The sequence below is a fragment of the Pseudenterobacter timonensis genome (genome assembly GCF_900021175.1).
Lineage (GTDB): Bacteria > Pseudomonadota > Gammaproteobacteria > Enterobacterales > Enterobacteriaceae > Enterobacter > Enterobacter timonensis.
In genome coordinates this window covers 627325-684995 of sequence record NZ_FCOP01000013.1, presented here as the reverse complement: position 1 = coordinate 684995, position 57671 = coordinate 627325, and the positions used below count along the sequence as shown (strand labels likewise).

The following is a 57671-nucleotide window of genomic DNA, read 5'->3' as shown; positions in this document are numbered from 1 at the left end:
ACAGCGAAACCAAAATGCTCGTCTACCTGATGCTGACAGTGGCAGGGCTGGGAGCCTTTATGAGCTCCACAGGCGTGGTGGCGATTTTTATTCCGGTGGTCATGAGCGTCTCGATGCGCATGCAGGCTTCACCCTCGCGCCTGATGATGCCGCTTAGCTTCGCCGGGCTCATCAGCGGCATGATGACGCTCGTCGCCACGCCGCCCAACCTGGTGGTGAACAGCGAACTGCTGCGCGAGGGGCTGGAGGGGTTCAGCTTTTTTAGCGTGACCCCTATTGGCCTGGTAATCCTCGCCTTAGGGGTGATCTATATGCTGATCGCCCGTTTCGCCCTTAACGGTGAGACGCCGCGTCGCAGCGACGGCTGGCGCCGCCGCACCTTTCGCGACCTTATCAAAGAGTATCGTCTCACCGGGCGCGCCAGGCGTCTCGCCATTCGCCCCGGCTCGCCGATGATCGGCCAGCGCCTTGACGACCTCAAACTGCGTGAGCGCTACGGGGCGAATGTGATCGGCGTGGAGCGCTGGCGTCGCTTTCGTCGCGTGATTGTTAATGTTAACGGGGTGTCGGAGTTTCGGGCGCGTGACGTCCTGCTGATTGACATGTCGGCGGCGGAGGTGGATCTGCGTGAATTTTGCGGCGAACAGCTGCTGGAGCCGATGGTGCTGCGCGGAGAGTACTTTTCCGACCAGGCGCTGGACGTGGGGATGGCAGAAGTTTCGCTGATCCCCGAATCGGAGCTGTTGGGAAAGACCGTTCGGGAAATTGGCTTTCGCACCCGCTACGGCCTGAATGTGGTCGGCCTGAAGCGCGACGGTGTGGCGATAGAAGGAGCTGTGGTGGACATCCCCCTGGAACTGGGCGATATCTTCCTGGTGGTAGGTAACTGGAAACTCATCAGCCAGCTGGGGCAAAAGGGGCGCGACTTTGTGGTGCTTAATATGCCAGCTGAAGAGAGCGATGCCTCGCCCGCCCACAGCCAGGCGCCGCACGCTATTTTCTGCCTTGTGTTGATGGTCGCGCTGATGTTAACCGATGAGATCCCCAATCCGGTCGCCGCCATTATCGCCTGCCTGCTGATGGGGAAGTTTCGCTGTATCGACGCCCAGAGCGCCTACAAGGCGATCCACTGGCCGAGCATTATTCTCATTGTCGGCATGATGCCGTTCGCTCTGGCGCTGCAAAAATGCGGCGGTGTCGATTTGGTGGTGAGAGGGCTGATGGATCTTGGCGGGGGTTATGGTCCTTATATGATGCTGGTGTGCCTGTTTATCCTCTGCGCCGTCATCGGGTTATTCATCTCTAATACCGCCACGGCGGTGCTGATGGCCCCGATTGCGCTGGCGATGGCAAAATCGATGGGCGTCTCTCCCTATCCGTTTGCCATGATGGTGGCCATGGCGGCATCGGCGGCCTTTATGACGCCCATCTCATCGCCGGTCAACACGCTGGTGCTGGGGCCGGGCAGATATACCTTCAGCGATTTTGTGAAGCTCGGCGTGCCTTTTACCGTGCTGGTGATGGTAGTCTGCGTGGTGCTAATACCCGTACTGTTCCCGTTTTAAGCATAAGCGCAGAAACATAGGCCGGGTAAGGCACAGCCGCCACCCGGCGAAACAATTACAGCGGTGAATCCTGGCTAATCTCATCCAGCGACAGATGGAAGCTCGGCACAAAAACCTGCATAAAGTAGTCCATCTCCTCGCTGCGGCGAGACTGCAACGTTTTTTCCAGACGGGTTTTCGCCAGCAAAAACTCATTATTGCCTGCGGAGAGCTCTTCCAGACACTTCAGATAGGCGCAGAGCGCGTCCGCCTGTTTTACCAGCGACTTCTCTTCATCCGAATAACGCTGCTCATCAATAAGCGGTTCAAAGAGATCGCGCAGCTCTTCCGGCACCATCTCGATCAGCTTCTGCTGGGCGATTTTCTCTATCGCCTTATATTCCTGGGCAATCTGCGAGTTGAAATATTTCACCGGCGTAGGCAGGTCGCCGGTCAGTACCTCGGAGGCGTCGTGGTACATCGCCAGTAGCGCAATACGCTCCGCATTCACCTCGCCATTAAATTTGCGGTTTTTAATCACCGCCAGCGCATGGGCCACCATCGCCACCTGCAGACTGTGCTCGGAGACATTCTCGGTGCGCACGTTACGCATCAGGGGCCAGCGGTTAATAAGCTTCAGGCGGGAGAGGTGGGCAAAGAAATGACTCTGACTCATAGGTTACCTTATGTCTTCACTGCGACAGGCTTCATTGTGCGGGGAGGGGAGAGAAGATGCAAATTTGCGGATTTACCAGGCCGGGTAAGCGCAGCGCCACCCGGCTGAAAGAGAGCGTTACTGATGATAACCCGAGAGGAAGCGCCCGAAGCGGCTGATGGCCATTTCGAGGTCATCTTCGCGCGGCAGAGTCACGATACGCACATGGTCCGGCCACGGCCAGTTAAAGGCGGTTCCCTGTACCAGCAGCACCTTTTCCTGAAGCAGAAAATCGAGCACCAGTTTCTGATCGTCATGAATGTTGAAACGCTTGCTGTCAATTTTCGGGAACATATAGAGCGCGCCGTTCGGCTTCACGCAGGAGACGCCCGGAATATCATTGATCAGCTCCCAGGCGCGGTTGCGCTGCTCATACAGGCGTCCGCCAGGAACGATAAATTCGCTGATGCTCTGATAGCCGCCGAGCGCGGTCTGAATGGCATGCTGTGCCGGCACGTTGGCGCACAGGCGCATCGAGGCCAGCATCTCCAGCCCTTCAATATAGCCTTTGGCGTGCTTTTTCGGGCCGTTCAGTACCATCCACCCCTGGCGGAAGCCGGCGACCCGGTAAGTCTTGGAGAGGCCGTTAAAGGTGACGGTGAGCAGGTCCGGCGCCAGCGCGGCGATAGAGTGGTGCTGGGCGTCGTCATAAAGAATTTTGTCGTAGATCTCGTCGGCAAAAATGATCAGGTTATGCTGGCGGGCGATCTCCACGATCTCCAGCAGCAGCTCTTTAGAGTAGACCGCGCCGGTTGGGTTGTTCGGGTTGATAATCACAATCCCGCGAGTACGCGGCGTGATTTTGGCGCGGATATCGTCCAGATCCGGGAACCAGTCAGAAGATTCATCGCATAAATAGTGCACCGCTTTGCCGCTGGAGAGCGACACCGCCGCCGTCCATAACGGGTAGTCAGGCGCTGGCACCAGCATCTCGTCGCCGCTGTTCAGCAAGGCCTGCATCGCCTGTACGATAAGCTCAGAGACGCCGTTACCGATGTAGATATCTTCCACGGTAACGTCGCGCATGTCGCGCGCCTGGTAGTGCTGCATAATCGCCTTGCGGGCGGAGTAGAGCCCTTTGGAGTCGCAATAGCCTTGCGCGGTAGGCAGATTGCGGATCACATCAACCAGGATCTCATCCGGCGCGTCAAAGCCAAAAGGCGCAGGATTGCCAATGTTAAGCTTGAGAACTTTATTCCCTTCTTCTTCGAGACGTTTCGCCTCTTTCAGAACCGGACCACGGATGTCGTAACAGACATTCTCTAATTTGCTCGATTTTTCGATGGGGGACATGAATCTTTGACCTTTTAGCTGTTATTGCCACTTCCTGCCGTGGAAGTCAGCACGGAACAATGTACTCCCCCGTCGCGCTGTTTTGAAGGGTATACAGCAGAAGATTTTGTCAGGATGGCGTCTTGTATTGAAATTGATTAGTCTGACTGTGCGGGTGTTGAGTGTGATTAAATGTTATCTGCCACACATTTTCTGGTTGATCATACCCTGATGTGTTCTGATGGTTATACTTTATGCTGTCTAAAATTGGCGCATCGGCAGAAATTTTTCAATGAGAATGTTATTATCACATGCGGAAATATTTCGCTTATCGGGAGTTATTATCGAAAAGCGGACAAATAGAGATGTCAGGCTATACTGCTGTTAATGTGAATTTACTGTTAAATAATATTAATTGATAAACGTAATCTAAACTAAACTTTATTTTTTAACGATCGGTGATTACGTGTTTTCGTTAATTTTAATAAAAAAGTTTAAGACTATTTTTACAGGCGCAAACAGCATGCGATCTGATAAGGCTTATAAATAACATGGATTTGAGTTAAGATGAGTCGTCAGGTAGGCTGAGGGCTGTCAAACGTCGCAGAGTACTGTCCTGGCGCTCACTGAATTAATTGGTTGTTATAAATGGAATTATCTTCACTATTTTTGATGAGAAACAGCTTAGTAAGTTGAAGCGACGATGATAAGCTTAAGCAGGATGCGTCTCTTTTTTTATCAAATTGACATAATCTCCTGCATCCTTAAATATTTTGAAGATAAAAAAGAATAAAAATAACGTTATGGAATGCGGTTTCTGACTGTTGAAATACCCCAGCCAGAAATGACTCTGTCAGGCAATCTGCCGGGTTGGGATACGAGGGATACTTTCAGAAGGATTTGTTTAACTGCTATACACAGCTCAAACCCGGGCAGCTCTGCATGAGCCACCTGTAAGTGAAAAGATATGATAAATGCAAATCGTCCGATAATGAATCTCGACCTCGATCTGCTGAGAACGTTTGTTGCGGTCGCCGATCTGAACACATTTGCTGCTGCCGCGGCTGCGGTCTGCCGTACTCAGTCGGCTGTCAGCCAGCAGATGCAAAGGCTGGAACAGCTGGTGGGGAAGGAGCTTTTTGCCCGTCATGGGCGTAATAAACTCTTAACTGAACATGGTATTCAGCTCCTGGGTTATGCCCGGAAAATACTTCGTTTCAATGATGAAGCATGCATGTCTTTAATGTTTAGCAACCTGCAGGGGGTGTTAACATTAGGGGCATCTGATGAATCAGCCGATACCATTCTGCCTTTCCTTCTTAATCGGATCAGCTCGGTTTATCCGAAATTAGCGCTCGACGTGAGCGTAAAGCGCAACGCATATATGATCGATATGCTTACCGAGCATAAGGTGGATCTGGTGGTGACGACCCATCGTCCCGGGCAGTTCGACTGCCTGACGTTGCGTCATTCGCCAACCCACTGGTATTGCGCGGCGGAATATGTCATGCAAAAAGGTGAGCCGGTGCCGCTGGTGCTACTCGACGATCCCAGCCCGTTTCGCGATATGGTGCTCTCGACGCTCAACGAAGCGAATATTCCCTGGCGGCTGGCTTATGTAGCATCGACGCTGGCAGCGGTTCGTGCGGCAGTTAAAGCGGGGCTGGGCGTCACTGCCCGCCCGGTAGAGATGATGAGTCCCGATCTGCGCGTGCTAAGTGGTAACGACGGGCTGCCACCGTTGCCGGAAACGGAGTATCTGCTCTGCTATAACCCGACCAGCCATAACGAACTGGCGAAAATCGTCTTCGATGCGATGGTCAACTACCATAACCCCTGGCAGTACATGGCTGTTACCCCTGAAGGAGGGGATGATCCTTTAGTGGTCGAAGGGGATTTTAAGTGATCATCTCTGCAAAATTGTCGTAACAATTTGTAAGTGTGAAAAAAGACCTCTGTCGCAAAATTTTTTGGGCAGTGGTCTTTTTTTCAACCCTTGCTTGCGATTGACTGCGTCAATAAAACTAATACCTCATATTTATCAGGTGCATGTGTCACCCCCTCCATTTTTCCACCCTGTGATGACGCCGGATAGGCTATGGTTTAGGCATGTTAAAAAACGCGCAATAATGTTGCCGTTTTTCTGAGTGAATTAACAAAAGCGTGTTCCAGATCAAGAAAATACTCCCATTTGGGGGGAGGAAACGACGGAGAATCCTGTCAAAATAGAAAGGTTATTGCCGTTTTATCTTCATACGGACACGATTCAACAACATGCTTTATCTCTTTCCCGAACGGATCAACGGAGGAAAAGGGCATGAAATGTTAACGAGGATCGCCAGTTGTAATTTAATGTGAAGAAACCTTTGTTAAAGTTGACAAAAGGTTATAGAAAGGAGTAAAAAACCACATCATTTTGCTGTCTATGTCTCATTTCAGACAGTTAGTGTACGGTTATTTGTTCCTCCCCATGAATCGATGTGATGTCCATCTGCCAGCAAGAGCAGTGTTGTCGGTATCACTTTTGATGAGTAAGCAATGAGTATGTCAACATCCACAGAAGTCGTCGCTCATCACTGGGCGTTCGCAATCTTTCTTATCGTTGCCATTGGCCTGTGCTGCCTGATGTTAGTTGGCGGCTGGTTCCTGGGCGGTCGCGCCCGCGCAAGGCACAAAAACACCCCCTTCGAATCAGGTATTGATTCTGTCGGAACCGCACGCTTACGCCTGTCCGCCAAGTTTTACCTGGTGGCCATGTTCTTCGTCATTTTTGACGTGGAAGCGCTCTACCTTTTCGCCTGGTCAACCTCAATTCGCGAAAGCGGCTGGGTGGGCTTTGTCGAGGCCGCAATTTTCATTTTAGTGCTACTGGCCGGTCTGGTTTATCTGGTGCGTATCGGCGCGCTGGACTGGACGCCTGCGCGTTCACGCCGTGATCGTATCAACCCGGAAAACAGTATCTCTAATCGTCAGCAGTAACAGCGAGGCAATAAGATGGATTATACGCTCACCCGCATAGATCCTAACGGTGAGAATGACCGTTACCCCCTGCAGAAACAGGAGATCGTAACCGACCCCCTGGAGCAAGAAGTCAACAAAAGTGTCTACATGGGCAAACTCGAACATGCCCTGCACGATATGGTCAACTGGGGTCGTAAGAACTCCATCTGGCCTTATAACTTTGGCCTTTCTTGCTGCTACGTTGAAATGGTGACGTCATTCACTGCGGTGCATGACGTTGCGCGTTTTGGGGCGGAAGTACTGCGTGCTTCTCCGCGTCAGGCCGACCTGATGGTGGTGGCGGGTACCTGCTTTACCAAAATGGCGCCGGTTATTCAGCGTCTTTATGACCAGATGCTGGAGCCGAAATGGGTTATCTCCATGGGGGCCTGCGCAAACTCTGGCGGCATGTATGACATCTATTCCGTCGTGCAGGGCGTAGATAAATTTATCCCGGTCGATGTCTACATCCCGGGCTGTCCGCCGCGTCCGGAAGCTTACATGCAGGCGCTGATGCTGCTGCAGGAGTCCATCGGTAAAGAACGCCGTCCGCTCTCCTGGGTCGTGGGTGACCAGGGCGTTTACCGCGCCAATATGCAATCTGAGCGCGAACGTAAGCGCGGCGAACGTATCGCCGTCACCAACCTGCGTACGCCGGACGAAATTTAATTTGCGCCTGTGGGCATGGAGAGACCCTTCGCATATCACTATACAAATAGCGCGAAGCCACGCCCGACAGTCACCACGGACCCATTTGCAATGGTGAACAATATGACCGATTTAACCGCGCAAGACGCCGCATGGCAGACCAGGGATCATCAGGACGATCCGGTCATTGGCGAACTGCGCAACCGTTTTGGGCCGGATGCCTTTACTCTTCAGGCCACCCGCACCGGGGTACCGGTGGTTTGGGTGAAGCGTGAGCAGTTGCTGGAAGTTGTCGATTTCTTAAAGAAATTGCCAAAACCTTACGTCATGCTGTTTGACTTACACGGCATGGATGAGCGTCTGCGTACGCACCGCCAGGGTCTCCCCGCGGCGGATTTTTCCGTTTTCTACCACCTGATCTCAATAGACCGTAACTCGGATATCATGCTCAAGGTGGCCTTGTCTGAAAACGACATGCATCTGCCGACCATCACCAAACTTTTCCCGAACGCCAACTGGTATGAGCGTGAAACCTGGGAAATGTTCGGTATGACCTTCGACGGCCACCCGCACCTGACGCGCATCATGATGCCGCAGACCTGGACCGGCCACCCGCTGCGTAAAGATTACCCGGCGCGCGCCACCGAATTTGACCCGTTTGAGCTGACGAAAGCCAAACAGGATCTGGAGATGGAAGCGCTGACCTTCAAGCCGGAAGACTGGAGCATGAAGCGCGGTACCGAGCACGAAGATTTCATGTTCCTCAACCTCGGTCCGAACCACCCCTCGGCGCACGGTGCTTTCCGTATCATTCTGCAGCTGGATGGCGAAGAGATTGTCGACTGCGTACCGGACATCGGTTACCACCACCGCGGCGCCGAGAAGATGGGCGAGCGCCAGTCCTGGCATAGCTACATCCCCTATACCGACCGTATCGAGTATCTGGGCGGCTGCGTTAACGAAATGCCTTATGTGCTGGCGGTTGAAAAACTGGCGGGCATCACCGTACCGGATCGCGTTAACGTGATTCGCGTAATGCTCTCCGAGCTGTTCCGTATTAACAGTCACCTGCTCTACATCTCCACCTTCATTCAGGACGTGGGCGCGATGACCCCGGTCTTCTTCGCCTTTACCGATCGCCAGAAAATCTACGATCTGGTGGAAGCGATTACCGGTTTCCGTATGCACCCGGCCTGGTTCCGCATCGGCGGCGTCGCGCACGATCTGCCGCGCGGCTGGGATCGTCTGCTGCGTGAGTTCCTCGACTGGATGCCGAAGCGTCTGGCCTCTTATGAGAAAGCCGCGCTGCGCAACTCCATTCTGAAAGGACGCGCCCAGGGCGTTGCCGCTTACGGTGCGAAAGAGGCGCTGGAGTGGGGCACGACCGGTGCGGGCCTGCGCGCAACGGGTATTGATTTCGACGTGCGTAAATGGCGTCCCTATTCAGGCTACGAGAACTTCGACTTCGAAGTGCCGGTGGGCGGTGGTGTCTCCGACTGCTACACCCGCGTGATGCTGAAGGTGGAAGAGCTGCGCCAGAGCCTGCGCATTCTTGAGCAGTGCCTCAACAATATGCCGGAAGGGCCGTTCAAGGCGGATCATCCGCTGACCACGCCGCCGCCGAAAGAGCGCACGCTGCAACATATCGAAACCCTGATCACCCACTTCCTGCAGGTTTCCTGGGGCCCGGTTATGCCGGCACAGGAATCTTTCCAGATGATTGAGGCGACCAAGGGTATCAACAGCTACTACCTGACCAGCGACGGCAGCACCATGAGCTACCGTACCCGCGTGCGTACCCCGAGCTTTGCGCACCTGCAGCAGATCCCGGCCGCCATTCGCGGCAGTCTGGTCTCCGACCTGATTGTCTATCTGGGTAGTATCGATTTTGTTATGTCAGATGTGGACCGCTAATTATGCACGAGAATCAACAACCACAAACCGAGGCTTTTGAGCTGAGTGCGGCAGAGCGTGAAGCGATTGAGCACGAGATGCACCACTACGAAGACCCGCGTGCGGCGTCCATTGAAGCGCTGAAAATTGTCCAGAAGCAGCGTGGCTGGGTGCCGGACGGGGCGATCTACGAGATCGCGAAAGTGCTGGGTATTCCGGCGAGCGATGTCGAGGGGGTCGCCACCTTCTACAGCCAGATCTTCCGCCAGCCGGTTGGCCGCCACGTGATCCGCTACTGCGACAGCGTGGTCTGTCACATTACCGGTTATCAGGGGATTCAGGCTGCCATTGAGAAAAAACTCAATATTAAGCCGGGCCAGACCACCTTCGATGGTCGCTTCACTCTGCTGCCGACCTGCTGTCTGGGCAACTGCGACAAGGGGCCGACCATGATGATTGATGAGGATACTCACAGCCATCTGACGCCGGAAGCCATTCCCGACCTGCTGGAGCAGTACAAATGAAAACGGTAATTCGTACTGCTGAGACCCATCCGCTGACCTGGCGTCTGCGTGATGACAAACAGCCGGTCTGGCTTGAAGAGTATCAGAGCAAAAACGGCTATGAAGGCGCGCGCAAAGCGCTCTCCGGTATGGCGCCGGATGAGATCGTTAACGCGGTGAAAGACGCTGGCCTGAAAGGGCGCGGCGGCGCGGGCTTCTCCACGGGTCTGAAGTGGAGCCTGATGCCAAAAGATGAATCCATGAACATCCGTTACCTGCTGTGTAACGCCGATGAGATGGAGCCGGGCACCTATAAAGACCGCCTGCTGATGGAGCAGCTGCCGCACCTGCTGGTGGAAGGCATGCTGATCTCCGCGTTCGCCCTGAAAGCCTACCGCGGTTACATCTTCCTGCGCGGCGAATATATCGAAGCGGCACAGCATCTGCGTCGCGCGATTGCCGAAGCGACCGAAGCGGGCTTCCTCGGTAAAAACATTCTCGGCACCGGTTTCGATTTTGAACTCTTTGTTCACACCGGGGCAGGGCGCTACATCTGCGGGGAAGAGACCGCGCTGATTAACTCCCTGGAAGGGCGCCGCGCGAACCCGCGCTCCAAGCCACCATTCCCGGCAAGCTCCGGCGTATGGGGTAAACCGACCTGCGTTAACAACGTTGAAACTCTCTGCAACGTGCCGGCGATCCTCGCCAACGGCGTGGAGTGGTATCAGGGCATCTCGAAAAGTAAAGATGCTGGCACCAAGCTGATGGGCTTCTCCGGTCGCGTGAAGAATCCGGGCGTCTGGGAGCTGCCGTTTGGCACCACCGCGCGCGAAATTCTGGAAGATTACGCGGGCGGCATGCGCGATGGCCTGAAATTTAAAGCCTGGCAGCCGGGCGGCGCAGGTACTGACTTCCTGACCGAAGCGCACCTTGACCTGCCGATGGAATTTGAAAGCATTGGCAAAGCGGGCAGCCGTCTGGGTACGGCGCTGGCGATGGCGGTGGACCACGAGATCGGCATGGTCTCCCTGGTACGTAACCTGGAAGAGTTCTTCGCCCGCGAATCCTGCGGCTGGTGTACGCCGTGTCGTGACGGCCTGCCGTGGAGCGTGAAGATCCTGCGCGCCATCGAACGTGGCGAAGGCCAGCCGGGCGATATCGAGACACTTGAGCAACTGTGTCGATTCCTGGGGCCAGGCAAAACCTTCTGCGCCCACGCACCGGGCGCCGTCGAGCCGCTGCAGAGCGCGATCAAATATTTCCGCGACGAATTTGAAGCAGGCATTAAGCAGCCGTTCAGCAATACCCATTCGATAAATGGGATTCAGCCGAACCTGCTTAAAGCGCGCTGGTAATTTTTACCCCTCACCCTGACCCTCTCCCCGGAGAGGAGAGGGGATGAGCCGGAGCCGCTTTTCTCCCTCGCCCCTTTGGGGAGAGGGCAGGGGTGAGGGGAACAGAATTTTGATTAACGCTCGAATTTATTCGAGCCAACTGGAAGCATGCTAATGGCTACGATTCATGTAGACGGCAAAGAATATGAGGTCAACGGGGCGGACAACCTGCTGGAAGCTTGTCTGTCGCTCGGCCTTGATATTCCATACTTTTGCTGGCATCCGGCGCTGGGCAGCGTCGGTGCTTGCCGCCAGTGTGCGGTGAAGCAATATCAAAACGCGGAAGACACGCGTGGTCGCCTGGTGATGTCCTGTATGACGCCAGCCACCGAAGGCACCTTTATCTCTATTGAAGATGAAGAGGCTAAACAGTTCCGTGAAAGCGTGGTGGAGTGGCTGATGACCAACCACCCGCACGACTGCCCGGTCTGCGAAGAGGGGGGCAACTGCCACCTTCAGGATATGACCGTCATGACCGGTCACAGCTTCCGTCGCTATCGTTTTACCAAGCGTACCCACCGCAACCAGGATCTGGGTCCGTTCATCTCGCATGAGATGAACCGCTGCATCGCCTGCTACCGCTGCGTGCGTTACTACAAAGATTATGCGGACGGCCAGGACCTGGGCGTCTATGGCGCGCATGACAACGTCTACTTCGGTCGTCCGGAAGACGGAGTGCTTGAAAGCGAGTTCTCCGGCAACCTGGTGGAGATCTGCCCGACCGGCGTATTCACGGATAAAACCCACTCCGAACGTTACAACCGTAAGTGGGACATGCAGTTTGCGCCAAGCATCTGCCAGCAGTGCTCGCTGGGCTGTAACACCAGCCCGGGCGAGCGCTATGGCGAACTTAGACGTATCGAAAACCGCTATAACGGCACCGTTAACCACTACTTCCTCTGCGACCGCGGTCGTTTTGGCTACGGCTATGTGAACCTGAAGGACCGTCCGCGTCGCCCGGTTCAGCGTCGTGGCGACGATCTGATCACCCTGAACGCCGAGCAGGCGATGCAGGGGGCGGCAGATATTCTGCGCCAGTCGAAGAAGGTGATCGGTATCGGCTCCCCGCGCGCCAGCGTGGAGAGCAACTTCGCGCTGCGCGAGCTGGTAGGAGCGGAAAACTTCTACACCGGTATCGCACAGGGCGAGCAGGAGCGCCTGCAGCTGGCGCTTAAGGTGCTGCGTGACGGCGGTATCCATACCCCGGCGCTGCGCGAAATCGAATCCTACGATGCGGTGCTAATTCTGGGGGAAGACCTGACCCAGACCGGCGCCCGCGCTGCTCTGGCGGTTCGCCAGGCGGTGAAAGGAAAAGCCCGCGAAATGGCGGCGGCACAGAAAGTGGCCGACTGGCAGATCGCGGCGATCATGAACATCGGCCAGCGCGCCAAACACCCGCTGTTTGTCACCAACGTGGATAACACCCGTCTGGACGATATCGCCGCCTGGACCTACCGCGCGCCGGTGGAAGATCAGGCGCGTCTCGGCTTTGCCATCGCCCACGCGCTGGACAGCAACTCGCCAGCCGTTGAACTGGATCGCGACCTGCAAAACAAGGTTGACGTGATCGTGCAGGCGCTGGCCGGGGCGAAGAAACCGCTGATTATCTCCGGCACTAACGCCGGCAGCGTGGAGATCATTCAGGCGGCCGCCAACGTGGCGAAAGCGCTGAAAGGCCGTGGCGCCGACGTGGGCGTCACCATGATCGCCCGCGCGGTGAACAGCATGGGACTTGGCATGATTGGCGGCGGCTCTCTGGAAGAGGCGCTGAGCGAACTGGAATCTGGCGCGGCTGACGGCGTTATCGTCCTTGAGAACGATCTGCATCGCCACGCCAGCGCCGCTCGCGTTGACGCCGCGCTCTCCCGTGCGCCGCTGGTAATGGTTATTGACCATCAGCGCACCGCCATTATGGACAAAGCGCACCTGGTGCTCTCGGCGGCAAGCTTTGCCGAAAGCGACGGTACTGTTATCAACAACGAAGGACGCGCCCAGCGCTTCTTCCAGGTTTACGATCCGGCCTATTACGATAACAACACCATCATGCTGGAGAGCTGGCGCTGGCTGCACTCCCTGCATAGCACGGTCGAAAACCGTCAGGTGGACTGGACGCAGCTCGATCATGTGATCGATGCGGTCGTGGCAAAACTGCCGCAGCTGGCGGGCATTAAAGATGCCGCGCCGGACGCGAGCTTCCGCATTCGCGGCCAGAAGCTGGCCCGTGAACCGCACCGCTACAGCGGACGCACCGCCATGCGTGCCAATATCAGCGTTCATGAGCCGCGTCAGCCGCAGGATAAAGACACCATGTTCGCCTTCTCCATGGAAGGGAACAACCAGCCATCCGCACCGCGCTCGCAAATTCCGTTTGCGTGGGCGCCGGGCTGGAACTCCCCGCAGGCGTGGAACAAGTTCCAGGCTGAAGTGGGTGGTCACCTGCGTCACGGCGATCCGGGCGTGCGGCTGATCGAGGCCTCTGAAAACGGTCTCGATTTCTTCTCCACCGTTCCGGCAAGCTTTGCTGCTGAAGAGGGCAACTGGCGTATCGCGCCATACTACCACCTGTTTGGCAGTGACGAACTTTCCCAGCGTTCGCCGGTATTCCAGAGCCGTATGCCGCAGCCTTACATCAAGCTCAACCCGGCCGATGCCGCGAAGCTTGGCGTTAATGAAGGCGCGCATATCGCCTTTAGCTATGAAGGCCAGACAATCAGCCTGCCGCTGGTTATCTCCGAAGGTCTGACGGCGGGGCAGGTGGGGCTGCCGATGGGTATGCCGGGCATTGCGCCGGTCATGGCGGGCGCACGTCTCGATAACCTGCAGGAGGCAAAAGCATGAGTTGGTTAACGCCGGATCTTATCGACATTCTGTTGACCATTCTGAAAGCGGTCGTGATTCTGCTGGTGGTCGTCAGCTGCGGGGCGTTCATGAGCTTTGGTGAGCGCCGTCTGCTGGGGCTGTTCCAGAACCGTTACGGACCTAACCGCGTCGGCTGGGGCGGCTCGCTCCAGCTGGTCGCGGATATGATCAAGATGTTCTTTAAAGAGGACTGGGTTCCGCGCTTCTCGGATCGCGTCATCTTTACCCTGGCACCGATGATCGCCTTTACCTCGCTGCTGCTGGCGTTCGCTATCGTTCCGGTTAGCCCCACCTGGGTGGTGGCGGACCTCAATATCGGGGTGCTGTTCTTCCTGATGATGGCGGGCCTGGCGGTATACGCGGTGCTCTTCGCGGGCTGGTCCAGTAACAACAAATACTCCCTGCTGGGCGCGATGCGTGCTTCTGCGCAGACGCTAAGCTACGAAGTGTTTCTGGGACTCTCCCTGATGGGCGTGGTGGCGCAGGCTGGTTCATTCAACATGACCGACATCGTCAACAACCAGGCCGATATCTGGAACGTGATCCCGCAGTTCTTTGGGTTTATTACCTTTGCCATCGCGGGCGTGGCGGTCTGTCACCGTCATCCGTTTGACCAGCCGGAAGCCGAGCAGGAGCTGGCCGATGGTTATCACATTGAATACTCCGGCATGAAGTTCGGTCTGTTCTTTGTGGGTGAGTACATCGGTATCGTCACTATCTCCGCACTGATGGTGACGCTGTTCTTCGGTGGCTGGCATGGCCCGTTCTTACCGCCATTCATCTGGTTCGCGCTGAAAACCGCGTTCTTCATGATGATGTTCATTTTGATTCGCGCAGCGTTGCCTCGTCCGCGTTATGACCAGGTAATGTCCTTTGGCTGGAAAGTTTGCCTGCCGCTGACGCTCATCAACTTGCTGGTAACGGCGGCTGTCATTCTCTGGCAGGCGCAATAAGGGGCTAATAGACCATGACCTTAAAAGAATTATTGTCAGGCTTCGGCACCCAGGTACGCAGTATCTGGATGATCGGCCTGCACGCGTTTGCAAAACGCGAAACCCGGATGTATCCGGAAGAGCCGGTATATCTGCCGCCGCGCTATCGTGGCCGTATCGTGCTGACGCGCGACCCGGACGGTGCGGAGCGCTGCGTAGCCTGTAACCTGTGTGCGGTCGCCTGTCCGGTTGGCTGTATCTCTCTGCAAAAAGCGGAGACCGTGGATGGCCGCTGGTATCCGGAGTTTTTCCGCATCAACTTCTCACGCTGCATCTTCTGCGGGCTGTGTGAAGAGGCGTGCCCGACCACGGCGATTCAGTTGACCCCGGACTTTGAGCTGGGCGAATACAAGCGTCAGGATCTGGTGTTTGAGAAAGAGGATCTGCTGATTTCCGGTCCGGGCAAATACCCGGAATATAACTTCTACCGGATGGCGGGTATGGCAATCGACGGCAAAGATAAGGGCGAAGCGGAAAACGAAGCCAAGCCTATCGACGTCAAGAGCCTGTTACCGTAAGGAGAGGGCAATGGAATTCGCTTTTTATATCTGTGGCCTTATCGCCATCCTGGCTACGCTGCGAGTGATTACGCACACCAACCCGGTGCATGCGCTGCTCTACTTAATCATTTCGCTGCTGGCCATTTCCGGTGTCTTCTTTGCGCTAGGCGCGCACTTTGCCGGTGCGCTGGAGATCATTGTTTACGCGGGCGCCATCATGGTGTTGTTCGTCTTCGTGGTGATGATGCTCAACCTGGGCGGCTCGGAAATCGAGCAGGAACGTCAGTGGTTAAAACCGCAAGTATGGATTGGTCCGGCAATTTTGTCGGCCATCATGCTGGTGGTGATCGTTTACGCCATTCTCGGCGTGAACGATCAGGGCATCGACGGTACGCCGATTAGCGCCAAAGCGGTGGGTATCACCCTGTTTGGCCCATACGTACTCGCCGTCGAGCTGGCCTCGATGCTGCTGCTGGCAGGCCTGGTTGTCGCCTTCCACGTGGGACGTGAAGATCGCCCTGGTGAAGTGCTGAGCAACCGCATTGACGACCGCGCGAAAAGAAAAACGGAGGAGCGCGCATGATCCCCTTAACACATGGACTGATCCTTGCCGCGATCTTATTCGTCCTCGGCCTGACCGGTCTGGTTATCCGTCGCAATCTGCTGTTTATGCTGATTGGGCTGGAAATCATGATCAACGCTTCTGCGCTCGCCTTTGTGGTGGCCGGAAGCTACTGGGGCCAGACCGATGGCCAGATTATGTATATCCTCGCCATCAGCCTTGCGGCTGCGGAAGCGAGTATTGGCCTGGCGCTGTTGCTGCAGCTCCATCGTCGCCGCCAGAATCTGAACATCGATTCAGTAAGTGAGTTGCGTGGATGAACATGCTTGCCTTAACCATAATTTTTCCGCTGATTGGCTTTTTGCTGCTGGCGTTCTCGCGCGGCCGCTGGTCTGAGAATCTCTCTGCGACCATTGGCATGGGTTCCGTTGGCCTGGCTGCGCTGGTGACGGCGTATGCGGGTGTCGACTTCTTCAACAACGGGCGTCAGGCCTACAGCGTACCGCTCTGGAACTGGATGTCGGTGGGTGATTTCAACATCGGTTTTAACCTGGTGCTGGATGGTCTTTCCCTGACCATGCTCTCCGTGGTGACCGGCGTCGGCTTCCTGATCCACATGTTCGCCTCCTGGTATATGCGCGGGGAAGAGGGCTACTCCCGCTTCTTCGCCTACACCAACCTCTTTATCGCGAGCATGGTGGTGCTGGTGCTGGCCGATAACCTGCTGCTGATGTATCTGGGCTGGGAAGGCGTGGGCCTCTGCTCTTACCTGCTGATCGGTTTCTACTATACCGATCCGAAGAATGGCGCAGCGGCGATGAAAGCGTTTGTCGTGACCCGCGTGGGTGACGTCTTCCTCGCTTTCGCGCTGTTCATTCTCTACAACGAACTGGGCACGCTTAACTTCCGCGAAATGGTGGAACTGGCGCCGGCGCACTTCGAAGCGGGTAATAACATGCTGTGGTGGGCAACGCTGATGCTGCTGGGCGGCGCCGTGGGTAAATCCGCGCAGCTGCCGTTGCAGACCTGGCTTGCGGACGCGATGGCGGGTCCGACGCCTGTCTCCGCGCTGATCCACGCCGCAACCATGGTAACCGCCGGTGTCTACCTGATTGCGCGTACCCATGGCCTGTTCCTGATGACTCCTGAAATCCTGCACCTGGTGGGTATCGTCGGAGCGGTCACCCTGGTGCTGGCGGGCTTTGCCGCGCTGGTGCAGACCGATATCAAACGCGTTCTCGCTTACTCCACCATGAGCCAGATTGGCTACATGTTCCTGGCGCTGGGCGTTCAGGCGTGGGATGCGGCCATTTTCCACCTGATGACGCACGCGTTCTTTAAAGCTCTGCTGTTCCTCTCGTCCGGCTCCGTCATTCTGGCCTGCCACCACGAGCAGAACATCTTCAAAATGGGTGGCCTGCGTAAGTCGATTCCTCTGGTCTATGTCTGCTTCCTGGTGGGCGGCGCGGCGCTGTCGGCGCTGCCGCTGGTTACCGCAGGCTTCTTCAGTAAGGATGAGATCCTGGCGGGCGCCATGGCGAACGGTCATATCAATCTGATGGTTGCGGGCCTGGTGGGCGCGTTTATGACCTCGCTCTATACCTTCCGTATGATTTTCATCGTCTTTCACGGTAAAGAACAAATTCACGCTCACGCAGGGAAGGGGATTACTCACCACCTGCCGCTGATTGTGCTGCTGGTTCTCTCCACCTTCGTTGGCGCGCTGATTGTTCCGCCGCTGCAGGGCGTACTGCCGGATACCACCGAGCTCGAGCACGGTCGCGTGCTGACGCTTGAGATCACCTCTGGCGTGGTCGCGATTGCGGGGATCCTGATTGCCGCATGGCTGTGGCTGGGCAAACGCACGCTGGTTACGGCGATTGCCAACAGCGCGCCGGGCCGTCTGCTGGGTACCTGGTGGTACAACGCGTGGGGCTTCGACTGGCTGTACGACATGATCTTCGTCAAGCCGTTCCTCGGTATTGCGTGGCTGCTGAAGCGCGACCCACTGAACAGCCTGATGAATATCCCGGCGATCCTCTCCCGCTTTGCCGGTAAAGGGCTGCTGTTAAGCGAGAACGGCTATCTGCGCTGGTATGTGGCCTCCATGAGCATCGGCGCGGTGGTTGTGCTGGCGCTGCTGATGGTGTTGCGTTGAGTTGATATTACGGTTTTGCCCGGTGGCGCTGCGCTTACCGGGCCTACAAAAGTAGGGCGGATAAGCGTTAGCGTCATCCGACAGAACCTAAAGAGAATTTTTAAAATTCGTTGAAAATCAGGTCCGAAAGGACAGGCGTTATCGGCGACGTCAGAGTGGACACCGCCTGCGCGCAGCAACCGGAGCGTACAGAAGTACGTGAAGATTGCGAGCACGGCCGGGGTGCGTGTTGACGAGCAAGATAGCCTGAACTGGACTTAAACAAGGAACAAATATCGCCATGTTATTACCCTGGCTAATACTGATTCCCTTTATCGGCGGCTTCCTGTGCTGGCAGACCGAACGCTTCGGCGTGAAAGTGCCGCGCTGGATTGCGCTGATTACTATGGGATTGACGCTCGCGCTTGGCCTGCAACTCTGGTTGCAGGGCGGCTACTCTCTGACCCAGTCTGCAGGTATTCCGCAGTGGCAGTCTGAATTTATCCTGCCGTGGATCCCGCGTTTTGGCATTACCATCCACCTGGCCATTGACGGCCTGTCGCTGCTGATGGTGGTGCTGACCGGTCTGCTCGGCGTGCTGGCGGTGCTCTGCTCCTGGCGAGAAATCGAAAAATACCAGGGCTTCTTCCACCTCAATCTGATGTGGATTCTGGGCGGCGTTATCGGCGTGTTCCTTGCCATCGACATGTTCCTGTTCTTCTTCTTCTGGGAGATGATGCTGGTGCCGATGTACTTCCTGATCGCGCTGTGGGGCCATAAGGCGTCCGACGGTAAAACGCGTATCACGGCGGCCACCAAGTTCTTCATCTATACCCAGGCGAGCGGTCTGGTGATGCTGATTGCGATTCTGGCGCTGGTGTTTGTGCACTACAACGCGACCGGCGTCTGGACCTTCAACTATGAAGATCTGCTGAAAACGCCAATGTCGCACGGTGTTGAATACCTACTGATGCTCGGCTTCTTCATCGCCTTTGCGGTGAAAATGCCGGTGGTGCCGCTGCATGGCTGGCTGCCGGACGCTCACTCCCAGGCGCCGACCGCCGGTTCCGTTGACCTTGCGGGCATTCTGCTGAAAACCGCGGCCTACGGCCTGCTGCGCTTCTCCCTGCCGCTCTTCCCGAACGCCTCTGCGGAGTTTGCGCCGATCGCCATGTGGCTTGGCGTGATTGGCATCTTCTACGGCGCGTGGATGGCTTTCACCCAGTACGACATCAAACGTCTCATCGCCTACACCTCTGTTTCCCACATGGGCTTCGTGCTGATTGCTATCTACACCGGCAGCCAGCTGGCTTACCAGGGGGCGGTGATCCAGATGATCGCGCACGGTCTCTCCGCAGCCGGTCTCTTCATCCTGTGTGGTCAGCTGTACGAACGTCTGCACACCCGCGACATGCGTATGATGGGCGGCCTGTGGAGCAAAATTAAGTGGCTCCCGGCGATGTCGATGTTCTTCGCGGTCGCAACGCTGGGTATGCCGGGCACCGGTAACTTCGTCGGCGAGTTCATGATCCTGTTCGGTAGCTATAAAGTGGTGCCGGTTATCACCGTGCTGTCCACCTTTGGCCTGGTGTTCGCCTCCGTTTACTCGCTGGCGATGCTGCACCGCGCTTACTTCGGTAAGGCGAAGAGTGAAATTGCCGCGAAAGCGCTGCCGGGGATGTCGCTGCGCGAGCTGTTCATCATCCTGCTGTTGGTCGTACTGCTGGTGCTGCTGGGCTTCTATCCGCAGCCGATTCTGGATACCTCGCACTCCGCGATGGGCAATATCCAGCAGTGGTTTGTTAATTCTGTTTCTACTACAAGGCCGTAAATCGCCATGACAATAACTCCACAACAACTGATCGCGCTGCTACCGCTGCTGATCGTCGGATTGACGGTGGTGGTTGTGATGCTCTCCATTGCGTGGCGACGCAATCACTTCCTCAATGCCACGCTGTCGGTCATCGGGCTGAACGCCGCGTTAGTCTCTCTCTGGTTTGTTGGCCAGGCGGGGGCGATGGATGTCACCCCGCTGATGCGCGTTGACGGCTACGCCATGCTCTATACCGGGATGGTATTGCTGGCGAGCCTCGCCACCTGTACCTTTGCCTACCCGTGGCTGGAAGGCTATTACGACAACAAAGAAGAGTTTTACCTGCTGGTTCTGATTGCCGCGCTGGGCGGTATTCTGCTGGCGAACGCCAACCATCTGGCGGCGCTGTTCCTCGGCATTGAGCTGATCTCCCTGCCGCTGTTCGGCCTGGTGGGTTACGCTTTCCGCCAGAAGCGCTCTCTGGAAGCGAGCATTAAGTACACCATTCTTTCTGCCGCCGCCTCCTCCTTCCTGCTGTTTGGTATTGCGCTGCTCTATGCGCAGTCCGGCGATCTCTCCTTCCTGGCGCTCGGCAAGAGCCTCGGCGACAACATGCTGCACGAGCCGCTGCTGCTGGCCGGTCTGGGGATGATGATCGTGGGTCTCGGCTTTAAACTCTCTCTGGTGCCGTTCCACCTCTGGACGCCGGACGTTTACCAGGGCGCGCCTGCGCCGGTCTCCACCTTCCTGGCGACGGCGAGCAAAATCGCTATCTTCGGGGTGGTGATGCGTCTGTTCCTCTACGCGCCGGTGGGCGACAGCGAAGCGGTACGCGTGGTGCTGGGCATTATCGCCTTTGCCTCCATTATCTTCGGTAACCTGATGGCGCTGAGCCAGACCAACATCAAGCGTCTGCTTGGCTACTCCTCCATCTCCCACCTGGGCTACCTGCTGGTGGCGCTGATTGCGCTGCAGAGCGGACAGATGTCGATGGAAACCGTAGGCGTCTACCTGGCTGGCTATCTGTTCAGCAGCCTCGGCGCGTTCGGCGTAGTCAGCCTGATGTCCAGCCCGTATCGCGGCCCGGATGCAGACTCGCTCTTCTCCTACCGTGGTCTGTTCTGGCACCGTCCGATCCTGTCGGCGGTCATGACGGTGATGATGCTCTCCCTGGCGGGTATCCCGATGACCCTCGGCTTTATCGGTAAGTTCTACGTGCTGGCGGTAGGTGTGAATGCGCACCTGTGGTGGCTGGTGGCTGCGGTGGTGATCGGTTCCGCTATCGGTCTCTACTACTATCTGCGCGTGGCGGTGAGCCTCTACCTGAGCGCGCCGCAGCAGCTTAACCGCGACGCGCCGCGTAACTGGCAGTACAGCGCGGGCGGGATTGTGGTGCTGATCTCCGCACTGCTGGTGCTGGTGTTCGGTATCTATCCGCAGCCGCTGATTGATATCGTGCAGCATGCGATGCCGCTGATGTAAGGTAAAAGAAAAAAGGCAACGTAAGTTGCCTTTTTTAATGTTGCGTTCTGTGCGGCGGGAGAGGGTACCTGCCTCACAGAACGGAAAAACCCGCCCCGGCGGGTTTTTTGTTGCCGGGTGGCGGCTTCGCCTTACCCGGCCTACGGTTCGGGGGTTTTGTTGCCGGGTGGCCCGACCTACGGTTCAGGGATTTTGTAGGCCGGGTAAGCGCAGCGCCACCCGGCAATCAGGCCAGCTGCTTGCGGCTGATCAACGGCCCCTCAATTTTCTTCATCGACCGATCCAGCACTTCCTCAATCACCGACGACAGCTCGTTAATCTCAAACTTCGCCACGTAGCCGTCGGCCTTCACCTTACGGATATGATCCTCGTTGGCGTTGCCGGAAAGAGAAGAGTGGATCACCACCGGAATGGCCTGTAACAGCGGGTCGGTTTTGATTTTACGCGTCAGGGTAAAACCGTCCATCTCCGGCATTTCCAGGTCGGTCAGCACCAGGGCTATCTTATCGGTAACGGGGACGCCTTCCGCCTGGGCTTGTGCGGCCAGCAGGCCAATTTTCTCCCATGCCTCTTTACCGGTGATATGCAGCTGCGCCGGGATCCCCATCGCCTGTAGTCCTTTTTCCAGCATGGCGCGCGCCACTTTTGAATCCTCCGCCACAATGGCCACCGCGCCCGGTTTAATGGTGAAGTGCGGGGCGTCAGGTTAGTGGCGTGCAGATCGTGATGGGAAGGGGTGATGTCGTAGAGGATCTGCTCCACATCCAGCACCATCGCCAGCGCATTTGTCTCGGCTCCTTCATCCAGGCAGGCGATGCTGGTGATATAGCGCCCGCTTACCGCCGTCTCCGCCGCGTGAACCTGCTTCCAGTCGAGGCGCATAATATTCTCTACCGACTCCACGGCGAACGCCTGCACGCTGCGGGCATATTCGGTAATGAGCAGAATGTTCAGTCCGGTGGCTGGCTTACAGCCCGCCACCGCCGCCAGATCGATTACCGGTATCACCTGATCGCGGATATTGACCATCCCCAGCAGCGGCGATTTCATGCCCGCCGGTTTGGTAAAGGTCGGCATCGGCACAATTTCACGCAGCTTAAAGACATTAATGCCAAACAGCTCCGATTTGTTCTCATGCAGGGAGGTGCCGAGACGGAACAGTAACAGTTCAAAACGGTTCGACAGGGTCAGATTCGCCCTGTCATCAATATCTTTCTGGAAATTATCCATTTTACCCTCAAGTGAAATGCTGGCCTTAACGGGTTATCGGCACGCGGAGGGAAAAATGCAGGATTAAAGGTGGAAACGGGCAAAATCATTCGCCAGCCGGGTGCGGGCGAAATGGGCGCGGCACTCCGCCAGCAGCGCCTCGCACCCTTTCGCGTCATACCGGGAGCTGACGTGGGTGATAATCAGCTCTCCCACCCCCGCGTCACGGGCGAGAAGCGCCGCCTGACGCGTCGAGCTATGGCCGCGGCTGTTGGCTTTCTCCTCCATTGCCGTCTCAAGGGTCGCCTCATGCACCATCAGATCGACGCCGCTCGCCAGCGCTAGCGCCGCCGGGCATGGGGCGGTATCGCCGAAAATCGCCAGCTTTTTACCCGGTAGCGGCGCGGAGAGATAGTCCTTGCCGTTGACCTCCCGGCCATCCTCCAGCACTACGGTTTCGCCACGCTTGAGCGCCTGGAAAAGCGGCCCCGGGCGGATCCCGTCGGCAATGAGCGCGGCGGCATCCAGCGCGCCGGGTTTGTCCGCCTCCTCGATACGGTAACCATAGCACTCCACAGGGTGATTAAGCGCCCGTGCGGTCACCTTATAAAAACCATCGTCCAGCACCACCCCTTCGCGAATCTCAATGATCTCCAGGGGATAATCGGTCCAGGAGCCGCTCAGGCGCAGCGCCGTTTCAACAAACTCAGCAAGTCCCGCCGGGCCGTAAAGAGTAAGAGGCGCGGCATTGCCCGCCATCGAACGGCTGCAGAGCAGGCCGGGGAGACCAAACAGATGATCGCCATGCAGATGGGTAATAAATATCTTATCCAGCTTGCCGGGATGGAAGGCGGTGCGCAGCAGCTGCTGCTGCGTCCCTTCGCCACAGTCAAAAAGCCAGACGCCGGGGCGGGTGGGGTGCTGCAAATCCAGCACAAGGGAGGTGACGTTGCGCGCGCGGGTCGGCACGCCGGCGGAGGTACCCAGAAAAATCAGTTCCATATGCGCAAACTCTCTTGGTTGCAGGCGAAAAGGCTTTAGTATAACGAGATGATAACGCATAAGGAGTCTGTGATGATTGAGTGGCAAGATCTGCACCATAGTGAACTGAACGTTCCCGCGCTCTACGCCCTGCTTAAGCTGCGCTGCGAAGTCTTTATCGTCGAGCAGACCTGTCCTTATCAGGATATCGACGGCGACGATCTGGTGGGGGAGAACCGCCATATTCTCGGCTGGAAAGAGGGGGAACTGGTCGCGTATGCGAGGATTCTGAAAAGTGAAGAGCCTGTCGACCCGGTGGTGATTGGCCGGGTTATCGTCAGTTCAAAAGCACGCGGCGAAAAGCTCGGTTACCAGCTGATGGAGCAGGCGCTGCAGGCCTGCGAAAAACAGTGGCCTGACAAGGCGTTATACCTCGGCGCGCAGGCTCATCTGCAGGCCTTTTACGCCCATTTCGGCTTTACGCCCGTCACACCAGTCTATGACGAGGATGGCATTCCTCATATCGGCATGGCTCGGGAAGCGAAACAGGCGAAATAGCCCAGCGTTGTCTATAGTTAGCTGACTGATGCAATAACATGGAGAAGGCTATGACAAATCAATCCTGGGATACACGTGTCGATGACGATCTGGCTCTGCTGAGCGATACGCTGGAAGAGGTGCTCCGCTCCTCAGGCGATCCGGCGGATCAGAAGTATATTGAGCTTAAAGCGCGCGCTGAGCAGGCGCTGCATGATGTTAAAACCCGCGTCAGCACCGCGTCGGATAACTACTACTACCGTGCCAAAAAAGCGGTCTATCGTGCCGATGATTATGTGCATGAAAAACCGTGGCAGGGGATTGGCGTAGGCGCCGCTGCCGGGCTGGTGCTGGGCCTGCTGCTCGCCCGCCGCTAAACCTGACCGCACGATCGGTTCACCGCTTCCTGTACGTGGGTACTGCTTTTTCGGGCAAGTACCCCGTATAATGTGGGGTTTTTACCGGGAGAGGTCCGCGTGCATTCCATTTCAGTCGCATCAGAACAGCTTCAGAGCCGTCTGGCTAACGAAATCCCCGCCACCCCTGGCCTGTTTCACGTTGATGTCTCTTTCCCCCTGAACGATGCGTTCGATCCTCTCGCCTGGCTTGGCGCCCAGTCAGTCTGGCCGCAGTTTTACTGGCAGCAGCGCAATGGCGACGAAGAGCTGGCGGCGCTGGGGGCGGTAATACGCTTCGCATCTCTCTCTGAGGCGCAGGATTTTTTACACCGGCAGGAAGCTTCGGACGACACCCGCCTCTGTGGTCTGAATGCCTTTACGCCGGAAGCTGGCGCGCTGTTTCTGCCGCGCCTGCTGTGGCTACGCACCGGCGGCACGGCAACGCTGCGGGTAAACCTTTTTAGCACCGATTCCCTGCAGGAGGATGCCCGGGCTGCGCTGACCTTTTTAGCGCAGCTGGCGGCCATGAAACCCATTGAATCGCTGCCCGCCACTCTTTTGCATGAAACCCATCTTCCCGACCATCCGGCGTGGCTGCAGCTTATCCGCGAGGCGACCGACACCATCGGGCGCGGAGCGTTTGAGAAAGTTGTGCTGGCACGCGCGACCGATTTAACCTTCAGCGAGCCGCTCAGCGCCGTGGCGCTGATGGCCGCCAGCCGTCGAATCAACCTTAACTGCTATCACTTCTGCATGGTTTTCGATCGTCATACCGCCTTTTTAGGCTCCTCTCCCGAGCGGCTGTGGCGGCGGCGCGGTACCCTTCTGCGCACCGAAGCGCTGGCGGGGACGGTTGCCAGCCACCCGGATGACGCGCAGGCCGGGCGCCTGGCGCAGTGGCTGCTCAATGATGACAAAAACCAGCGCGAGAATATGCTGGTGGTAGAGGATATCTGCCAGCGGTTGCAGCGCCACACCCGCGCGCTGGAAGTGTTACCCGCCCAGGTGGTCCGCTTGCGGAAAGTCCAGCATCTGCGCCGCTGCATCTGGACGCAGATGAACGATGCTAATGACGCGCAGTGCCTGTCGCTGCTTCAGCCAACGGCGGCGGTGGCGGGCCTGCCACGCCAGCCCGCCCGGGAGTGGATCCAGCGCGTCGAGCCGTTTGACCGGGAGTGGTATGCGGGTTCCGCCGGCTATCTCTCCCCGGCACAAAGCGAGTTTTGCGTTGCGCTGCGTTCCGCCCGGGTGAGCGAATCGGCCGTGCGTCTCTATGCGGGGGCAGGGATCGTCAGCGGCTCCGATCCCGAACAGGAGTGGCAGGAAATTGAGAATAAAGCGGCCGGTTTGAGAAGCCTGCTCCTTTTGGATTAATACTGATTCACGCGATCCCGATTCATATCAAAATCCCGATTTTTTCTATTATTTATACTGTGTCGCAATATTGATACCGGACAAACTCATGTCAGTAAGTTCATTTAACCGACGCTGGGCGGCGGTGATCCTCGAAGCGCTGACCCGTCATGGCGTCAGGCATGTCTGCATCGCCCCGGGCTCCCGCTCCACCCCCTTAACTCTGGCGGCAGCTGAAAACCGCGCATTTATTCATCACACCCATTTTGATGAGCGTGGCCTTGGCCATCTGGCGCTGGGGCTGGCTAAGGTCAGCCAGGCGCCGGTGGCGGTGATTGTGACCTCCGGTACGGCGGTAGCCAACCTCTACCCGGCGCTGATTGAGGCGGGCCTGACCGGTGAAAAGCTGATTCTGCTGACGGCGGACAGGCCGCCGGAGCTGATCGACTGCGGGGCAAATCAGGCCATCCGCCAGCAGGGGATCTTCGCCTCGCATCCGTCGCAGGCGCTCTCCCTGCCACGTCCGACGCAGGATATCCCGGCGAGCTGGCTGGTCTCAACGCTCGATAACGCCCTCGGTTCGCTGCGCAGCGGCGCGCTGCATATCAACTGCCCCTTTGCCGAACCGCTCTACGGAGAGATGGATGAAACCGGCACGCAGTGGCAGGCGGCGCTGGGGGAGTGGTGGGAAAGCGATCAACCCTGGCTGCGGGCGCAAACCTCGCTTGAGAGCGCGAAACAGCGGGACTGGTTTTTCTGGCGACAGAAACGCGGCGTGGTAGTGGCGGGGCGCATGAGCGCCGCCGAGGGCAAGCTGGTAGCCGAATGGGCGCAAACGCTCGGCTGGCCGCTAATTGGCGATGTCCTCTCCCAGACCGGACAGCCGCTGCCCTGCGCCGACCTCTGGCTGGGGAACGCCCGGGCGGTCACCGAACTGGCGCAGGCGCAGATTGTGGTTCAGCTTGGCGCGAGCCTGACCGGGAAGAGGCTGCTCCAGTGGCAGGCGACCTGCACGCCGCAGGAGTACTGGCTGGTGGATCCGCATGAAGGGCGGCTCGATCCCGCCCATCATCGCGGTCGCCGCCTGGTCAGCCGGATTGACGAGTGGCTGGCGCTTCATCCGGCAGAAAAACGCCACCCGTGGGTAAGCGCGATCCCGGAGCTCTCCCGCCAGGCGTGGGAACTGACGACCCGGCGTTGCGAAAGCTTCAGCGAGGCCGGACTCGCGCACCGCATCAGCCATTACCTCCCCGGACAGGGACAACTTTTTGTCGGCAACAGTCTGGTGGTGCGTTTGATCGATGCGTTTGCGCGTCTGCCGGCGGGCTATCCGGTTTACAGCAACCGCGGGGCCAGCGGCATCGACGGGCTGATCTCCACCGCGGCGGGGGTACAACGCGCGAGCGGCAAGCCGACGCTGGCGATAGTGGGCGACCTCTCCGCGCTTTACGACCTTAACGCCCTGGCGCTGCTGCGGCAGGCCTCCGCCCCCTTTGTGCTGATCGTGGTGAATAATAACGGCGGCCAGATCTTCTCCCTGCTGCCCACGCCGCAAAATGAACGTGAACGCTTCTACCTGATGCCGCAAAACGTGGAATTTGCGCATGCGGCGGCGATGTTCAGCCTGGCCTATCACCGCCCGGAAAGCTGGAACGCGCTGGAAGAGGCGCTGGAGAATGCGTGGCGGCGGCCGGGTGCGACGCTTATCGAGCTGGTGGTCAACGCGACCGACGGCACGCAAACGCTGCAGCACTTACTGGCGCAGGTTAGCCAGCTATGAACCATCCCTCCCGCACGCGGAACAATCTGCCCTGGCTGGTCTTTTTGCACGGTTTTTCCGGCGACCGCCGCGAATGGCGAGCGGTGGGGGAGCGGCTGGCGGATTATCCACAGCTTTTCCTCGATCTCCCGGGGCATGGCGATAATGCAGCGCTTACCGTATCGGGGTTTGCCGAGGTCGACGCCTGGCTACGGGCTACTCTTCTTAGTTACAACATACTAGAATACTGGCTGGTGGGCTACTCCCTCGGCGGCCGCGTTGCGATGTATCACGCCTCCCGCCCGTCAGGGCTGCAGGGACTTATTGTCGAAGGGGGCCATCCTGGCCTGACCGATCCGGCGCAGCAGGAGGCGAGACGCCACGCCGACGCGCGCTGGGCTGAGCGCTTTCGCAGCGAGCCGCTGGAGAGCGTCTTTAGCGACTGGTATCGCCAGCCGGTTTTCGCCTCCCTCACCGACGCGCAGCGCCGCGAGCTGGTCGCTTTGCGCAGCCGTAACAACGGCGAGGCGCTGGCGGCGATGCTGCAGGCCACCTCCCTGGCGGGGCAGCCCGACCTGCGTACAGCGCTGCGCAACCGTAACATCCCTTTTCACTATCTCTATGGCGAACATGACAGCAAGTTCGGCGCGCTGGCTGCCGAACTGAACGCGGAACGCCATCCGATTTCCCATGCCGGACACAACGCCCACCGGGAAAACCCCGCTGCCGTGGCGGCGTGCCTGGCTCAAATACTGCGTCTTTCAATAAAGGACCCGCTATGATCTATCCTGATGAACAAATGCTTTACGCACCGGTGGAATGGCAGGACTGTTCCGAAGGTTACACCGACATCCGCTACCACAAATCCACGGACGGCATTGCCAAAATCACCATCAACCGCCCGCAGGTACGCAACGCGTTTCGCCCCCTCACCGTCAAGGAGATGATCCAGGCGCTGGCCGATGCCCGCTATGACGACAATGTCGGCGTTATCATCCTGACCGGCGAAGGGGAAAAAGCCTTCTGCGCTGGCGGCGACCAGAAGGTGCGCGGCGACTACGGCGGCTATCAGGACGACTCCGGGGTTCACCACCTCAACGTGCTCGACTTCCAGCGTCAAATTCGTACCTGCCCGAAACCGGTGGTGGCGATGGTGGCTGGCTTCTCCATCGGCGGCGGTCACGTACTGCATATGATGTGCGATTTAACTATCGCGGCGGAAAACGCCATCTTTGGCCAGACCGGCCCGAAAGTCGGCTCCTTTGACGGTGGCTGGGGCGCCTCTTATATGGCCCGCATCGTCGGTCAGAAAAAAGCGCGTGAAATCTGGTTCCTCTGCCGGCAGTACAACGCGCAGGAAGCGCTGGATATGGGGCTGGTCAACACCGTGGTACCGGTGGCCGAACTTGAAAAAGAGACCGTGCGCTGGTGTCGTGAAATGCTGCAAAACAGCCCGATGGCGCTGCGCTGCCTGAAGGCGGCTCTCAACGCCGACTGCGACGGCCAGGCGGGGCTGCAGGAGCTGGCGGGCAACGCGACCATGCTCTTCTATATGACCGAAGAGGGTCAGGAAGGGCGCAACGCGTTTAACGAAAAACGTCAGCCTGACTTCAGCAAATTCAAACGGAACCCGTAATGCGTAACGCGCAGGTTTACCGCTGGCAGATACCGATGGACGCGGGCGTGGTGCTGCGTGAGCGGCGGTTAAAAACCCGTGACGGCCTGTTTATCCATCTGCAGGACGCGGGCCGGGAAGGGTGGGGGGAAATCTCTCCTCTGCCGGGCTTTAGCGCGGAAACGCACGATGAGGCGCAGGCGTCGCTTCTGGCGTGGGCGGATGCCTGGCGTCAGGGGGGATCGCCGCAGCTGCCGACGCAGCCCTCGGTGGCCTTCGGTATTAGCTGCGCGCTGGCTGAACTGGCGGGTAGCCTGCCTGCGGCGGCGGACTATCGTGCCGCACCGCTCTGCACGGGCGATCCCGACGCGCTGTTCGCGCAGCTTTCCGGTATGCCTGGGGAGAAGGTCGCGAAGGTAAAAGTAGGACTCTACGAAGCGGTGCGCGACGGCATGATGGTTAATCTGTTGCTGGAAGCGATCCCCGATCTGCGCCTGCGTCTGGACGCCAATCGCGCCTGGACGCCGCTCAGGGCACAGCAGTTCGCGAAGTATGTTAATCCAGCCTGGCGCGACCGCATCGCCTTTCTGGAGGAGCCGTGCAAATCTCGCGACGACTCGCTCGCCTTTGCCCGGGAGAGCGGGATTGCCATCGCCTGGGATGAGAGCCTGCGTGAAGAGGACTTCCGCTTTGCGGCGGAGCCGGGCGTGAGCGCGGTGGTCATCAAGCCGACGCTCACCGGCAGCCTTGATAAGGTGCGAGCCCAGGTGGAAGCGGCGCATCGGCTGGGACTGACGGCGGTGATTAGCTCCTCCATCGAATCGAGCCTCGGGCTGACGCAGCTGGCGCGCATCGCCGCCTGGCTGACGCCGCAGACTCTGCCGGGCCTGGATACGCTCCACCTTATGCAGACTCAACTGCTGCGGCGCTGGCCCGACAGCCCATTGCCCCTGGCGGGCGTTGAGGCGCTGGAGACGCTGCGATGATCGTTAATGACTGGCCCTGGCGCCGCTGGCGCGCGATTCAGCCCGATCGTCTTGCCCTGCGTCTTAACGACGAAACGCTCAGCTGGAGCCAGCTTTGCCAGCGCATCGACGCGCTGGCGGGCGGCTTTGCGAAGCAGGGGGTAAGAGAAGGCGACGGCGTAATGCTGATGGCGCAAAACCACCCCGACACGCTGCTGGCCTGGCTGGCGTTACTCCAGTGCGGGGCGCGCATTCTGCCCGTCAATCCCCAGCTGCCGCGCCCCCTGCTGGACGTGCTGTTGCCGCAGCTCACCCTGCGCTTCGGCCTGGTACTGGATGGTGATTACCCGGGGCTGCCAGCGCTGAATTTTGCGCAGGCAACCGGCAGCCATGCGGTAACCTGGCGCCCGGATCGGCTCGCCTCTATGACCTTAACCTCCGGTTCAACTGGTCTACCGAAAGCGGCAGTGCATACCTGCGCGGCCCACCTTGCCAGCGCCGAAGGGGTGCTGGCGCTGATGCCTTACGGCGGGGAAGATGACTGGCTGCTCTCGCTGCCGCTGTTCCACGTGTCGGGCCAGGGGATCGTGTGGCGCTGGCTGCAGGCGGGGGCGCGGTTAACCGTGCGGGACAAACAGCCGCTGGCGCAGATGCTGGCAGGCTGCACCCACGCCTCGCTGGTGCCTACCCAGCTCTGGCGGCTGATTAACGATCGCAGCGAAGTCGCCCTGAAGGCGGTGTTGCTCGGCGGCGCGGCGATTCCGGTTGAACTGACGCTACGGGCAAGGGAGCAGGGGATACGCACCTGGTGCGGCTACGGGCTGACCGAGTTTGCTTCCACGGTCTGTGCGAAGGAGGCGGACGGACTGGCGGACGTGGGACATGCGCTGCCAGGCAGGGAAGTGCGGATTGTCGAGGGCGAAGTCTGGCTGAAGGCGCGAAGTATGGCCTCCGGCTACTGGCGCGACGGGGTACTGACGCCGCTGGTCAACGAGCAGGGCTGGTTTGCCACCCGCGATCGCGGCGAGCTGCGTGACGGCACGCTCACTATCCTGGGACGCATGGATAACCTCTTTTTCAGTGGCGGAGAGGGGATCCAGCCGGAAGAGGTGGAGCGGGTAATCGGCGCCCATCCGCAGATAAGCCAGGTCTTTGTGGTGCCGCTGGATGACGCCGAGTTCGGACAGCGACCGGTCGCGGTAGTGGAGTGCGAAGAGGGGGCCGATATCGCCGCTTTTCCGCTCTGGGTGCGTGACAGGCTGGCTCGCTTTCAGCAGCCGGTGCACTGGCTGGTGTTGCCTGACGGGTTAAAAAACGGCGGGATTAAAATCTCCCGCCGTGCGTTACAGCAGTGGGTAAACGCCTCGCTGAGAAGGTAATCAGCCGACATCCACCTGCGCCCTGCGGCTGCGCTTACGCAGCAGGCGCAGGACCGGCGGCATCACAATCACCAGGATCGCCATCGCCAGCAGCGTTTTTGTTACGCCGCTTTCCCACAGAATCGCCATGTTGCCGTTACTGATGGAGAGGGCACGGCGCAGGTTCTGCTCCAGCATTTCGCCCAACACAAAGCCGAGGATCAGCGGCGACATGGGGAACTGCATCTTGCGTAAGATGTAGCCCAACACCCCCAGCGCCACCATCAGCACCAGATCGAAGGTGGTGCTGTGCACCGCATAGACGCCTACTGCCGAGACGGCGGCGATGGCGGGCACCAGAAACCAGAGCGGAATGGTCAGCATGCGGGTAAAGAGGCCAATCAGCGGAATATTCATTACCAGCAGCATGACGTTGGCGATCAGCAGCGCGGCGATCAGGCCCCAGACGATATCCGGCTGCTCGGTGAACATCGCCGGGCCGGGGGTGATGTTATAGAGCGTCAGCGCTCCCATCATGACCGCCGTGGTGCCTGAACCGGGGACGCCCAGGGTGAGCATCGGAATAAACGAGCCGCAGGCCGAGGCGTTATTGGCGGCCTCCGGTGCGGCGACGCCGCGGATATCCCCTTTGCCGAAGCTGTCGCTGTTGCCGCTGAGCTTTTTCTCCGTCATGTAGGTAATGGCGCTGGCGATGGTCGCTCCGGCTCCCGGCAGGATGCCGACGAAGAAGCCGATCACCGAAGAGCGCAGCGTAGTCCCCACGCACTGTAACCCCTCTCTGGCGTTAAAGAGCATCCTTCCCGTTTTACGCACCAGCGTCTGGCCGCTGCTGGTATGCTCCAGCATCAGCAGAATTTCGGATACCGAGAAGAGACCAATCACCACCACAATAAACTGCACGCCATCGGAGAGATGCACGCTGTCGAAGGTAAAGCGGTAGACGCCGGTGTTGGCATCCACACCGACGGTGGCGAGCCCCAGGCCAATCAGCGCCGCCAGAAAGGATTTCAGCGGGTTTTGCGCCATCATGCTACCAAGGCAGGCGATGGCAAAAACCATCAGCGCGAAATATTCCGCCGGGCCGAACGCCAGCGACCACTGGGCCAGCACCGGCGCAAAGAGAATAATGCCGCCAATCGCAATCAGCGATCCGAAGAAGGAGCTGACGGCAGAGATGGAGAGCGCCACGCCGCCGCGTCCCTGCTGTGCCATCGGATAGCCGTCCAGCGCCGTCATGATCGCCGCCGCGTCGCCGGGGACGTTAAGCAGGATCGACGAGATCCGCCCGCCATATTCACAGCCGATATAGACGGTCGCCAGCAGGATCAGCGCCGATTCCGCAGGCAGATGCAGGGCAAAAGCCAGCGGCAGCAGGATGGCCACGCCGTTAATCGGCCCCAGCCCCGGAAGCAGGCCGACAATCGTCCCGACAAAACAGCCTATCAGGGCAATAACCAGGTTTTCCGGCGTCATCGCTACCGCAAAACCCTGAGAGAGATAGATCCAGGTATCCATAGCGTGCTCCGTTAATTAAACCATGCGCCGAGCGGCAGGGTCACGTCCAGCAGGCGGTCGAAGGCGTACCAGAGTAAAATGCCCAGTACGACCCCGGAGATCCCCGCCGCAGGCAGCGAGGCGTTAAACAGTATGCCAATCACCATCGTCAGCAGGGCGGTGGCAATCGGGAAGCCGAGCCACTCAAAGCCCCACGCGTACATTAGCAGGACAATCACCATTACCAGCAGACGTTGCAGCGTGCGGCGTGGCGGCCACTCCACGGTGTCCGGATGGCGCAGCAGCAGGGCCACCGAGCAGAGCAGCATCAGGCCAACAATGCCCAGCGGAAAGGGGCGTGGCCCCACGGGTTCATAGCTGTATTCGCTGTGGATCTGCCAGGCGACAAACAGCCCGCCGATGCAGAGCAGGAGCCAGATCCCGGCAAAAATGCGATCGCTCATAGCGCCTCCGGTTATTTCGCCAGACCAAAGGCTTTCGCCTGTTCGCGGTAGTCATTCACCTGTTTTTTCACGTACTCGTCCAGCTGCTTGCCGTTCAGGTTGAACTCAAACAGCCCGCGCAGATCGCGCTGTTTTTTGAACTCCTCGGTTTGCTGAAGTTTTGCGAAGGTATCCACCCACCACTGGTACTCGGCGTCGGTCACTTTTGGCCCGACGAAGAAGCCGCGGATGATCGGCCAGACCAGGTTATAACCCTGCTCTTTGGCGGTTGGGACGTCTGCCAGCTGGCCCGGCAGACGGTTTTCGGAGAAGACCGCCAGCACGCGGATCTTATCCCCGCTCAGGTAGGGCACCATTTCACTGAGATCGCCCGATACTGCCTGCACGTGATTGCCCATCAGCGCCGTCACCGGCTCACCGCCGCCTTCAAAGGCCACGTAGCGCATTTTGTGCGGATCCACTTTGGCCTGCTGCGCCAGCAGCGCGGCTTTCATCCAGTCCTGGCTGCCGATAGAGGCGCCTGCGCCAATCACCACGCTGTTGGGATCTTTTTCCATGGCGATCAGCAGATCTTTCAGGGATTTCCACGGGGAGTCGGCGCGAACGGCGATCATGCCGTAATCGGTGCCCACGGTGGCGAGCCAGCGCACGTCATTTACGTCATAACGACCAAATTTCCCCTGCGACAGGTTCAGCAGCGAACCGCCGGAGAAGGCCACCACGGTGCCCGCTTCTGCCGGGCGCTGGGCGACAATGGCGTTATAGGCTACCGCGCCCACGCCGCCGGGCATGTAGGTAACGCGCATCGGTTTCTCGATGGCCTTCGTCTCCAGCAGGCTGACCTGAATCAGCTTACAGGTCAGGTCGAAGCCGCCGCCGGGCTTGGCCGGGGCGATACATTCCGTACGGGATGGCGCCTCCTGCGCCTGCACGGCAGAAGCGCCCGACATGAACATGCTTACAGCAAGTGTGAAAAGTAACTGTTTTTTCATCGTTTATCCTCACGCCGGCGAACCGGGAGTACGGGTACGGTAGGTTTTTTATTGATTATGTGAACCGCCGTGTAGCAGTTCCGTTGCATGATTGTTAAAACAATAACCTTTCATTTCTCTTTCAATGCGGCCCGAACTTTACAGGATGTGACATGCGTCTCTTACTCGCCGAAGATAACCGTGAGCTGGCCCGCTGGCTGGAGAAAGCGCTGGTGCACGGCGGATTTGCCGTAGACTGCGTATTTGACGGCCGCGCCGCCGATCATCTGCTGCAGGGGGAAAGTTACGCGGTAGCGATCCTGGATATCGGCATGCCGGAAATGACCGGGCTGGAGGTGGTGCACCGGCTGCGAAAGCGTGGACAGACGCTCCCGGTGCTCTTTTTAACCGCCCGTAGCGAGGTCAGCGATCGGGTAAAGGGGCTCAACGCCGGTGCGGATGACTATCTGCCGAAGCCGTTTGAGCTGGAGGAGTTAGACGCCCGGCTGCGGGCGTTGCTGCGCCGCAGCGAGGGGAGGGCGCAGGCCGCCTCGCAGCTTGGTGGACTGGAGTTTAATGACGAGGGGTATTTTACCCTGCGCGGTGAACGGCTCTCCCTGACGCCGCGCGAGCTTTCTCTGCTGACGGTGCTGATGTATCGCCGCACCCGGCCGGTTTCCCGTCAGCAGCTGTTTGACCAGGTGTTTAGCCTCAGTGACGATGTCAGCCCCGAGAGTATCGATCTCTATATCCATCGTCTGCGCAAGAAGCTGGCGGGTAGCGACGTCCGTATTACCACCCTGCGCGGGCTGGGCTATGTACTGGAGCAGGGCGATGAGATGGGCTAAACCACAGTCGCTCTATTTTCAGCTGCTGCTGTTTCTCGGGCTGCCGCTGCTGCTGCTGTGGGGGTTATCAGCTTTTAACAGCTATGTCAGCGCGCTGCAGGCCGCGACGCAGGCCTACGATCGCACCCTGCTGTCGTCGGCGCGGACGGTGGCGGAGCGGCTCGCGGTGCGTAATGGCAGGCTGATGGTCAACGTGCCGTGGGTAGTGCTCGACAGCTTTGAGCTGAATATGAACGACCGGCTTTACTACAAGGTGGTGGATCCGGCCGGCAGGGTGATCTCCGGCTATGACGATCTGCCGCAGATGCCGCCCGCGACCTCGCGTACCACGCTCTATCCGGCGCTGGCCTGGTTTTATCACACCGAGTATCGCGGGGCGGCAATTCGCGTAGCCCGCCTGCTGCAGCCGGTAAACGAAGGCGGCATCGTCGGGATGGCGGAAATTTATGTGGCGGAAACCCTCCAGTCGCGCCGCCTGCTGGCGAGCCATCTGCTCTTTACCTCCTGGGTTTCCCAGGGCTTGCTGGTACTGCTGACGCTGGTATTAACTGCCTGGTTGTTACGTCGCGTGCTGCGCCCCATGCGCCAGCTCTCTTCGCTTATGGTGCGCCGCGAGCCAGGCTTGCTGGCGCCGCTTCCTGAACTGCTTCCCTGGTCGGAAACGCGTCTGCTTATCGTGGCGTTTAACCGCTATATCGACCGGCTGCGCGGCGTGCTCTCACGACAGGAGCGCTTCAGCGCAGACGCCTCCCATCAGCTTAAAACGCCGCTGGCGGTGCTCAAGACGCAGACCGCGGTCGCGCTGGCGAGCCGCGATCCGGCGCTATGGCAGGAGAGCCTGCGGGCCATTAACGCCACGCTGGATAACACCATTCAGCTGACCGAGCGTCTGCTGCAGCTCTCCGCCGTCAGGCGCCGGGAGCAGGGTGAGCAACAGTTTGTTGCGGTGGATCTGCTGGAGGTGGTGCAAAGCAGCTGCTTTTCCCGGCTGGCGCAGGCGCGCAGTAAAGGCATCGATCTGGGTTACGAGGGCGAGCAGCGCCCGGTCATAATCGAGGGGGATGCGGTTCTGCTGGGGGAACTCTGCGCGAACCTGCTTGATAATGCCATTAAATACGCTCCGGCGCAGGGAATTGTGACCGTCTCTCTGCAGAGGGAGAAGAGCACGGCGCTGCTGAGCGTGGAGGATAACGGACCGGGTATCGAAGAGAGCCTGATTCATCAGGCGCTGGCGCCGTTTCATCGTCTGGCGACGGCTGGAGAGGTGGCTGGTTCGGGCATCGGTCTGGCGCTGGTGAATGATATCGCCCGGCTGCACCGCAGCCATCCTCAGCTGACCCGCAGCGCGACGCTGGGCGGACTCTGCGTGCGGCTGCGCTTTCAGCTTATTGACCACTGATTTGCGAGCATGGCAGAAGAATACTTAGCCCAAACGCCGCGTTAAACGAGGCTGTGATAGGGTGCCTGCGGAATCATTATTACAGGGAAGGCCATGCATCATTCATCTTCGTTTACCCCGCACGACGCGGTATTCCGTAAGCTTCTTTCGCATACCGGGACGGCCCGCGATTTTATAGAGATCCACTTGCCTGTCGCGCTGCGCTCATTGTGCGATCTTTCCACCCTTTCGCTGGAGTCGGGAAGTTTTGTGGAAGAAAGCCTGCGCCACAGCTGTACCGATATTCTCTGGTCGGTGAAAACCCGTGAGGGAGAGGGTTATATCTATGTGTTGATCGAGCACCAGAGCAGTCCGGATCGCCATATGGCGTTTCGGCTGATGCGCTATGCGATCGCAGCGATGCAGCGACATCTGGAGAAAGGGCACCACCTTTTGCCGCTGGTGATACCTCTGCTTTTTTATCATGGACGGCGCTCGCCTTACCCCTGGTCGATGCGCTGGCTTGACGGGTTCAGCCTGCCCGAACAGGCGAAGGCGCTCTATTCCGGCCCGTTTCCGCTGGTGGATATTACCCGTATACCTGACGAAGAGATCCTTCAGCACCGGCGAATCGCCATGCTCGAGATGGTGCAAAAACATGTGCGACAACGGGATTTGATGGAACTTCAGGCGCATCTGGCAACGCTGTTGTCGCTGCGATACACTAGCGACGTTCAGCTTAAGGCACTGCTGACCTACCTTTTACAGGTAGGGAACACCGCCAGTCCGGCAGCCTTTCTGGAGGGTCTTGCCGATCGCACAGTGGACCACGAACACAGGGAGACGTTAATGAATATTGCACAATATCTTCGTGAAGAGGGCCTTTCTCAAGGGCTCTCCCAGGGCCTTTCCCAGGGACGCCGGGAGGGGATTGAGCAGGAGGCGATGCGCATCGCCCGTAAATTGCTGGAGAACGGGCTTGATCCTGAAAAGGTGGTGAAGCTTACCGGCCTGTCGCCTGAGCTGGTGGAGCAGGCTCGCCACTAGCCTGCAACAACACGGGAGCAGATGCTCCCGTTGCTCTTATTAGTTTGTCTTTAGCGCCACGCCGACGTCTGAGTACTTTTTACCCCGCCTGACCGCCTTAATATTCTGGAGACGCTTTTTCTCGCTCTCAGCCATGCCCCGTCTGATAAGGAAAAACTCAAAACCGATCCCTGTTCAGACCGATCCCGTCCCGACTCAGTACGCTGCCGCTGGGTTCAGGGTTATGCGATAGTTTCAAATAGTTACAAACTAATGCGCCTCTAAACTGACGGAACGTTGATCCCTGCTCAGCGCACGTTAAAATCTCGCGGTTTGGGACTTTATCCTTTTTAAGTGCAGGATGACGATAATGAAAAAAGTGGCATGGGCGGGCTTAGGCCTGCTGTTTATTTCTGCGGCGGCGAACGCCATCTCTTTTAACGGCCAGGCGGGTGAAGATTACACTAACCTGGGCTTTGGCCTGGGGACCGAAACCTCTGGTCTGGCGCTGAGCGGTAACTGGACGCACAACGACGATGACGGCGACGCGGCGAGTCTCGGTCTGGGTCTTAACGTGCCCCTGGGGCCGTTTCTGGCAACCGTAGGCGGTAAAGGGATCTACACCAACCCTAACGACGGTGACGAAGGCTACGCGGCAGCGGTAGGCGGCGGCCTGCAGTGGAAGATCGGCAACAGCTTCGGTCTGTTCGGTGAGTATTATTACTCCCCGGATTCGCTCTCCAGCGGTATCGAAAGCTATGAAGAAGCGAATGCGGGCGCACGCTGGACCATTATGCGTCCAATCACTATCGAAGCGGGTTACCGCTATCTGAACCTGGCGGGTAAAGATGGCAACCGCGACAACGCGCTGGCCGATGGCCCTTACGTGGGCGTAAGCGCAGGTTTCTGATCTTCCGGCGCGGCGGTCTGCCGCGCCTGTTTCCTCTTCCAGCTCCCTTCATTTGCGTTATAGTGTTTTCACCATATTAGCGGGAGAACACAATGTTAAATGTGGAGATGCTTTCCACCGGCGACGAGGTGCTGCATGGTCAAATTACCGACACCAATGCTGCCTGGCTGGCCGATTTTTTCTTTGAGCAAGGATTACCGTTAACGCGCCGTAATACGGTGGGCGACAATCTGGCGTCGCTGGTGGCTATTCTGCGCGAGCGCAGCGAACAGGCTGATGTACTGATTGTTAATGGCGGCCTGGGGCCGACCAGCGACGATCTCAGCGCGCTGGCCGCCGCAACCGCCAAAGGTGAAGAGCTGGTGCTGCACGAGGCGTGGCTTGCAGAGATGGAGCGCTTTTTCAGCGAACGCGGCAGGGTTATGGCGCCCAGCAATCGTAAGCAGGCGGAGATCCCCGCCAGCGCCGAGCTTATTGATAATCCCGTCGGCACTGCCTGCGGCTTCGCGCTGCAGCTCAATCGCTGTCTGATGTTTTTCACCCCCGGCGTACCGTCAGAATTTAAGGTGATGGTGGAGCAGCAGATCCTGCCGCGTCTGCGCCAGCGCTTCACCCTGCCCGAACCGCCAGTTTGCCTGCGTCTGACCACCTTCGGCCGTTCCGAAAGCGACCTCGCCCAGAGTCTGGATACGCTGGCACTGCCGGAAGGGGTGTCGATGGGCTATCGCTCCTCCATGCCGATTATTGAGCTCAAGCTTACCGGCCCGGCAACGCAAAAAGCGGCGATGCTGGCCCTGTGGCCTGAAGTTAAGCGTGTGGCGGGAGAAAGCATCATCTTCGAAGGGACCGGGGGGCTGCCTGCGCAGATCGCGCAGCATCTGCAGTCACGCCAGCTCAGTATCACCTTAAGCGAGCAGTTTACCGGCGGCCTGCTGGCGCTGCAGCTTTCCCGAGCCGGTGCGCCGCTGCTTGCCAGCGAAGTGGTGCCTTTCCAGCAGGAGACGCTGGCGCAGACGGCGCGCTGGGCCTCCGAGCGCAGAGTCAACCATTTTGCCGGGCTGGCGCTCGCCGTCGGAGGCGATGACGGTGAACATCTGAATTTTGCCCTGGCGGCGCCGGAAGGAACTTACGCGCTACGCGTTAAAATGAGTACGACCCGCCATAGCCTGCAGGTGCGTCAGGAGGTTTGCGCCATGATGGCGCTGAACATGCTGCGCCGCTGGCTGAACGGTAAAGAAGTGGCCCTGGAGCACGGCTGGATTAACGTGGTGGAATCTCTCTTGCCGGAGTCGCCGTCCGGCAACTAAAGCTCAACGACAGCGTCGCTTTGGCAAACGCGCGGCAAAAAACGGTAACTTAGCGTTACCGTTTTTTGTACTACATCTCTATCTCTATATCGCCTTTCGCCCGGCAGCAGCAGGGCAAGATTTCCCCGTCGTTGATAAAGGCCAGCGGGGTGGTCAGCCAGTCAACCTGGCCTGCCACCAGCCGACAGCGGCAGGAGCCGCAGTAACCTTCACGACACTGATACTCTACCGCGACCTGGTGTGACTCCAGCGCCACCAGCAGGGAAGGGTGATCTTCCTGGCACAGCACCTGGGTACCGGAAAGGCGAAGCGTGACGCGGCTCATCAGAGCTGGAAGCTGCTCAGATCGTCAGTGTCGACTTCGGAGTCGATCTGGCCGACCAGGTAGGAGCTTACCTCCACTTCCTGCGGCGCCACCTGTACGTTGTCAGAGACCAGCCAGGTGTTGATCCACGGAATCGGGTTAGAGCGGGTCTGGAACGGCAGATCAAGGCCGACCGCCTGCATACGGATGTTGGTGATGTACTCGACGTACTGGCAGAGAATATCTTTGTTCAGCCCAATCATAGAGCCGCCCTGGAAGAGATATTCCGCCCACTCTTTCTCCTGCTGCGCCGCCTGCACAAACAGGTCATAGCACTCCTGCTGGCACTCCTGGGCAATCTCCGCCATCTCCGGGTCATCCGCGCCGCTGCGCAGCAGGTTCAGCATATGCTGGGTGCCGGTCAGGTGCAGCGCTTCGTCGCGGGCAATCAGACGGATAATTTTGGCGTTGCCTTCCATCAGTTCGCGCTCGGCGAAGGCGAAAGAGCAGGCGAAGCTGACATAAAAGCGGATCGCTTCCAGTGCGTTGACGCTCATCAGACAGAGGTAGAGCTTTTTCTTCAGCTCGCGCAGGCTGACGGTGACGGTTTTGCCATTCACCGTGTGGGTGCCTTCGCCCAGCAGATGCCAGTAGCTGGTCATCTCAATCAGATCGTCATAGAAATGGGCGATCCCTTCCGCACGCTTAAGGATCTGCTCATTGGTGACGATGTCGTCAAACACCACCGCCGGATCGTTAACGATATTGCGGATGATATGGGTGTAGGAGCGGGAGTGGATGGTCTCGGAAAAGGCCCACGTTTCGACCCAGGTCTCCAGCTCCGGAATAGAGATCAGCGGCAGCAGCGCCACGTTCGGGCTGCGTCCCTGAATGGAGTCCAGCAGAGTCTGATACTTCAGGTTGCTGATAAAAATGTGCTTTTCATGTTCCGGCAGCGCCTGAAAATCGATACGGTCGCGAGAGACATCGACCTCTTCAGGTCGCCAGAAGAAAGAGAGTTGCTTTTCAATCAGCTTTTCGAAGATGTCATATTTTTGCTGATCGTAGCGGGCCACGTTGACCGGCTGACCGAAGAACATCGGCTCTTTGAGCTGGTCGTTTTTCGTCTGTGAAAAGGTGGTATATGCCATTGCGGAGAGTCCTGTTGAGATTTTATTGCCCGGCGGCACTGCGTATGCCGGGCCTACAAAACCGTAGGCCGGGTAAGCGTAGCGCCACCCGGCAAAGTACTTAGATCTTACATGCGCCGCTTTCGCAGCCGTCATCCTGGATAGAAGGCGCCAGGTCATCCTGTGAATCTTCCGCACCGTCGCGCGTGTTCTGATAGTAAAGGGTCTTCACGCCAAATTTATAAGCGGTAAGCAGATCCTTCAGCAGCTGTTGCATCGGCACTTTGCCTGACGGGAAGCGCGACGGGTCGTAGTTGGTGTTAGCTGAGATCGACTGATCGATAAACTTCTGCATAATGCCCACCAGCTGCAGGTAGCCGTCGTTATTAGGCATCTCCCACAGCAGCTCGTAGTTATCTTTCAGCAGCTCGTAGTCCGGCACCACCTGACGCAGGATACCGTCTTTCGACGCCTTGATGCTCACGTGGCCGCGCGGCGGTTCAATGCCATTGGTGGCGTTAGAGATCTGCGACGAAGTCTCGGACGGCATCAGCGCGGAGAGAGTGGAGTTACGCAGGCCGTGCGTCTTGATAGACTCACGCAGCCCTTCCCAGTCCAGATGCAGCGGCTCGCTGACAATCGCGTCCAGATCGCGCTTGTAGGTGTCGATCGGCAGAATGCCTTTCGCATAGGTGGTCTCGTTAAACCACGGGCAGGCACCCTGCTCAATCGCCAGCTCGTTAGAGGCTTTCAGCAGATAGTACTGGATCGCTTCGAACGTTTCGTGGGTCAGGTTGTTGGCGCTGCCGTCGGAGTAACGCTTGCCGTTCTTCGCCAGCCAGTAGGCGAAGTTGATAACGCCGATACCCAGAGTACGACGCCCCATCGCGCCGCGTTTTGCCGCCGGGATCGGATAGTCCTGATAGTCCAGCAGGGCATCCAGCGCGCGCACTGCCAGCACCGCCAGCTCTTCCAGCTCGGTCAGGCTCTTAATCGCGCCCAGGTTAAAGGCGGAGAGGGTGCAGAGGGCGATCTCCCCGTTCTCGTCGTTCACATCTTCCAGCGGTTTGGTCGGCAGGGCAATCTCCAGACAGAGGTTGGACTGGCGTACCGGCGCCACCACCGGATCGAACGGGCTGTGGGTGTTGCAGTGGTCAACGTTCTGAATGTAGATACGACCGGTGGAGGCGCGCTCCTGCATCATCAGAGAGAAGAGATCCACCGCTTTGACGCGCTGCTTACGGATGCTGTCGTCATTTTCATACTGCACGTAGAGACGTTCGAACTCATCCTGATCGGCGAAGAACGCGTCATACAGGCCAGGCACGTCGGACGGGCTGAACAGAGTGATGTCGCCACCTTTTAGCAGGCGGGTGTACATCAGCTTGTTGATCTGTACCCCGTAGTCCATGTGACGCACGCGGTTGCCTTCCACGCCGCGGTTGTTTTTCAGTACCAGCAGGCTCTCCACTTCCAGATGCCACATCGGATAGAAGAGGGTCGCCGCGCCGCCGCGTACGCCACCCTGAGAGCACGATTTCACCGCCGTCTGGAAGTGCTTGTAGAACGGGATACAGCCGGTGTGGAACGCCTCGCCACCGCGAATCGGGCTGCCCAGCGCGCGAATACGGCCCGCGTTAATGCCGATACCGGCGCGCTGGGAGACATATTTCACAATGGCGCTGGAGGTGGCGTTGATAGAATCCAGGCTATCACCGCACTCGATCAGCACGCAGGAGCTGAACTGGCGGGTAGGGGTGCGCACGCCGGACATGATTGGCGTCGGCAGGGAAATTTTGAATGTCGACACCGCGTCGTAAAAACGCTTCACATAATCCAGACGGGTCTCACGCGGATAGTTAGAGAAGAGGCAGGCCGCGACCAGAATGTAGAGGAACTGGGCGCTCTCGTAAATCTCGCCGGTTACGCGGTTTTGTACCAGATATTTGCCTTCCAGCTGCTTCACCGCCGCGTAGGAGAAGTTCATATCGCGCCAGTGGTCGATAAACCCGTCCATCTGCTTGAACTCTTCTTCCGTGTAGTCTTCCAGCAGATGCGTGTCATATTTGCCAAGCTCAACCATCTTCACCACGTGATCGTAGAGTGCCGGCGGCTCAAACTGGCCATAGGCTTTTTTACGCAGGTGGAAGATAGCCAGGCGCGCTGCCAGATACTGGTAGTCCGGCGCTTCGCGGGAGATCAGGTCTGCCGCCGCCTTGATGATGGTTTCGTGGATATCAGACGTCTTAATGCCGTCGTAAAACTGGATATGAGAGCGCAGTTCAACCTGGGAAATGGAAACGTTATTCAGTCCTTCTGCTGCCCAGTCGAGAACACGATGGATTTTGTCCAGATTGATACGCTCGGTTTTACCGTCGCGCTTTGTCACCAGCAGACTCTGATTCATGTGGGTTTGTACCTGTCCGTGAAATAAAAAATATCCCCCCGCTTATCCACAACGCCGTCTTGTGACTAACTCTGTGGATAAATACTACATATAGGGGGTCTTGGATATGAGAAACGCTATATGGTGAGTATTCTAGTATCTAATCTTTTCAGCACAAGGGTTGATTTTGAGGTTAAATTGAGGTTGTCAAAGCGTAAAAAAGGCTAAGTCCACGAACCATAAGGCCTGAACGGGATGTCAATATTAGACAAAAAAAAATGAAAATTTGATCGAGTGCTGATTTCTTCAACGGCAGGTCAAAATTGCGCAACGGGTGTCGCGCAATCTTTCAGATCAAAGCGTGATGACCTCAGGCCTTTTTGGCGGTGGTGTGCAACATATAGTTCACATCAACGCCCGGGCCGAGCTTAAATTTATCCAGAACCGGATTATAGTGCAGCCCGGTGATATGCTGCTCCTTGAGCCACGTCCCGTCGACCCAGCCCAGCAGCTCTGACGGCTTGATAAATTTCTTCACGTCATGGGTGCCTTTCGGCACCATGCGCAGCACATACTCCGCGCCGACCACCGCCATCAGCCAGGCCTTGCCGTTACGGTTGATGGTGGAGAAAAAGACTTCGCCGCCGGGCTTCACCAGCTTTGCACAGGCGTTGACCACCGACTGCGGGTCCGGCACATGCTCCAGCATCTCCATACAGGTGACAACATCATACTGGTGGGCATGTTTTGCGGCGTGCTCTTCAACGGTCTCCTGCACGTAATCGACCTGCACGCCAGATTCCAGCGCATGCAGACGCGCCACCTGCAGCGGCTCGAATCCCATATCCAGCCCGGTGACCGTCGCCCCTTCGCGGGCCATGCTCTCGGCGAGGATACCGCCGCCACACCCCACGTCGAGAACCTTCTTACCGAACAGGCCGCCGGAACGCTCCGCGATATAGCCCAGACGCAGCGGGTTGATACGGTGCAGCGGCTTAAACTCGCCTTCAAGATCCCACCAGCGGGAGGCTACCGCTTCGAATTTGGCAATCTCTTCGTGGTCAACGTTGTGAACCACCTGGGATGTTTCGGCATTCATGGGCGCTTCTACTCCTTATTTTGCTAGTCAGGCGAGTATATCAGTTAATAAACCAAATGGTTTATAACCCCGCTAATGTGTTATAATTTGCGACCTTTGAATCCGGGATAAAGTAGAGGGATAGCGGTTAGATGAGCGACCTTGCGAGAGAAATTACACCGGTTAACATCGAGGAAGAGCTGAAAAGCTCCTATCTGGACTATGCGATGTCGGTCATTGTTGGCCGAGCGCTGCCGGACGTCCGAGATGGCCTCAAGCCGGTACACCGTCGCGTACTATACGCCATGAACGTCTTGGGCAATGACTGGAACAAAGCCTACAAAAAATCTGCCCGTGTCGTTGGTGACGTAATCGGTAAATACCATCCTCATGGTGATTCCGCGGTGTACGATACGATCGTCCGTATGGCGCAGCCGTTTTCGCTGCGTTATATGCTGGTAGATGGTCAGGGCAACTTCGGTTCAATTGACGGCGACTCCGCCGCGGCGATGCGTTATACGGAAATCCGTCTGGCGAAAATTGCCCATGAACTGATGGCCGACCTGGAAAAAGAGACGGTCGACTTTGTGGATAACTATGACGGCACGGAGCGGATCCCTGACGTCATGCCAACCAAAATCCCTAACCTGTTGGTAAACGGTTCTTCCGGTATCGCAGTCGGGATGGCGACCAACATTCCGCCGCACAACATCACGGAAGTGATCAACGGCTGCCTGGCCTATATCGATGATGAAGATATCAGCATCGAAGGTCTGATGGAGCATATCCCCGGGCCGGACTTCCCGACCGCCGCTATCATCAACGGACGTCGCGGCATTGAAGAGGCCTACCGTACCGGTCGCGGCAAAATCTACATCCGCGCCCGCGCCGAGGTTGAAGCCGATGCGAAAACCGGACGCGAAACCATCATCGTTCATGAAATTCCCTATCAGGTGAACAAAGCGCGCCTGATCGAGAAGATCGCCGAGCTGGTAAAAGAGAAACGCGTGGAAGGGATCAGCGCGCTGCGTGACGAGTCCGACAAGGACGGCATGCGCATCGTGATTGAGATCAAACGCGACGCGGTGGGCGAGGTGGTGCTGAATAACCTCTACTCCCAGACCCAGCTGCAGGTCTCTTTCGGTATCAACATGGTTGCGCTGCACCATGGTCAGCCGAAGATCATGAACCTGAAGGAGATTCTGGAAGCGTTTGTGCGTCACCGTCGTGAAGTGGTGACCCGCCGGACCATCTTCGAACTGCGTAAGGCCCGCGATCGCGCCCATATCCTTGAGGCGCTGGCGGTTGCGCTGGCCAATATCGACCCGATTATCGAACTGATCCGCCGTGCGCCGACCCCTGCGGAAGCGAAAGCCGCGCTGGTTGCCCGCCCGTGGGATCTCGGTAACGTGGCCGCCATGCTGGAGCGCGCCGGTGGCGACGCCGCCCGCCCTGAATGGCTGGAGCCGGAGTTTGGCGTACGCGACGGTCAGTACTACCTGACGGAACAGCAGGCCCAGGCGATTCTGGATCTGCGTCTGCAGAAACTGACCGGCCTTGAGCACGAAAAACTGCTCGACGAATACAAAGAGCTGCTGGAACAGATTGCGGAACTGCTGCATATCCTCTCCAGCGCCGAGCGCCTGATGGAAGTGATCCGCGAAGAGCTGGAGCTGGTCCGCGACCAGTTTGGCGACGAGCGCCGCACCGAAATCACCGCCAACACCGCGGATATCAACATCGAAGATCTGATTAACCAGGAAGATGTTGTCGTAACCCTTTCTCATCAGGGTTACGTGAAGTACCAGCCGCTCACCGACTACGAGGCGCAGCGTCGTGGCGGTAAGGGCAAATCTGCGGCGCGCATTAAAGAAGAGGACTTTATCGACCGCCTGCTGGTGGCCAACACCCACGATACGATCCTCTGCTTCTCCAGCCGTGGCCGTCTCTACTGGATGAAGGTCTACCAGCTGCCGGAAGCGAGCCGTGGCGCGCGCGGCCGTCCTATCGTCAACCTGCTGCCGCTGGAGCAGGATGAGCGTATTACCGCCATCCTGCCGGTACGCGAATACGAAGAAGGCGTGAACGTCTTTATGGCGACCGCCAGCGGTACCGTGAAGAAAACCGCGCTGACCGAGTTCAGCCGTCCGCGTTCCGCCGGGATTATTGCGGTGAACCTCAACGAGGGCGACGAGCTGATTGGTGTGGATCTCACGTCAGGATCTGATGAAGTGATGCTCTTCTCTGCCGCCGGTAAAGTGGTGCGCTTTAAAGAGAGCGCCGTTCGCGCCATGGGCCGTACGGCAACCGGTGTCCGCGGTATTAAGCTGGCGGGTGAAGACGCGGTTGTTTCCCTGATTGTTCCACGTGGCGAAGGGGCTATCCTCACCGTCACGCAGAACGGCTACGGTAAACGTACGGCGGAAAGCGAATACCCGACCAAATCGCGCGGCACCCAGGGCGTGATCTCCATCAAGGTCACCGAGCGCAACGGCTCCGTTGTTGGCGCGGTGCAGGTGGACGATGCCGACCAGATCATGATGATCACCGATGCCGGTACGCTGGTGCGTACCCGCGTCTCCGAGATCAGCGTGGTTGGCCGTAACACCCAGGGCGTGATCCTCATCCGCACCGCGGAAGATGAAAACGTTGTGGGTCTGCAGCGCGTGGCTGAACCGGTGGATGACGAAGAACTTGACGCCATCGACGGTACGGTAGCGGAAGGCGACGATGAGATCGCGCCGGAAGCGGAGAGCGACGACGACGCGGCAGACGACGCCGACGAATAAGCGCTGATAACGTACAAAGGGCCGGTTTCGGCCCTTTATTTTTGCCGATACGTGAACATTGCGGCAGGACGCGTTTACCGCTACCTTAACCACATCCTTTTTGACCCAGAAGGCGGAGCCTCGCCCCCTTGAAATACCTCGTCTCCTTTCGTACCACGCTAAAAGTTTCTCGCTATCTTTTCCGGGCGTTAGCGCTCCTGCTTTGGTTGCTGGTGGCCGTGTGCTCGGTGTTTTACATCGTCAACGCCCTGCATCAGAAGGAGTCGGAGATCCGTAAGGAGTTTAACCTCAGTTCCGATCAGGCCCAGCGCTATATCCAGCGCACCTCTGATGTGATGAAAGAGCTGAAGTACATCGCTGAAAATCGCCTGACGGCGGAAAACGGTATTCTCACCACCCGCGGGCGAAACGATAAAGCCGATATTCCCAATTTTGAACCGCTTTTCCCTGATTCTGACTGTACGGCCATGGGCCCCGCCTGGCGCGGCTCGCTGGAGTCGCTGGCGTGGTTTATGCGCTACTGGCGGGATAACTTTTCTGCCGCCTACGATCTTAACCGCGTCTTCCTGATTGGCAGCGATAACCTCTGCATGGCCGATTTTGGCTTGCGTGAAGTGGCGGTCGAGCGGGAAGATGCGCTAAAAACCCTGCATGAGCGCATCATGAAATACCGTAATGCCACGCAGGATGAGCGCAGCAATAACATCTTCTGGATCGGCCAGGGGCCGCGTCCGGGAATCGGTTATTTCTATGCCCTGACGCCGGTCTATCTGGGTAACCGCCTGCAGGCGCTGCTGGGCACCGAGCAAACTATCCGCATGGAGAACTTCTTCACGCCCGGCAGCCTGCCGATGGGGGTGACCATTCTCGATGAAAACGGCCATACGCTGATTTCGCTGACCGGGCCGGATAATCGCCTGAAGGTCGACCCGCGCTGGATGCAGGAGCGCTCCTGGTTTGGCTATACCTCTGGCTTTCGCGAGCTGGTGCTGAAGAAAAACCTGCCCCCGTCCTCTCTGAGCCTTGTCTATTCCGTGCCGGTGGATATGGTGCTGGAACGCATCAGGATGCTGATCCTCAACTCTATCTTGCTGAACGTGCTGGTGGGGATTGCCCTCTTTACCCTGGCGCGAATGTATGAGCGGAAGATCTTTATCCCCGCCGAGGCGGATGCCCAGCGGCTGGAGGAGCATGAGCAATTTAACCGTAAAATTGTCGCCTCCGCGCCGGTCGGGATCTGTATTTTACGTACCCAGGACGGGACCAATATCCTCAGTAACGAGCTGGCGCATAATTACCTGAACATGCTTACGCATGAGGACCGCCAGCGGCTCACCCAGATTATCTGCGGCCAGCAGGTTAATTTTGTCGACGTGCTGACCAGTAATAATACCAACCTGCAAATCAGCTTTGTGCACTCGCGCTACCGTAACGAGAACGTGGCGATCTGTGTGCTGGTGGATGTCTCCGCCCGCGTGAAGATGGAAGAGTCGTTACAGGAGATGGCGCAGGCGGCGGAACAGGCCAGCCAGTCGAAGTCGATGTTCCTCGCAACCGTCAGCCACGAGCTGCGCACGCCGCTCTACGGGATTATCGGTAACCTCGACCTGCTGCAGACCAAAGAGCTGCCGAAAGGGGTCGACAGGCTGGTAACGGCGATGAACAACTCCTCCAGCCTGCTGCTGAAAATTATCAGCGACATTCTCGACTTCTCAAAAATTGAGTCGGAACAGCTGAAAATCGAACCGCGCGAATTTTCTCCCCGGGAGGTGATGAACCATATCAGCGCCAACTACCTGCCTCTGGTGGTACGCAAGCAGCTGGGGCTCTACTGCTTTATCGAGCCGGACGTGCCGCTGACGCTGAATGGCGATCCGATGCGCCTGCAGCAGGTCATCTCTAACCTGCTCAGCAACGCCATCAAATTTACCGATGTCGGCTGCATAATTTTGCATGTCTGCCGTACCGGGGACTATCTGACGTTCCGCGTGCGCGACACCGGGGTGGGCATTCCCGCGAAAGAGGTGGTTCGCCTCTTCGATCCCTTCTTCCAGGTGGGGACGGGCGTACAGCGCAACTTCCAGGGAACGGGGCTGGGGCTGGCGATATGTGAAAAGCTCATCAACATGATGGATGGCGATATCTCGGTGGATACCGAGCCGGGAATGGGCAGTCAGTTCACGATTCGTATTCCACTCTACGATGCGCACTCCCCCGAAAAAACGCAGGTTGAGGGGCTGAGCGGCCGCACCTGCTGGCTGGCGGTTAATAACGCCTCCCTGTGCGAGTATCTCGACTCGCTGCTGACCAGCAGCGGCCTGCGCGTGGTGCGCTATGAGGGGCAGACCCCGGAGGCGGACGACGTCCTGTTAACGGACGATGCGGCGCAAGAGGCGTGGCAGGGAAGGGCGACCATCACCTTCTGCCGCCGTCATATCGGCATCCCGATTGAGCGCGCGCCAGGCGAGTGGGTGCACAGCGTCGCGACGCCGCACGAGCTGCTCACGCTGCTGGCGCGTATCTACAGCGTCGAGGTCGTGCCGGAAGGCGCAGCGGCGCTGCCGTCAGCGGCCTCTTCCGTTGCCATGAATGACGACATGATGATCCTGGTGGTGGATGACCATCCGATTAACCGCCGCCTGCTGGCCGACCAGCTCGGCTCGCTGGGCTATCAGTGCATGACCGCTAACGACGGCGTGGATGCGCTAAATGTATTAAGCAAAAATCATATTGATATCGTGCTGAGCGATGTCAACATGCCGAATATGGATGGTTATCGCCTTACCCAGCGTATTCGCCAGCTGGGGCTGACTCTGCCGGTGGTCGGGGTGACGGCCAACGCGCTGGCGGAAGAGAAGCAGCGTTGTCTGGAGTCGGGTATGGATAGCTGCCTGTCAAAGCCGGTCACGCTGGACGTACTGAAGCAGACCCTGGCGGTTTATGCCGAGCGGGTGAGGAAATCACGAGTATAAGAAAGGCCCGAAAGGGCCTTTTTTATAGTGCCCGTCGGGCCTTGCAGACCGGGCATACGCAAGCGCCACCCGGCAATACAACAGCATCAATCCTTATCCGTTGCGCTCAGCGTTACGGAGGAGAGATAGTTCAACAGAGCGATATCATTATCCACGCCCAGCTTCATCATGGCCGATTTCTTCTGGCTGCTGATGGTTTTAATGCTGCGGTTAAGTTTCTTGGCGATTTCGGTCACCAGGAAGCCTTCGGCAAACAGGCGCAACACTTCACTCTCTTTCGGAGAGAGACGTTTGTCGCCGTAGCCGCCAGCGCTGATCTTCTCCAGCAGGCGGGAGACGCTTTCCGGAGTAAATTTCTTCCCTTTCTGCAGCGCGGCCAGCGCTTTCGGCAGGTCGGTCGGCGCCCCTTGTTTCAGGACAATCCCTTCAATATCCAGGTCCAGCACGGCGCTTAAAATCGCCGGGTTATTGTTCATGGTCAGAACAATGATCGACAGGCTCGGGAAGTGGCGTTTGATGTACTTGATAAGCGTGATCCCGTCACCGTATTTATCGCCCGGCATGGAGAGATCGGTAATGAGCACGTGTGCATCAAGTTTCGGAAGGTTATTAATAAGTGCTGTGGAGTCTTCAAATTCACCGACAACATTCACCCACTCGATCTGTTCAAGTGATTTGCGAATACCGAACAGTACAATCGGATGGTCATCGGCAATAATTACGTTCATATTGTTCATGTATAAGGCTACCTTGCTACAGCAAGCTTTTGACGTAGGCGTCAATGTCGCTGATATATTTTTCTATGCCTGAAGCATCCTTCTCGCGAATAAGATGTTCCAGCGTTTCACATAACTGCTTGCCCGGAACCAGATTAAGCATGGCAAACACCCCTTTAAGCCGGTGTGCTGTCTGTGCCAGCGCCGCAAAATCGTTAGCGGCTGACTCAGTATACAACCGCTTAACATCATCCGGTACTGTATCAACAAACAGGGAATAGTAGCCGCTGGCATGGAGTTCGGCATTTTCATTACCGCCCAACGGGGACTCCGTAAGCTCTTCCTGCGCTAACTGCTCCTCTATAAGTTGTAGTACCGCTTCCTGCATCGCATTGCTGATATTAAAGTTAACGCGCAATTGTCCGGGACCAATTTTCCGCACGCCAGGCTCATCATCGCTTAAAAGCAAGCCGGAGGCAGTAAGATTAGACGGATTATCCGTTAAAAAGAGATCAAATTCTTGACTTGTCAGCCGCTCATCGGGTGTGATGCAGGCCGCCCCCCAGTTCTCCAGCTGACGAATTACGATATTGCGGATCTCATTTGAGGTGACATCCACCATCACCACCACATCGTCCAGCAGCCGCTCCTCATCCTCTTCCTGCGGGTTGGCCGCCATTTTCACATGCAAAGAGTAACGTGTGCCGAGCGACTCGCGCGCCTTGATGTTGAGGTGCCCGCCAAGCTTGCGCGCCAGCTGATCGCACAGCCAGAAGGTTAATGCGTTGGCCTTGCCGTAGCGATCGCCCTGGGTATCGTTAAGGAACGGGAAGTGCAGATTATCGATCTCGCTAAGGGTTACCCCTTCGCCGGTATCCAGCACGCGGAAGGTCAGACGATCGTCGGCCGATTCGTCAGTACTCACCTCCAGGGTGATTTTACCTATCTGGGTAGTGGTAACGGAGTACTGGATCAACATCAGCAGAATACGGCGCAGCGCGTCGCGATCGCCATGGCGTTCATCGTTGGCCGGCAGATTATTGTTAATCAGCAGCTGAAGCCCTTTGCGCTTGATGACGGGCAGCACTTCCGGCACCACTTCATCAATCAGATCCTGGATGGAGAAGAGGGTGGAGTTACCTTTCCAGCCGTCGTTTTCCAGCATATTTGCCAGCTGGATCTCATCCACCAGCCGCACCAGGGTATCCGCCTCACTGGCAAGCTTGCGGCTTTCCGGCGTGTCCATCGCGCCGGCATGGTCCGCCAGGCTTTTCAGCGGACGCTTAAAGGCGTCGCTGATATTCTGCATAAACGCGGCGCGACCCTGCTGATTCTTCTCATACAGGCGCTGCGCCTGCTTAAGCTTCTTGTTGACCAGCACTTCGCGATCCTGGTCACGGATAATAAAGATCTGCGTGCGTGAGGCGACCTGGCTTCTGAACTGCCGGATTTCGTAGAGCTCATTATTGATCGTGGCCTGAATCACCCCCTGATGCTGGTCGGCCATCGCGGTGATATTTTGCAGATTGAGGTGCGGCAAGAGGTGATCGGCAATCTTGTTGCTCATCACCGTACGGTTCGCTTCCTGATCGTGCACCAGCAGGCCAAGCGGCAGAACGGAGACTATCTCTTCATTCAGCGCCCGCAACACGCGCAGCTCTTTACCGGCGGCGCTGGGGAGCGGGGCGTCACTCTGGCGTCCTGGCTGGAAGCGGAAGGTGGTATAGCCAAACAGCGCCAGCGCCAGTAGCCCGATATTGAGGAGCAGCGGCAGCAGGATATTTTGCAGCGTATCGACCATTAAGGAGCCAAACGGCACCTGCCACACAAGCCGCATCCCGGTGGAAGTGAGCGCTGAGGCGATCTCAATGCGCGAGCCGTTGAAGGTGATCGCCACGCTGTCCGCACTTTCTTTATCATTCGCTGCTCGCGCGTTTTGCGCAGCGGTGTCCTGCTCCAGGCGGAAGCTGTCGAGCGGCATATCCGGCGGGATCAGATCGTTAATAGGCAGATCGAAAGCCACGACCGTCGTCAGGTGCCCCGGCTGATTGAAGGTGGTACGCAGGGTGAAGTAGTGACCGTTCTGCCAGGCCAGGCGGCGCAGCGAAGAGAAGCTTTCCCGCTCGTCGAGGGCATTTGCCTGCTGGAGCATCTCCGCGCGGCGGGAATCGACAATGCCCCCCACCGTGGTCTCTTTAAAGCCGGAGGAGAGATCTTTAAGCGGCAGGGTAGAGATCAGGATCATGCTGTTATCCTGACCGTTAAGGTAGTACATGGACCACGGAACGGTTTCTGCGCCCCAGAGCGTATCCAGATAGCTGGAAATTCGCTGCGTCATCTCAAGAGTGGCGCTGTCATGCGAGCCGAAAATCAATGCTTCAGTTTTACGTCGCGGCTTTTCAAGATAGTAGACATCCTGTTTCAGGCGCGTTTCCTGCAATCCTTCTCCCGATGCGCTGGCCGGCGCGGCGGCGATATTGTCGTAGATCTGCCAGGTGGCGTAGCGCCAGGTGTCGATGCGCTTATGCAGCGCATGGGTGATATCGACAATCTGGTAGCTGCGGTCTTTCAGCCAGGTATTCACCGCGCTCTGTACCATCACGCCCATTGTGACCAGCAACACAATGATCAACAGAAGAAAGAAGCGGGTAATGCTTCCGGGCAGAAGTGAAAATTTGCTCGACGCTGTGGTATCAGACTGACTCATTGATTCGTTAAACCCGTGATGACCGCACTTAAGGGGATAGGGCAGTATAAAGGGTAATACCCGAATTTCCAGCGTCCTTATTGACATTCCGGGGGACTTTTTAACAATTTTGCAGGCACAAATAGGCTGGGTGTTTATCTGTACAATGAGCGTCGAACTGTACAAATTACCCGCAAATTCTGTAAAAAATAGCACGAATTAACAAGAAATTATAACACGGATTTATTTTTGGCATGAATTTTGAACAAAACGGGGAGCGGGAAATAAACGTTACTAATATGTTGCAGTAGCAGAAATTGATTCAGTTTACGTAAAGAAAGGTAAAAAAAAACCGAATGCGCGGCATCCGGTTCAAATAAGGTTAAACAGACATTCAAAACTGAATGACGGTAATAAATAAAGTTAATGATGATAGCGAGAAATATTTTAGTGAACTTCTCAATTTTTGTTTTGGCAATCAGTGCTATAAAAATATATCGCATAACCGATTGATTTAATGATGATTATTTTTATTTTTCGCTCTGCGTGCCCTATTTTTTAGCGCTGAGTGCTCTAAAAAAGTTCCGTAATATTTATAATTTGAAACAACTTTATAGATAAATGAAACATCCTCAAAGTTTTCGTATCATATTCGTGTTGGATTATTCTGTTTTTTTGCGGAGAATGAGTTGCCGACTGGTTAAGAGGGTTAATCAGTAAGCAGTGGCAAATAATAAGGCATATAATAGAGGGTTAATATAATGAAAGTTAAAGTACTGTCCCTTCTGGTCCCGGCTCTGCTGGTAGCAGGCGCAGCCAACGCGGCTGAAATTTATAACAAAGATGGCAACAAATTAGATCTGTTCGGTAAAGTTGACGGTCTGCACTATTTCTCTGATGACGATGGCGCTGATGGCGATCAGACTTACATGCGTATCGGCTTCAAAGGTGAAACCCAGGTGAACGACCAGGTGACCGGTTACGGTCAGTGGGAGTACCAGATCCAGGGTAACACTACCGAAAGCGACAACCAGTCCTGGACGCGTGTGGCGTTCGCGGGTCTGAAATTCGCTGAAGCGGGCTCTTTCGACTACGGTCGTAACTACGGCGTTATCTATGACGTTACCTCCTGGACCGACGTTCTGCCTGAGTTCGGCGGCGACACCTACGGTGCGGATAACTTCCTGCAGTCCCGTGCTAACGGCGTAGCAACCTACCGTAACCAGGACTTCTTCGGTCTGGTGGATGGCCTGAACTTTGCTCTGCAGTATCAGGGTAAAAACGGCAGCGTAGACGGTGAAAACGATACCGGCCGCAGCACTCTGAAACAGAACGGCGACGGCTACGGCGCGTCTCTGACCTACGATCTGGGCGAAGGCTTCAGCGTTGGTGGTGCGATGGCCTCTTCCAAACGTACCTACGATCAGAACAACACCGCGGCGCTGGGTGATGGCGATCGCGCAGAAGTTTACTCCGGCGGCCTGAAATATGACGCCAACAACATCTACCTGGCGGCACAGTACTCTCAGACCTACAACGCAACCCGTTTCGGCAATTCTCAGAACGATAGCGAAGTTTACGGTTTCGCCAACAAAGCGCAGAACTTCGAAGTGGTTGCACAGTACCAGTTCGACTTCGGCCTGCGTCCGTCCGTGGCTTACCTCCAGTCTAAAGGTAAGGACATTGAAGGCGGCTACGGCGATCAGGATCTGCTGAAGTATGTTGATGTTGGCGCGACCTACTACTTCAACAAAAACATGTCCACCTACGTGGATTACAAAATCAACCTGCTGGATGATAACGACTTCACCCAGGCTGCAGGCATCAGCACCGACGATATCGTCGCGCTGGGTCTGGTTTACCAGTTCTAAGCGAAAACGCTTTTCTCAGGGGCCATTCGGCCCCTTTTTTACTCCCTTTTTAGCGCTTAACCGCAACGCGATTTACGTGTACTCTTGCCGCCCTGGCATGAGGATAATAACGAATGGATATGATTTCTTTACGGGCCAGCTTTCTGGCTGCACTCTTGTTTCTGACGGCATGCGATACCTCCACTCCGGCTGCAACGCAGACCGCGCCTGCGGCTACGGTGCTGGAAGGCAAAACCATGGGCACCTTCTGGCGCGTCAGCGTCATCGGCATTGACAGCGCGCGCGCCGGGGAGCTGCGCGGCAAGATCCAGAATCAGCTGGATGCCGACGACCGGCTGCTTTCTACCTATAAAAACGACTCTGCGCTGATGCGCTTTAACCTCTCGAACAGCACATCGCCCTGGCCGGTAAGTGAAGCGATGGCCGATATCGTGACCGAAGCGCTGCATGTGGGCTACAAGACGAATGGCGCGATGGATGTTACCGTCGGGCCTTTGGTCAACCTGTGGGGCTTTGGCCCGGACAAGCAGCCCGTGACCACACCCGATCAGGCGCAGATTGACAATGCCCGCGCCCGTACCGGTCTGCAGCATCTGACGGTCATTAACCAGTATGGTCAGCAGTATCTGCAGAAAGATATTCCCGATCTCTTTGTCGATCTCTCCACCGTCGGTGAAGGCTACGCGGCGGATCATCTCGCGGCGCTGATGACCCAGGAGGGGATTGCCCGCTACCTGGTCTCCGTGGGCGGGGCGCTGGTGAGCCGCGGGATGAACGCCAGCGATACACCCTGGCGCGTGGCCATTCAGAAGCCCACCGACACGCAAAACGCGGTGCAGGCCATCGTCGATATTAATGGCCACGGCATCAGCACCTCCGGCAGCTATCGCAACTACTATGAGCTGGATGGCAAACGCCTCTCCCACGTTATCGACCCGCAAACCGGCCGGCCGATCGAGCATAACCTGGTCTCGGTCACGGTGATTGCGCCTACGGCGCTGGAGGCCGACGCCTGGGATACCGGGCTGATGGTGCTGGGGCCGGAAAAGGCCAAAGAGGTGGTGCGTCAGGAGGGGCTGGCGGTCTATATGATTGTGAAAGAGGGGGAGGGCTTTAAAACCTGGACCTCGCCGCAGTTCGACAGCTTTCTGGTGAGCGGTCGAAATTAAAAAGCAAGGTTGCGGGTTCATCCCGGCTGGCGATCGGGCAGGTTATGGGTATGCTTGAAAGAGGAGTCCATGATGAAAAACCTGACGCTTACCGATGCGGATCGCTGGCAGGCCGTGCTGGCCCGCGACCCCGCTGCTGACGGCCAGTTTGTCTTCGCCGTACGCACCACCGGCATTTTCTGCCGTCCCTCCTGCCGCGCCCGCCAGGCGCGGCGCGAAAATGTCTGCTTTTACGCGGATGCCCGGGAAGCGCAGCGGGCGGGGTATCGTCCCTGTAAACGCTGTGTGCCCGACCGGGAGGCGCCGCAGGCGCACCGGATGGCGCAAATTGAAAAAGCCTGCCGTCTGCTGGAAGAGCAGCCCGATATGACGCTTGCGGCGCTGGCCAGCGAGATGGCCACCAGCCCTTACCATTTTCATCGTCTCTTTAAGGGCGCAACCGGCATGACCCCTAAAGCCTGGCAGCAGGCGGCGCGGGCGAAACGGCTGCGCCAGGCGCTGGAGCAGGGGGCGGCGGTAACCGATTCGGTGCTGGCGGCCGGCTTCCCGGACAGCAGCAGCTACTATCGCAAGGCCAATGACGCGCTGGGTATGACCGCCACGCAGTACCGCAACGGCGGCGAGGCGCTAAGAATAGATTACGCGACCGGCGACGGCTCGCT

45 protein-coding genes and 1 pseudogene (2 of these 46 only partly in view) are annotated in these 57671 nt (G+C 57.6%); 33 read left to right on the top strand and 13 right to left on the bottom strand.

Going from position 1 to position 57671, the window contains the following annotated elements:
- On the top strand, positions 1 to 1565 hold the 3' portion of the coding sequence (locus tag BN3796_RS18545; RefSeq protein WP_061709822.1) for an SLC13 family permease. Its footprint begins 265 nt before the window's first position; only the last 1565 of its 1830 coding nucleotides appear in the window; the start codon falls outside the window, past its left edge; it ends in the stop codon at positions 1563 to 1565.
- Positions 1566 to 1620: 55 nt separating this feature from the next.
- Here BN3796_RS18545 and yfbR read toward each other — a convergent pair whose 3' ends face one another.
- Positions 1621 to 2220, bottom strand: coding sequence for a 5'-deoxynucleotidase (yfbR, locus tag BN3796_RS18540; protein ID WP_061709821.1), 600 nt, complete (start codon positions 2218 to 2220; stop codon positions 1621 to 1623).
- A gap of 117 nt (positions 2221 to 2337) precedes the next feature.
- The gene (gene alaA / locus BN3796_RS18535) at positions 2338 to 3552 is read right to left on the bottom strand and encodes an alanine transaminase AlaA (RefSeq protein WP_061709820.1); all 1215 of its coding nucleotides are present in this window, start codon (positions 3550 to 3552) and stop codon (positions 2338 to 2340) included.
- Between the two features lie 946 nt (positions 3553 to 4498).
- Between alaA and lrhA the strand changes: the two genes are divergently transcribed.
- The 14 genes from lrhA to nuoN all read left to right on the top strand — a co-directional run bounded on the left by lrhA (position 4499) and on the right by nuoN (position 21314).
- A complete protein-coding gene (gene lrhA / locus BN3796_RS18530) occupies positions 4499 to 5437 on the top strand; it encodes a transcriptional regulator LrhA (protein ID WP_061709819.1) in 939 nt (312 codons plus the stop codon).
- Positions 5438 to 6069: 632 nt separating this feature from the next.
- Positions 6070 to 6510: an NADH-quinone oxidoreductase subunit NuoA gene (gene nuoA, locus BN3796_RS18525; protein ID WP_061709818.1), complete on the top strand. Its 441-nt coding sequence runs from the start codon at positions 6070 to 6072 to the stop codon at positions 6508 to 6510.
- A 15-nt stretch (positions 6511 to 6525) separates the two neighbouring features.
- Positions 6526 to 7200, top strand: a complete 675-nt coding sequence (gene nuoB, locus BN3796_RS18520; protein WP_002913178.1) for an NADH-quinone oxidoreductase subunit NuoB — start codon at positions 6526 to 6528, stop codon at positions 7198 to 7200.
- Between the two features lie 90 nt (positions 7201 to 7290).
- Complete coding sequence (nuoC, locus tag BN3796_RS18515) at positions 7291 to 9093, top strand: NADH-quinone oxidoreductase subunit C/D (RefSeq protein ID WP_061709817.1); 1803 nt, start codon at positions 7291 to 7293, stop codon at positions 9091 to 9093.
- 2 nt (positions 9094 to 9095) lie between these two features.
- Positions 9096 to 9596 carry an NADH-quinone oxidoreductase subunit NuoE gene (nuoE, locus tag BN3796_RS18510; protein WP_061709816.1) on the top strand — a complete coding sequence of 167 codons (501 nt, stop codon included), beginning with the start codon at positions 9096 to 9098 and terminating at the stop codon, positions 9594 to 9596.
- Entirely contained in the window at positions 9593 to 10930 is a 1338-nt protein-coding gene (gene nuoF, locus BN3796_RS18505; RefSeq protein WP_061709815.1) for an NADH-quinone oxidoreductase subunit NuoF, read from the top strand. The genes nuoE and nuoF overlap by 4 nt, the downstream gene beginning before the upstream one ends.
- Positions 10931 to 11083: 153 nt before the next feature.
- Entirely contained in the window at positions 11084 to 13807 is a 2724-nt protein-coding gene (gene nuoG, locus BN3796_RS18500) for an NADH-quinone oxidoreductase subunit NuoG (RefSeq protein WP_061709814.1), read from the top strand.
- Positions 13804 to 14781, top strand: a complete 978-nt coding sequence (nuoH, locus tag BN3796_RS18495) for an NADH-quinone oxidoreductase subunit NuoH (protein ID WP_061709813.1) — start codon at positions 13804 to 13806, stop codon at positions 14779 to 14781. Before nuoG ends, nuoH begins: the two co-directional genes overlap by 4 nt.
- 14 nt (positions 14782 to 14795) lie before the next feature.
- Complete coding sequence (gene nuoI / locus BN3796_RS18490; RefSeq protein ID WP_061709812.1) at positions 14796 to 15338, top strand: NADH-quinone oxidoreductase subunit NuoI; 543 nt, start codon at positions 14796 to 14798, stop codon at positions 15336 to 15338.
- Between the two features lie 10 nt (positions 15339 to 15348).
- Positions 15349 to 15903, top strand: coding sequence for an NADH-quinone oxidoreductase subunit J (gene nuoJ / locus BN3796_RS18485; RefSeq protein ID WP_061709811.1), 555 nt, complete (start codon positions 15349 to 15351; stop codon positions 15901 to 15903).
- Positions 15900 to 16202, top strand: a complete 303-nt coding sequence (gene nuoK / locus BN3796_RS18480) for an NADH-quinone oxidoreductase subunit NuoK (RefSeq protein WP_061709810.1) — start codon at positions 15900 to 15902, stop codon at positions 16200 to 16202. The genes nuoJ and nuoK overlap by 4 nt, the downstream gene beginning before the upstream one ends.
- Positions 16199 to 18040, top strand: a complete 1842-nt coding sequence (gene nuoL, locus BN3796_RS18475) for an NADH-quinone oxidoreductase subunit L (protein WP_061709809.1) — start codon at positions 16199 to 16201, stop codon at positions 18038 to 18040. The genes nuoK and nuoL overlap by 4 nt, the downstream gene beginning before the upstream one ends.
- Positions 18041 to 18320: 280 nt before the next feature.
- The gene (nuoM, locus tag BN3796_RS18470) at positions 18321 to 19850 is read left to right on the top strand and encodes an NADH-quinone oxidoreductase subunit M (protein WP_061709808.1); all 1530 of its coding nucleotides are present in this window, start codon (positions 18321 to 18323) and stop codon (positions 19848 to 19850) included.
- A 6-nt stretch (positions 19851 to 19856) separates the two neighbouring features.
- Complete coding sequence (nuoN, locus tag BN3796_RS18465) at positions 19857 to 21314, top strand: NADH-quinone oxidoreductase subunit NuoN (RefSeq protein WP_061709807.1); 1458 nt, start codon at positions 19857 to 19859, stop codon at positions 21312 to 21314.
- Positions 21315 to 21540: 226 nt separating this feature from the next.
- On the opposite strand, the pseudogene BN3796_RS18460 reads toward nuoN, so the two are convergent.
- Together BN3796_RS18460 and rnz are read right to left on the bottom strand one after the other, a co-directional pair.
- Positions 21541 to 22544, bottom strand: a pseudogene (locus BN3796_RS18460) (chemotaxis protein).
- Between the two features lie 63 nt (positions 22545 to 22607).
- On the bottom strand, positions 22608 to 23525 hold the full coding sequence (gene rnz / locus BN3796_RS18455; RefSeq protein ID WP_061709806.1) for a ribonuclease Z: 918 nt from the start codon (positions 23523 to 23525) through the stop codon (positions 22608 to 22610).
- A gap of 72 nt (positions 23526 to 23597) precedes the next feature.
- Here rnz and BN3796_RS18450 point away from each other — a divergent pair, with 72 nt between their 5' ends.
- From BN3796_RS18450 to menE, 8 genes are all read left to right on the top strand, one after another.
- On the top strand, positions 23598 to 24062 hold the full coding sequence (locus BN3796_RS18450; RefSeq protein ID WP_061709805.1) for a GNAT family N-acetyltransferase: 465 nt from the start codon (positions 23598 to 23600) through the stop codon (positions 24060 to 24062).
- A 50-nt stretch (positions 24063 to 24112) separates the two neighbouring features.
- A complete protein-coding gene (gene elaB, locus BN3796_RS18445) occupies positions 24113 to 24418 on the top strand; it encodes a stress response protein ElaB (protein WP_061709804.1) in 306 nt (101 codons plus the stop codon).
- A 99-nt stretch (positions 24419 to 24517) separates the two neighbouring features.
- On the top strand, positions 24518 to 25813 hold the full coding sequence (gene menF, locus BN3796_RS18440) for an isochorismate synthase MenF (RefSeq protein WP_061709803.1): 1296 nt from the start codon (positions 24518 to 24520) through the stop codon (positions 25811 to 25813).
- A gap of 88 nt (positions 25814 to 25901) precedes the next feature.
- Positions 25902 to 27572 (top strand): 2-succinyl-5-enolpyruvyl-6-hydroxy-3-cyclohexene-1-carboxylic-acid synthase, encoded by a 1671-nt coding sequence (gene menD / locus BN3796_RS18435; protein WP_061709802.1) that lies wholly within the window; start codon positions 25902 to 25904, stop codon positions 27570 to 27572.
- Entirely contained in the window at positions 27569 to 28333 is a 765-nt protein-coding gene (menH, locus tag BN3796_RS18430; protein WP_061709801.1) for a 2-succinyl-6-hydroxy-2,4-cyclohexadiene-1-carboxylate synthase, read from the top strand. The genes menD and menH overlap by 4 nt, the downstream gene beginning before the upstream one ends.
- On the top strand, positions 28330 to 29187 hold the full coding sequence (gene menB, locus BN3796_RS18425; RefSeq protein WP_061709800.1) for a 1,4-dihydroxy-2-naphthoyl-CoA synthase: 858 nt from the start codon (positions 28330 to 28332) through the stop codon (positions 29185 to 29187). The genes menH and menB overlap by 4 nt, the downstream gene beginning before the upstream one ends.
- Positions 29187 to 30152: an o-succinylbenzoate synthase gene (gene menC / locus BN3796_RS18420; protein WP_061709799.1), complete on the top strand. Its 966-nt coding sequence runs from the start codon at positions 29187 to 29189 to the stop codon at positions 30150 to 30152. The genes menB and menC overlap by 1 nt, the downstream gene beginning before the upstream one ends.
- Positions 30149 to 31510, top strand: coding sequence for an o-succinylbenzoate--CoA ligase (menE, locus tag BN3796_RS18415; RefSeq protein ID WP_061709798.1), 1362 nt, complete (start codon positions 30149 to 30151; stop codon positions 31508 to 31510). Before menC ends, menE begins: the two co-directional genes overlap by 4 nt.
- Here menE and BN3796_RS18410 read toward each other — a convergent pair whose 3' ends face one another.
- From BN3796_RS18410 to BN3796_RS18400, 3 genes are read right to left on the bottom strand one after another with little or no spacing between them, the layout of a single operon-like run.
- On the bottom strand, positions 31511 to 33025 hold the full coding sequence (locus BN3796_RS18410) for a tripartite tricarboxylate transporter permease (RefSeq protein ID WP_061709797.1): 1515 nt from the start codon (positions 33023 to 33025) through the stop codon (positions 31511 to 31513).
- Between the two features lie 11 nt (positions 33026 to 33036).
- Positions 33037 to 33468, bottom strand: a complete 432-nt coding sequence (locus BN3796_RS18405) for a tripartite tricarboxylate transporter TctB family protein (RefSeq protein ID WP_061709796.1) — start codon at positions 33466 to 33468, stop codon at positions 33037 to 33039.
- A gap of 11 nt (positions 33469 to 33479) precedes the next feature.
- Positions 33480 to 34460 carry a Bug family tripartite tricarboxylate transporter substrate binding protein gene (locus BN3796_RS18400; protein ID WP_061709795.1) on the bottom strand — a complete coding sequence of 327 codons (981 nt, stop codon included), beginning with the start codon at positions 34458 to 34460 and terminating at the stop codon, positions 33480 to 33482.
- 152 nt (positions 34461 to 34612) lie between these two features.
- On the opposite strand from BN3796_RS18400, the gene tctD reads away from it, so the two are divergent.
- From tctD to BN3796_RS18375, 5 genes are all read left to right on the top strand, one after another.
- On the top strand, positions 34613 to 35287 hold the full coding sequence (tctD, locus tag BN3796_RS18395) for a transcriptional regulator TctD (RefSeq protein WP_061709794.1): 675 nt from the start codon (positions 34613 to 34615) through the stop codon (positions 35285 to 35287).
- Positions 35274 to 36686, top strand: a complete 1413-nt coding sequence (locus tag BN3796_RS18390) for a sensor histidine kinase (RefSeq protein WP_061709793.1) — start codon at positions 35274 to 35276, stop codon at positions 36684 to 36686. Before tctD ends, BN3796_RS18390 begins: the two co-directional genes overlap by 14 nt.
- A 93-nt stretch (positions 36687 to 36779) precedes the next feature.
- The gene (locus BN3796_RS18385; protein WP_061709792.1) at positions 36780 to 37712 is read left to right on the top strand and encodes an Rpn family recombination-promoting nuclease/putative transposase; all 933 of its coding nucleotides are present in this window, start codon (positions 36780 to 36782) and stop codon (positions 37710 to 37712) included.
- A 349-nt stretch (positions 37713 to 38061) separates the two neighbouring features.
- A complete protein-coding gene (locus tag BN3796_RS18380) occupies positions 38062 to 38601 on the top strand; it encodes a YfaZ family outer membrane protein (protein WP_061709791.1) in 540 nt (179 codons plus the stop codon).
- Between the two features lie 92 nt (positions 38602 to 38693).
- Positions 38694 to 39908 carry a nicotinamide mononucleotide deamidase-related protein YfaY gene (locus tag BN3796_RS18375; RefSeq protein ID WP_061709790.1) on the top strand — a complete coding sequence of 405 codons (1215 nt, stop codon included), beginning with the start codon at positions 38694 to 38696 and terminating at the stop codon, positions 39906 to 39908.
- A 70-nt stretch (positions 39909 to 39978) separates the two neighbouring features.
- Here BN3796_RS18375 and yfaE read toward each other — a convergent pair whose 3' ends face one another.
- From yfaE to ubiG, 4 genes are all read right to left on the bottom strand, one after another.
- Positions 39979 to 40233 (bottom strand): class I ribonucleotide reductase maintenance protein YfaE, encoded by a 255-nt coding sequence (gene yfaE, locus BN3796_RS18370; RefSeq protein WP_061709789.1) that lies wholly within the window; start codon positions 40231 to 40233, stop codon positions 39979 to 39981.
- Positions 40233 to 41363 carry a class Ia ribonucleoside-diphosphate reductase subunit beta gene (nrdB, locus tag BN3796_RS18365; RefSeq protein WP_061709788.1) on the bottom strand — a complete coding sequence of 377 codons (1131 nt, stop codon included), beginning with the start codon at positions 41361 to 41363 and terminating at the stop codon, positions 40233 to 40235. The genes yfaE and nrdB overlap by 1 nt, the downstream gene beginning before the upstream one ends.
- Before the next feature lie 100 nt (positions 41364 to 41463).
- On the bottom strand, positions 41464 to 43749 hold the full coding sequence (gene nrdA, locus BN3796_RS18360; protein ID WP_061709787.1) for a class 1a ribonucleoside-diphosphate reductase subunit alpha: 2286 nt from the start codon (positions 43747 to 43749) through the stop codon (positions 41464 to 41466).
- A gap of 349 nt (positions 43750 to 44098) precedes the next feature.
- A complete protein-coding gene (gene ubiG, locus BN3796_RS18355) occupies positions 44099 to 44827 on the bottom strand; it encodes a bifunctional 2-polyprenyl-6-hydroxyphenol methylase/3-demethylubiquinol 3-O-methyltransferase UbiG (RefSeq protein WP_061709786.1) in 729 nt (242 codons plus the stop codon).
- Positions 44828 to 44958: 131 nt separating this feature from the next.
- On the opposite strand from ubiG, the gene gyrA reads away from it, so the two are divergent.
- Positions 44959 to 47595 carry a DNA topoisomerase (ATP-hydrolyzing) subunit A gene (gene gyrA / locus BN3796_RS18350; RefSeq protein ID WP_061709785.1) on the top strand — a complete coding sequence of 879 codons (2637 nt, stop codon included), beginning with the start codon at positions 44959 to 44961 and terminating at the stop codon, positions 47593 to 47595.
- A gap of 128 nt (positions 47596 to 47723) precedes the next feature.
- On the top strand, positions 47724 to 50567 hold the full coding sequence (gene rcsC, locus BN3796_RS18345; protein ID WP_061709784.1) for a two-component system sensor histidine kinase RcsC: 2844 nt from the start codon (positions 47724 to 47726) through the stop codon (positions 50565 to 50567).
- An 86-nt stretch (positions 50568 to 50653) separates the two neighbouring features.
- On the opposite strand, the gene rcsB is transcribed toward rcsC, so the two are convergent.
- Positions 50654 to 51304 (bottom strand): response regulator transcription factor RcsB, encoded by a 651-nt coding sequence (gene rcsB / locus BN3796_RS18340; RefSeq protein WP_061709783.1) that lies wholly within the window; start codon positions 51302 to 51304, stop codon positions 50654 to 50656.
- A gap of 16 nt (positions 51305 to 51320) precedes the next feature.
- Positions 51321 to 53990, bottom strand: coding sequence for a phosphotransferase RcsD (gene rcsD / locus BN3796_RS18335; protein WP_061709782.1), 2670 nt, complete (start codon positions 53988 to 53990; stop codon positions 51321 to 51323).
- Positions 53991 to 54730: 740 nt separating this feature from the next.
- Between rcsD and BN3796_RS18325 the strand changes: the two genes are divergently transcribed.
- The 3 genes from BN3796_RS18325 to ada all read left to right on the top strand — a co-directional run.
- Positions 54731 to 55840, top strand: a complete 1110-nt coding sequence (locus BN3796_RS18325; RefSeq protein ID WP_061709780.1) for a porin OmpC — start codon at positions 54731 to 54733, stop codon at positions 55838 to 55840.
- A 113-nt stretch (positions 55841 to 55953) separates the two neighbouring features.
- The gene (apbE, locus tag BN3796_RS18320) at positions 55954 to 57009 is read left to right on the top strand and encodes an FAD:protein FMN transferase ApbE (protein WP_061709779.1); all 1056 of its coding nucleotides are present in this window, start codon (positions 55954 to 55956) and stop codon (positions 57007 to 57009) included.
- A gap of 72 nt (positions 57010 to 57081) precedes the next feature.
- A protein-coding gene (gene ada / locus BN3796_RS18315; protein WP_061709778.1) for a bifunctional DNA-binding transcriptional regulator/O6-methylguanine-DNA methyltransferase Ada crosses the window boundary here: on the top strand, positions 57082 to 57671 show its 5' portion. It continues 469 nt past the right edge of the window; the window shows 590 of its 1059 coding nt (coding positions 1-590); it begins with the start codon at positions 57082 to 57084; the stop codon falls past the right edge of the window.

Excerpts from the sequence above, each read along its gene's own strand:
- yfbR (WP_061709821.1), bottom strand. The coding sequence starts at position 2,220 with ATGAGTCAGAGTCATTTCTTTGCCCACCTCTCCCGCCTGAAGCTTATT.
- alaA (WP_061709820.1), bottom strand. The coding sequence starts at position 3,552 with ATGTCCCCCATCGAAAAATCGAGCAAATTAGAGAATGTCTGTTACGAC.
- lrhA (WP_061709819.1), top strand. The coding sequence starts at position 4,499 with ATGATAAATGCAAATCGTCCGATAATGAATCTCGACCTCGATCTGCTG.
- nuoA (WP_061709818.1), top strand. The coding sequence starts at position 6,070 with ATGAGTATGTCAACATCCACAGAAGTCGTCGCTCATCACTGGGCGTTC.
- nuoB (WP_002913178.1), top strand. The coding sequence starts at position 6,526 with ATGGATTATACGCTCACCCGCATAGATCCTAACGGTGAGAATGACCGT.
- nuoC (WP_061709817.1), top strand. The coding sequence starts at position 7,291 with ATGGTGAACAATATGACCGATTTAACCGCGCAAGACGCCGCATGGCAG.
- nuoE (WP_061709816.1), top strand. The coding sequence starts at position 9,096 with ATGCACGAGAATCAACAACCACAAACCGAGGCTTTTGAGCTGAGTGCG.
- nuoF (WP_061709815.1), top strand. The coding sequence starts at position 9,593 with ATGAAAACGGTAATTCGTACTGCTGAGACCCATCCGCTGACCTGGCGT.
- nuoG (WP_061709814.1), top strand. The coding sequence starts at position 11,084 with ATGGCTACGATTCATGTAGACGGCAAAGAATATGAGGTCAACGGGGCG.
- nuoH (WP_061709813.1), top strand. The coding sequence starts at position 13,804 with ATGAGTTGGTTAACGCCGGATCTTATCGACATTCTGTTGACCATTCTG.
- nuoI (WP_061709812.1), top strand. The coding sequence starts at position 14,796 with ATGACCTTAAAAGAATTATTGTCAGGCTTCGGCACCCAGGTACGCAGT.
- nuoJ (WP_061709811.1), top strand. The coding sequence starts at position 15,349 with ATGGAATTCGCTTTTTATATCTGTGGCCTTATCGCCATCCTGGCTACG.
- nuoK (WP_061709810.1), top strand. The coding sequence starts at position 15,900 with ATGATCCCCTTAACACATGGACTGATCCTTGCCGCGATCTTATTCGTC.
- nuoL (WP_061709809.1), top strand. The coding sequence starts at position 16,199 with ATGAACATGCTTGCCTTAACCATAATTTTTCCGCTGATTGGCTTTTTG.
- nuoM (WP_061709808.1), top strand. The coding sequence starts at position 18,321 with ATGTTATTACCCTGGCTAATACTGATTCCCTTTATCGGCGGCTTCCTG.
- nuoN (WP_061709807.1), top strand. The coding sequence starts at position 19,857 with ATGACAATAACTCCACAACAACTGATCGCGCTGCTACCGCTGCTGATC.
- rnz (WP_061709806.1), bottom strand. The coding sequence starts at position 23,525 with ATGGAACTGATTTTTCTGGGTACCTCCGCCGGCGTGCCGACCCGCGCG.
- BN3796_RS18450 (WP_061709805.1), top strand. The coding sequence starts at position 23,598 with ATGATTGAGTGGCAAGATCTGCACCATAGTGAACTGAACGTTCCCGCG.
- elaB (WP_061709804.1), top strand. The coding sequence starts at position 24,113 with ATGACAAATCAATCCTGGGATACACGTGTCGATGACGATCTGGCTCTG.
- menD (WP_061709802.1), top strand. The coding sequence starts at position 25,902 with ATGTCAGTAAGTTCATTTAACCGACGCTGGGCGGCGGTGATCCTCGAA.
- menH (WP_061709801.1), top strand. The coding sequence starts at position 27,569 with ATGAACCATCCCTCCCGCACGCGGAACAATCTGCCCTGGCTGGTCTTT.
- menB (WP_061709800.1), top strand. The coding sequence starts at position 28,330 with ATGATCTATCCTGATGAACAAATGCTTTACGCACCGGTGGAATGGCAG.
- menC (WP_061709799.1), top strand. The coding sequence starts at position 29,187 with ATGCGTAACGCGCAGGTTTACCGCTGGCAGATACCGATGGACGCGGGC.
- menE (WP_061709798.1), top strand. The coding sequence starts at position 30,149 with ATGATCGTTAATGACTGGCCCTGGCGCCGCTGGCGCGCGATTCAGCCC.
- BN3796_RS18410 (WP_061709797.1), bottom strand. The coding sequence starts at position 33,025 with ATGGATACCTGGATCTATCTCTCTCAGGGTTTTGCGGTAGCGATGACG.
- BN3796_RS18405 (WP_061709796.1), bottom strand. The coding sequence starts at position 33,468 with ATGAGCGATCGCATTTTTGCCGGGATCTGGCTCCTGCTCTGCATCGGC.
- BN3796_RS18400 (WP_061709795.1), bottom strand. The coding sequence starts at position 34,460 with ATGAAAAAACAGTTACTTTTCACACTTGCTGTAAGCATGTTCATGTCG.
- tctD (WP_061709794.1), top strand. The coding sequence starts at position 34,613 with ATGCGTCTCTTACTCGCCGAAGATAACCGTGAGCTGGCCCGCTGGCTG.
- BN3796_RS18390 (WP_061709793.1), top strand. The coding sequence starts at position 35,274 with ATGAGATGGGCTAAACCACAGTCGCTCTATTTTCAGCTGCTGCTGTTT.
- BN3796_RS18385 (WP_061709792.1), top strand. The coding sequence starts at position 36,780 with ATGCATCATTCATCTTCGTTTACCCCGCACGACGCGGTATTCCGTAAG.
- BN3796_RS18380 (WP_061709791.1), top strand. The coding sequence starts at position 38,062 with ATGAAAAAAGTGGCATGGGCGGGCTTAGGCCTGCTGTTTATTTCTGCG.
- BN3796_RS18375 (WP_061709790.1), top strand. The coding sequence starts at position 38,694 with ATGTTAAATGTGGAGATGCTTTCCACCGGCGACGAGGTGCTGCATGGT.
- yfaE (WP_061709789.1), bottom strand. The coding sequence starts at position 40,233 with ATGAGCCGCGTCACGCTTCGCCTTTCCGGTACCCAGGTGCTGTGCCAG.
- nrdB (WP_061709788.1), bottom strand. The coding sequence starts at position 41,363 with ATGGCATATACCACCTTTTCACAGACGAAAAACGACCAGCTCAAAGAG.
- nrdA (WP_061709787.1), bottom strand. The coding sequence starts at position 43,749 with ATGAATCAGAGTCTGCTGGTGACAAAGCGCGACGGTAAAACCGAGCGT.
- ubiG (WP_061709786.1), bottom strand. The coding sequence starts at position 44,827 with ATGAATGCCGAAACATCCCAGGTGGTTCACAACGTTGACCACGAAGAG.
- gyrA (WP_061709785.1), top strand. The coding sequence starts at position 44,959 with ATGAGCGACCTTGCGAGAGAAATTACACCGGTTAACATCGAGGAAGAG.
- rcsB (WP_061709783.1), bottom strand. The coding sequence starts at position 51,304 with ATGAACAATATGAACGTAATTATTGCCGATGACCATCCGATTGTACTG.
- rcsD (WP_061709782.1), bottom strand. The coding sequence starts at position 53,990 with ATGAGTCAGTCTGATACCACAGCGTCGAGCAAATTTTCACTTCTGCCC.
- BN3796_RS18325 (WP_061709780.1), top strand. The coding sequence starts at position 54,731 with ATGAAAGTTAAAGTACTGTCCCTTCTGGTCCCGGCTCTGCTGGTAGCA.
- apbE (WP_061709779.1), top strand. The coding sequence starts at position 55,954 with ATGGATATGATTTCTTTACGGGCCAGCTTTCTGGCTGCACTCTTGTTT.